Below are 55659 nucleotides of genomic sequence, written 5' to 3'. Positions count from 1 at the left end.
AACTGAGCAAATACAAACTTGTCTTGAAACATATGCGGTCATAGTAAAACTACCGCAAAGATAAAATTTCAAGTCCGTTCGCTCGAAAAATCCATGTAACTAACTATATTTCAATAATTTCAAAGAACTTTTTCAGATTTTAATGGGACAGTAGTGAAATCGCAATATGAAAAGAAACGATTAATCACTTTCGATAGAATTAAAATTAAATCCAACTATAAATATTTTCTCAATACTAAAGTGAAGTTTAATGAAATGTTTGATTCACGTAGTGGGGAGAAAACAGGTCTTTTTTATAGCTCTAAAAACGATGTAAATATACCTTATAACCTTTATATAGCTGTTAGCTATATAAGGAAAACCTTAACTCTTGAATTTTCAAGTAAAATATTGAAAGAGAAATATCCATACTTAATATCAAAAGATACCATCAAAGAATGTCTAATCAATATTAACCAACTAAATATTTGTGATATTGACATAGATAGTATCTTATCAAATGGGGCAATTACATCAATAGATGTAACTTATGACACAAACCTTATTCTAAGTGATAATCTTCTGGACGCTCTTAATTCGCAAGTAAATAACTATAGACGCTTCAAGTGGGCACATTACGATAAAGAGGGGATTATTTTTACCAAAGATGTAAAATCCAAAGATTGTACGGAAACAATCACCTTATATAATAAAGAAAAAGAAATATATACCAGCCACAATAAAGACTTTTTAAATAGTTTATCACAACCGCAATCAATAATAGACTATTTCAAGGGGAAAACCCGATTCGAAATCACATTAAACACATCTAAAAAGATAAGGAACTATTTGAATTTAACCGACACCAAAATATCCAGTGTACTAAATTCCAATACAAACCCTATCCTTATTCAATTTGACAAGGTTTTTGGCAATTCTACAACCAATGTTCCAAACGCAACTTTAGATAATTATGAAGAATGGAGTATGAAAATTATTCTCGATAGTTACAAAGGTGATTTAAAACGGCTGGAGCAAGATATTAGGAGTAAATTCAGTTCACGCAGTGGAGCAGCAAAACGAATGAAGAAGTTTGAAGCTGTTTATCGTAAAATGACATCAGCCTCAACTAGTGAAAACATTATTCAAAAGATACGCAATCTGTTGCATTGATGAGGCTTAAAATCGTTTATATTTGCTATTTTTGCGAAAAAAATAATGAGTTTACCAGTTCATAAAGCGGTCAGAAGTTCACAAGACCGCCAGCAAGATGATTTATATGCAACTTCGCCAGTAGCTGTAGAAGCTCTATTGGAAAGAGAAAAGTTCCATAATGTAATACTTGAGCCTTGTTGCGGTCTCGGTCATATTTCACGTACATTGGAAGAACATAAATATCATGTAATCTCAAGCGATAAGAATTTTTATGGCTTTGGCACGGAAGGCATAGATTTTCTAGCTAACGATGATTTTTTCTCTGATTTGAAGGAAAATGTAGATATAGTAACCAATCCTCCTTACCATTTGGCAGTACCAATTGTCGAAAAAGCGTTAACTTTAGCCAAACACAAGGTAGCAATGCTATTCCCTTTCTGGTATTTAATCAGATTCTACTGGTATCCTCCTTGCCGCATATACCTCTTCACTCGCAAAATAGACATTGCTAAGGATGGTGATTTTGAAATATACAAAGGGAGAAATATGAAAGATTATGCTTGGTTTATTTTTGAAAAAGGCTTTAAATCCGAGACTGTTGTGCATTATATTATAAACAACAAAAAAGTTACACCTATAGTAAAGCGGTTAGAAGAAAAATATTCTTGTAACGAGATTTTTTGGAATAGCTCTAAAGACAAAATGAAACAATATGCGATTCAACTTCATCACGAAGGAATAAGCAAAAGAGCTATTGCCAGAAAATTAGGTGTCACAGAAGGGACTATTAGAAACTGGCTAAAATAGTGCGTAAATTACGCACTAACTGAACATCTTGTATCAAAATAAAAAGTGTATCAATTAAATCTTATAAAAGACCGATTGATACACTTTTTTATGTATTAGTTTAATCTAAAAGATTATTTCAATGCTATTTCTTTTTCTTAATCTCTACAATGATTATTTTATCAGCATTGTTTTTACTTACAGTACCCCTACGTACCAGTTCTGCTTTAGCTTCGCTTTCCGTTCCCTTTTTTAATTCAAGAATGGTAGTCGAATGAGTTGTAGAAGTACTACCTTTAATTTTATATTTTACAGTATATTGCGCAGCCAAAGAAACTACACTTATACATAACACAATCAGAAATGAAATAATTTTCTTCATAATCAACATCTATTTTAATCAATCTGGAATATACTCTATTACTCCATTAATAATAGTATCATATTCCGAACCATATCTTTTAAAACTAAAATTTACAAGTTCAAGAGTTATATTCTTCCCAATAATACTTTTCACAATAACATCTCCATGTGGGTCTGAGGCTCCATAAACAGCATCATCAATGTTACCACCCTCCAAACAATAAAATAAGTTACGTGAAGAAATTACTAAATGAGTACCAACATGCAAATCTGCCAAACCAGTATATTCCTTAATTGAACCATCCGCAGTATCTTTATACTTTTCAATATAAAATTGAAAATACCATCCAGTCAAAGCATCCTTATCTTCTGAAAAAGCTGCGCTAAAGCTCATTTCATTAGTACCAGGTATCCAGTAGTCAGTATCTGGTACATTATGTCCCGCACTATAATCAACATAATTTGCTCTTATAACATGATATGTATTAATCGCTCCCGTTGCAGCATATTTAACAGAAACCATTTCACTATCATTATTTCCACTACCAATGTCATCATTATCACAAGACGTTAGTAAAGAAGATGCCATTACAATAAGCACCATAAAGTTAGCGAACAAATATTTATTCATACATATTAAAATTTATACGCAACTCCAACACCTAAAACAACTTGATTGAAATCGCTAATTAGTTGATATTTAACTTCAAAATTTACATTCAATCTGTCTGTTATTGCATATTCTGCACCAGCACCTAGATTAACACCAAATTTACCAGTGTTTGAATCGCCTATTGATTCTTCACCTTCATATTCACTCATTGCTTCATCATCAAAACCATAACTAATATCAAATCCGTCCAGTTTCCAATTAGTATATGTCAACCCTACCAATGGATAAACTTTGAATTTATCAGCTACTGGGAAAAGGTAGTGAGCATTTAAATTAACGTCCCACATACTAACAAAATCTTTCTTTAGAAAATAGTCAAAAGAAGCCTCAGCACGAATAGCATCAGTGATACCATACTGAAACTTGGCACCGATACCGAGATTACTAATTTCTGTACCATAACCCAGATTAATACCTACTGCCTTTTCACCTTTTTGAGCAAAAGCAGAACTCATCCCAAGAGCTATAAAGCTCATTAATACAAATAGTTTTTTCATTTTATATAGATTATAATTAATAAAAATGTAGTTATCATATATGATAACCAGCCTGCAAAGATAAGCCCTTTTCTTTGTTATCACAAATGATAACTTAAAAAAATGAATGAACAACAACTTTTCATTAAAATAGGAGATAAGATTAAGGAAATAAGGCTTGAAAAAGGAATAAGCCAACAAGATTTGGCAGCTAAATGTAACTTTGAGAAGGCTAATATGTCGCGGATTGAAGCTGGGCGCACCAATCTGACGATAAAAAATGCATATAAAATTAGTATTGCTTTAGAAGTTAAATTAAAAGACCTGTTAGATGTAGAATGACCATTTTACTTTTTAGGCATCGTTATCAAAACTCCTTTTCTTATACTGCATTTTGAATTTTGATATGGCTTTTCTTCTTTCAATCCATAATTTCTTAATGTTCCTAACGCAATACCCAACTCTTTTGGACTGAATTTCGTATAAATTGCAGATAGTGAGCCAAAATAATAATGTTGTCCGTCATATTCAACATGAACAACTGTTCTTTCTTGTTTATTATCCATATTATTTAATATTTAGCCACAAAGGAATGATAAATATTTAATATTTGCCATACTTCTAGCCTTATTTAACGTTGTAAATGATTTATATTAAATATATACCACTATCTTTGCATTATAATTAAGTAACACCATGAAAAAAGTAGTTATCTTCGCAAGAGTTTCCAGTACTAATGGCACACAAGACTATGAACGCCAAATTAATGATTTGCAGACATTAGCCTCAACAAACAACTGGACGGTTGAGGCTGTATTTGCGGAAAAGATATCTGGAGCAAAAAAGAACACAGAACGCACAGAGCTAATGAGTATGATTGACTACATTAACTCCCACAACATAGACAAAGTAATAGTAACCGAACTATCCAGACTTGGACGTGATACCCTACAAGTATTACAAGCCATAGAAATATTAAATCAGAATAAAGTATCAGTATTCATCCAAAACTATAATATTGAAACGCTTACTCCAGAGGGAGAAATCAACCCTATGAGCCAGTTTCTTATCACTATACTTGCCGAAGTAGCACGAATGGAACGCAAGACTATTAGAGAACGTGTCGCAAGTGGTTACCAGAATTTCCGTAACAATGGCGGTAAGGTAGGACGAAGAATCGGATATACGAAAAGTGATGAGGCTATGAAGGAAGAGTATGCAGAGGAATTAAGACTACTGAAAAGAGGGTATTCACTCCGAAATACAGCTAAATTAACGGGTACGAGTGTAAATACTCTTCGTAAATTAACTGCTTTAATGTAAATTAACTTAGTGGAGTGGTAAAATAGCTTACAAGTCGTATATTTGCATAAAGGACAGGCAAATCCACCACGAAAAATACTTCAAATTCAATCTTATTGTAACAAGTTAGCAAGTTAGGAACAGGAAGCACATTCATGCACATGCACTTCCCTGTTTTGTGGATTTTTGCATGAATGTGTAAGAATAAGTTGTGCAATGGCATGGCAAATAATCCTTTATAATAAATGTTTGACGAGGATGAATTGAATGATTATGATAAGAAATTTCAAGCAATAGGTGTTGGGGACAAGGAAGAACAAAAAAAGATACTGGAGTTTTTCTATACATTAGGTGTTATTACGTTTAATTTTTAATTTAATGATTGATGAGTAAGAAAAAAAGTAAAGAGAAAGTAGTAGAGTTTTCTAAATTGACAAATAAAGTGGCTGCTGTATGGACGCGAGTGTCAACGGAGCGGCAAGCTGATACAAATGGCAGTTTAGAAAGTCAAAGAAGGATATGTACGGAATATGCAGAAAGTCATGCTATTCGTATAAAAAAGTATTATGGCGGTACGAATGAGAGTGCAAAAGTTGAAGGTAAACTATACCGTGAAATGATTGCAGAGGTGGCTAGAGATAAAGAGATAAATATAATTCTTGTCTATTCATTTGACCGTTTCAGTCGGGCTGGTTATGAGGCGATGATGACAAAAGCATATCTCAAAGCTAAAGGAATATATGTGGTGTCTGCAACACAGGCTACTGACCCAGATAGTGCAGCAGGTGGATTTATGGAAGATGTTATCTTTCTTTTTAATCAGTTTGAGAATAACCTTCGAAAGGATAAATGTATCACAGGTATGGTGGAGTGTTTACGAAATGGCAACTGGTATTCAAAACCTCCGCTAGGTTATGATAAACTAAAAGTAGGTCGAGAACACGTTCTTACAGTGAATGAAAAAGGCAAGATACTGCGTAATGCTTTTGTTTGGAAAGCTACGGAAGGAATTGGGGATATAGAAATAGTTCAGCGATTAAAGGGGTTGGGGTTATCCATTGACCGAAAACATTTAAATAAAATTCTTCATAATCCGTTTTATTGTGGATATATACAACATAGTTTGTTGGGGGATGAAGTTATAAAAGGTAATCAAGAGATATTAATTGATGAGGCTACGTTTAATAAAGTGAATGGTATATCGAATGCAGGATATGAACACAAAGAAATTACTGAATCATTTCCATTGAAAAGGCATATCATCTGCTCAGACTGTGGCGGCTATTTAACTGGATACACAGTGAAAGCACGTGGACGGGATTATTATAAATGTAATAAAAAAGGGTGTAAAAGTAATCATAGTACAGAGAAACTACATCGGAAGTATATCAATCTTTTAAATGGATATAATATACCAGATGAATTTATTCCGATACTTACAGATGTTTTAAGAAAGGTTTTTGAAGAATACAATCAAAGTAAGGGTGAAACAAAGAAAGTCCTTTTAAAGCGAAAAACAGAGTGTGAAAATAGAATTAATGCAGTTAAAGTTAGGTTTGGTTTGGGAGAAATTAATAGTGAAATATATAGGACTACTATGAGCGAATTAAATTCGAGATTGGCGGAAATCAGACGAGACCTTGAAGATGCAGGGAAAAATTTATCGAACATGATGAATTATATCAATCAAACGATTGAAATATCTTGTAAATTAGGCAGTTTGTGGAGTGATAGTGATTTTACTAATAGGCAAAAAATACAAAATTTAGTCTATCCTAGTGGAATTTACTTCGACAAGAAAAATGATGATTATCGAACAGAAAACGAGAATGAAGTTTTTAAGATTTTCCGCAGATTTACAGCGGTTTGCGAAGGTGAAAAAGAAAAAGCGACAACCGATTTTGCTCGTTTGTCGCCTTCTGTCGGAATGAGGCGACTCGAACGCCCGACCCCTACGTCCCGAACGTAGTGCGCTACCAACTGCGCTACATTCCGATTGCTTTTGGAAAGTGGTGCCACCAGGAATCGAACCGGGGACACAAGGATTTTCAGTCCTTTGCTCTACCAACTGAGCTATGGCACCTTTTTCGTTTGCGGGTGCAAAGATAAAGAGTTTTTTTTATACCGCAAGGCTTTTTGAGGAAAAATATCTAAAAAAGGTGCCTCTTGCTCTATGGAGCGAGGCACCTTACTTCTAAAAATCATTTGCTATCGAAGACATCAGTCGATATTCGGATTGATGCTGTGCCAGTCTTTGATGGCAGGCAGTACACCCATTTCTATCACCTCGTCACGAAGTGTGCAGAGATGGGCATAGCTTTCTTTCAGTTTGGCTTCTTCTTCGGGCGTGCCGTTCAGTTCCTTATAGTGTACACCGTCTTTGGTAATTTCAGTTTCCATTGCCATCATGATGTGGTCGAAGCCGTGGCTGTGTACATATGTACCGGCAGGCCAGCGGAACGGTTTGCCACCCATCGCTGCAGCTATCATTTCGATAGAGACGTATGCCGGACTCTGGAAGGAAGAACGTCCACGGAGGGCGATGATGTTGGCACCGCCTTTGGTTACCTTAGTCTGGATTTCGACCCACTGTTCTTTAGTCAGGGCAGGGGTACCGATGATATCAAGTAACGGTTTACCGTCCACCTTGGCGGTAGAGGCATATACAGCCATCTGTTCACCATGACCGCCGTAGGTACGGCAATTTTCGATTTTGTCGGGGGCAATGCCGAAGTGCTTGGAAAGTTCACTGCGCAGGCGGGTGCTGTCGAGGGCAGCCAGTGTGGTCACTTGTGAAGGTTTCAGGCCGGAATACAATAGGGTAATCAGACCGGTGATGTCAGCAGGATTGAAAATGACAACCACGTGCTTCACATCCGGACAGTAGGCTTTTACATTCTTACCGAATTCTTCGGCAATAGCGGCATTGCCTTTCAAAAGGTCTTCGCGGGTCATGCCGGCCTTGCGGGCGGCACCGCCTGATGATACCACATACTTGGCACCGGTCAGCGCTTCTTTGATATCGGAGGTAAATGTGATGTTCATTCCTTCGAATCCGCAGTGGAACAGCTCTTCGGCCACACCTTCCAGTCCGGGAGCATAAGGGTCGTACAGACATAGGTTGGGAGTGAGATGCATCATGATTGCAGTCTGTGCCATGTTTGAACCGATCATGCCGGCTGCACCGACGATTGTCAATTTGTCATTTGTCAGAAATTCCATAATCTTTATTTATTTAAAGGTGAGTAATATCTTTTCTTGCTGATTGTCACGATACAAAGATAACCCTTTTTGAAGAGAGTTGTTCATAGAAAAAAGTTATCTTTTAGAGCAAAAAGTTATTTCTTCTTTCCGAACTGCTGTATTGTACCTAAATTACTTATCTTTGTTGGGAAAATGAAGATAAGTAAGAAACTATGAGCATTGAGTTAGGAAAGTACAATACGCTGGAAGTGGTGAAGGAGGTAGCCTTCGGCATGTATCTGGACGGTGGCGAAGAAGGTGAAATTCTGCTTCCGTCGCGTTATGTCCCCCAAGACTGTAAGGTGGGAGACAAACTGAACGTTTTTATATATCTTGATAACGAAGAACGTCTGGTAGCCACTACTCTGACACCGTTAGTGCAGGTCGGGCAGTTTGCCTGCTTGGAGGTGGCGTGGATAAACCAGTATGGTGCTTTCCTTAACTGGGGATTGATGAAGGATCTTTTCGTCCCCTTCCGCGAACAGAAAATGAAGATGCAGGTGGGAAAGAAGTATGTGGTTCATGCCCATTTGGATGATGAAAGCTATCGTATCGTGGCATCGGCCAAGGTAGACCGTTATCTTTCCAAAGAGAAGGCCGCCTATGAGTCGGGGCAGGAGGTGGATATCCTGATTTGGCAGAAGACGGATTTGGGATTCAAGGCGATCATCAACGATGAATATAGCGGCTTGCTATATGAGAGCGAGATATTTCAGCCACTGCACACGGGCATGAGGATGAAAGCCTATGTGAAGCAGGTACGTGAAGACGGCAAGATAGACCTGCTGCTTCAAAAACCGGGGCAGGCTAAAGTAGAAGATTTCTCAGCTACGCTGCTGGACTATATCCGTGAACAGGGCGGACGGATAGCTTTGAATGACAAGAGTCCGGCAGAAGAAATCTATGCAACTTTCGGTGTCAGCAAGAAAACCTTCAAAAAGGCTGTGGGAGATTTGTACAAAAAACATCTGGTTGTATTGGAGGAAGATGGAATCAGGATTAGGAATTAGTCCCAGTCATTAGGAATTTCCCTACTTGTAAATAGAGACAATCATTAGGGAGGGGAATTTCCTCTCCCTATTTTTGTCGTACAATAAAAAAAGAAAAGTCATGATACGTCATTTGATATTAAGTGTTTGTCTAGTTCTGGTAGCGTTTCCCGCAATAAAAGCGGCGCCCATAGACGGAATCCGTATAGAAAGTCCATACCGTAGAGTGGTGGTACTGGTCGACGGACAGCAGGTTTGCCTGCCTACTTTCAGTTGTTTTGTAGCCAATCTGCGTGGTAGTTGTCGGGTAGAGGTTTATGAAGCGCCATCCCGTGGGGAGAATTCCCGAAGAGGAAAACTCCTATATGATGAACGTGTGCATTGCTCCATCAATGAAGTGGAAGATATTTTCATTCCAGAGGACAAAAGACCTGGTGGAAACTGGGGTACTTCTAATCATCACAAGCCTGGCAGACCCGGTGACAGACCGTTAGGAGGCGAGCAGCATGAACCGGTGATGTCACCATCTGCCTTCGAACAGTTTATGGGGCTGATGGAAAAACAGAGTTTCGATTCAGACCGTAAGGAAGTGCTCGACCATGCCTTGCTGACCTCTTGGTTCACTACTGACCAGTGTATCCGTCTGATGGATTTTTATCGTTTCGACAGTGAAAAGAAACAGTTGATGAAGAAGATTTATCCTAAAATAGCCGATAAACCGAATTTCTATTATGCGATAGACAAGCTGACCTTCTCGTCGGACAAGAACGAGATAAATGCCTTCATCAAACAATATCATGAGAAGAATAACTAAAAAAAGGAGGGATTATGAAACGGATTATATTTATATTTTTTGCCGCTATGATGAGTACAGCTGTTTGTAGTGCGGCAATGAGCAACAGCAAAGTGCGTAAAGAGACCCGCTTTCTTACGGACAAGATGGCCTATGAATTGAACCTGAGTACAGAACAGTATAATGACGTGTACGAAATAAACTATGATTTCATTTCCGGTATACGTTATCTGATGGATGACGTTCTTCGGGGGGAGGAATGGGCCTTGAATCGCTATTACGATTATCTGGATGTGCGCAATGACGACCTTCGATGGGTGCTGAATAACCGGCAGTACGGCCGTTTCATGCAGGCCGCCTATTTTTACCGTCCGGTTTATGTAAGTGGTGGTCGTTGGTCTTTTAGGGTTTACATCACTTACACCAACCATAATCATTTCTATTTCCCGCGGCCGTATCATTACCGTACATATTGCGGTGGGCATTATCGTACGCACTATCACAACAGCTATTATCGCGGTCGTTACCATCATCCGCACTATACCGGTTCGTGGAGTATTCGGAATGATAAGTCGTACCACACCAGCCGCCGTTCAGATTTCGGTTCGGTGAACATCCGCCCTAATTCGCATAAGCGTCCGGCAGGCAGGGATGATGTATATACCACGCGACGTAGCAACGGTAGTAATAATCGCATTAGCACAGGTACACGTAACAGCAGTACGCGACGTAGTAGTGTGGATAGTGGCAGAAAGTCGAGTAAAGAGAAAATAGAAACCACAAGAACTAAAAATAATGATAAGAGCCCCAGCCGTAGCAGGGTAAAGACGGCAAGCAAGGAAAGAAGAAATGCTTCCGGCGTACGGAGTTCCGAAAGCCGTCGCAGCAGCTTTTCAAGCACTACCCGCAGTTCTACCGGCAGTAGCTCTTCCCGCTCTTCGGAAAGGAGATAGAAGAACAAAAAACTCCCCTCTTGTCAGCCTGGAGGCAGGGAGAGGGGAGAATCAAACACAACAACTAAAATTATACTTCTTTTTTTATTCAATCGGTTCTCCCTTATAGAAATCCAGAATCTTGGTACGGAACAGATAGTCATACTTGGCTTGCAATTCGTCTGATTGGGATTTCATAAGGTTCTGTTTTGCTTCATTGTATTCTACGGCATTTGCTTTTCCGTTCTCATACTTTTCGCTCATCAGCTTGAAAGACTCTTCGCTGGCAACGGTGGCTGTATGGCTACTGGTATATTTGCTTTCGGCAGCAGCGGCGTTGTACCATGCTTGTTGGATTTCTTTATAAAGTGTCTTCTTGGCATTATCCAATTGCAAGGCATAGTTTTCACGTTGCAGGCGTGCCGTGCGTACCCGGTTACGGGTAGAGAGACGGTTGAAAATAGGTACGCTGAGGTTGAATCCTACATATTTGTTGAAGTTATCGTTCATCTGCTGGCTGAAAGTACGGTCGATGGTAGAATAGTAATTCGTACCGAGACTACCGTTCAGGCTCAGTTGCGGGTAGTAGTTGCTCTGGGCAATACGGATATTGTGTTTACTGCCTTCCAAGCGGAACTGTGCAGCTTGTATGGAAGCCTTACTCACCATGGCTGTTTGGAATATCTCATCCGGAGGAGTGAGAGGGACTAAATCCAGATTGACTGCCGGAGATTCCAGATTGAACCCTTCCGGTGTTTCCAGTTCGATAAGCTGGCTAAGGTCGAGCAGGGCCAACTTATAGTTGTTGTTTGTCTGCACTACATTCATCTCGTCTTGTGCCACACGTGCTTTGGCTTCTGCCAGTTCTGCCGGAGAGGCTTTTCCCAAGTCGGCAAGCCGGCTGATGCGGACATATTGCTCTTTGCTCAATTGCACTTGTCCCAACGCCACCTGGTGGAGCTCTTCATTGAACAGCACCTGAAGGTAGGCCGAAGCTATATTGATGGCAATGTCTTCCTTGGCTTTGTCCAGGTCGGCAATGGCAGCTTTGAGGTTTAGTTTGGCCAATGCATACTGGTGGGGAATTTCCAGACCGGTAAAGATAGGTATGCTGGTATTGACAGACATATTAGTGCCGTGGCTGCTGGTGTTGACGTATACAGTGGAATAGTCTCCCGTATCCTCATTTTTGATGGCTGTTTGCGTACGTCCCCAGTTCCAGCTCTGGCCGGCACTGGCATTCAGGTTCGGCAGTCGTGCCCATTTGGCTGTATTTACTTCGACAGCACTCTGTTCGGCAGCGTTGGCTGTCTGGCGGATACTGATGTTATGCTCGATGGCATAGTCTATGCATTGGCGTAAAGACCATCGTTCCTGCGCCTGCACTGAGATACTGCCGAATATTGCGAGGTATAAGAATATCTTTTTATTCATATCGTATATCTTTTTAAGCTATTCCGTTTGTTAATCCTTTTTCTCTGTACCGCGAATCTTATCCTGGGCACTGATACCGCTTTTGATGGCAATCTTTATGCCGTCACTCATGCCGACCTGGATGGGGCGGCGTTCGAACTTCTGTACCGGTACGCTGTCCGTCATTACGTATACAAAGGTGCTGTCACCATTGAATTCAACGGTACTTTCCGGTACGGCAAGCGTTTTCTGGGCACGGTCCAATACGATTTCTGCGTTGGCAGAATAGCCGGAACGTATCTGTACGCTGTCCGGTGCGGCAATGGCAGCTTTGATTTCAAACTGGTTGGCACCGTTTTCTTCCACACCCTTCGGAGATATGTATTCCAGTGTGGCATCGAACGAAAGATTCTGCAGGGCGCCGATTGTCAGTTTCACCGGCATGCCTTCGTGCACACGGCCCACTTCCGTTTCGTCAATGTTGCCGCGGAAAATCAAATCGTTCATGTTGGCAACGGTAGCGATGGTGGTTCCGTCATTGAAAGTGTTACTCATGATAACCGAGTTACCGACTTTGATGGGTACATCCAGAATCAGACCGGTAATGGTGGAACGGATCAGGGTACTACTGAAAGAGGCGCTGTTCTTGGTGATGCCTTCCTTTACAATTTCCAGGTTATCTTTTGCTGTCTGCAGTTCCTCGCGTGCCTGCTTCACGCTTACTTCCCCTTTTTCGTACTCTTCAGCGCTGATAAGCTTGTCGTTGTACAGTTTCTGGGTACGGGCGAAATCCGTTTCGGCTTGGGCAGCGTTGATTTCCGCCAATCGTACGCGGCTTTCGGCAGAGTTCAATTGTCCCAGTTCGGGTATCACCTTTACTTTGGCAAGCACTTCCCCTTGCTTCACACTTTGTCCTGCTTCCTTGTATACTTCGGCAATGATACCGGAAATCTGCGGCTTGATAAGGACTTCATCTCTCGGTTCCACTTTGCCGGTGGCTACGGTAGTCTTTTCAAGGTCTGTCACTTCCGGAACTATCGTTTCGTATACTGTTACTTTAGGTTGGGACTTCTGGTACAGAAAAACGAATGTCCAAATGAATAAGGCAGCAATTACTACCAATAATGCGATTTTCAGAAACTTCTTTGTTTTCATCTTATATTTACGATTTAATTATTTACGATTAATATAGCCATTATTTCATGGCTTACGGTTAGTGGTCTCTCTATAAGTTTATTCATCCCTGATGGCTTCAATTGGCTTGATTGCCATGGCGCGATAGGCAGGTGCCAGTCCGGCAAGCACTCCTAATGCGATGAGGAGGATACAGGTTCCGATAGCCAGTCCGAATGAAACCTGGTAGTGGGTTTTGATAACTCCAGGGTCATTGGCGGCCTTTTCAAGTATTTGCAGTACAAATACGGCAAAAGAAATACCTGCCATACCCGCTATAGTGGTCAGCACCATGCTTTCCGAAAGAATTTGTTGCAGAATGTCTTTAGGACGGGCACCTATGGCACGGCGTATGCCTATTTCCGTTGTGCGCTCCTTGACGGTTACCATCATGATATTCGATACGCCGATAGCTCCGGCAAACAGCGTCCCCAAACCTACCATCCAGATTAGAAAGCGCACTCCAATCATCAGGTTGTCCATCATGGAGAACATAGCTTCCGCATTCAGAAGCATGACGGCTTGTTTGTCATCGGGAGCAATGTAGTGCGCTGCTTTTACAAGACGTTCCACTTCGGGCTGCACGTCTTTCACTTTTACTCCCGGTTTCATGATGAAACATACTACATGCAGTTTCTTTCCGAGGTTGTAGGTCTGTTGCATGGTGGAAAAAGGCAATGTAATGGCTTCAGAGGCCTGCCCTTGTATATTGACATTGCCTTCGGATGAACACATTCCGATAACCCGGTAATAGATACCATTTACCCGGACATATTTGCCGCAGGGGTCTTCACCGGGTTTGAAGAGGCTTTCATAAACACGTTTGCCGATTACACACACTTTACGCGACTCTTTAATGTCGACATCATTGATGAAACGTCCATAGGTCATCTCTTGATGTTCTATCTGTTCATATTCGGGATACAAGCCTTTCACACTACAGTCGTACTTGTTGTCTCCGTAGACAGCCACTTGTCCCCATAAGGCAATGGAAGGCGTGGCAAGCGCCACACCGTCCACATTGCGTACACGGTCCACATCTTCCATCTCCAAATCCCACCATCGTCCTTTGCGAAAACCTTTATAAGCCTCGCTTGTCTTTTGTGCAGCGATAAAGCCCGAGTTGGTTGCAAATCCTTCGAACTGGGATTTTAGTTCTTCCTGCATGCCCTGGCCGCCACCGATAAGCGCCACCAGCATAAAGATACCCCAGAATACGCCGAACGCCGTAAGCAGGCTTCTCGTTTTGTTCCTTGTTATTGTGATGAGGATTTCCTCACACGTATCTATGTCTATTCTCATAATCTTTAATCTGCTCTAAGTGCTTCAATAGGACTGATACTTACCGCTTTCTTAGCCGGGAAGAACCCAGCCAACGTACCCGCTATGATAAGGGTCAGGGTAGCTTGGATAGCAATACTGAGGTCTACGGTGGGATCGGAGAACATGGTCTGCTGGAACATGCCGGCATCCATCGTCTGGCTACCGAAAGCAGAGTTCATCCATTCCGTCACCCCGATGCCTGCCACCATACCGATATAACCGAATAGCGTAGTGATAGTCACGCTTTCCACAATAATCAGCCAAAGGATGGAGAAAGGTTTTGCTCCCAATGCCTTACGGATACCAAATTCCCGGGTACGTTCTTTCACGGTAATCAGCATTATGTTCGACACGCCGACAATCCCACTCAACAGTGTAAAGATACCGATAACCCAGATTGCAGTCCGGAGGATACCCATTGCATTCTGTGTCTGCAGATAGTTGGTGAAACGATTCCATATCCATATGGCGCTCTCATCCGTGGGGTCAAAGCGGTGATTGGTGGCAATAGCCTTGCGGTATTCTTTTTCAAAGGCTTCGTTACTTTCTATGCTGTGCAGGTTCTTGGTTGTAAAGATGATGTTATTCAGCTTGTCTCCTTTATTATAGATGGTTTGCAAGGTGGAGAAGGGGATATACGCTTCGTTTGCCTCGCGGTCTCCCTGGTCATTGTAGAGGCCTACTACTTGATAGGCCACTCCACTGGCATTGACAAATTGTCCGATGGGTTCAGTATGCGTTTTTCCGAAAAGGATATCTGCAGATTTCTTATGGAGGATGATGACTTTACGTCGGTCTTTCAGGTCGTTGTAGTTGATGAAACGTCCGTCCGCTGTTTTCACGGTTTCCACTTCGGTGTAGTTGGGATATACGCCCAGCAGAGAGATATTGATATATTCTTGTCCGAAGCTGACGTTTACATTACTTTGACGCACGGTGGCACCGGCACTGATGACATTTTCGGTGAATTGCTTCTCCGTGTCATCCATGTCCCGGTTGTCCAGTTGGACGCGGCGTCCTTCTTTCAGACCGTCGTATGACTTGGTGGTCCAGCCGGGGAAGATGCGGATAGAGTTCAAGGCACGCTCCGACGCATTTTGCTCGAAGGCATGTATGATACCGTTTCCGGCTCCGAGCAGCACGATGAGCATGAAGATTCCCCATGCCACGGCAAAGCCCGTCAGGAATGTACGCAGTTTGTTGCGTTTGATGGTTCCGTATATTTCTTGCCAAAGGTCTATCATTGATAATTAAAAATTAAGAATTAAAAATTAAAGGGGGAGGGGGCTCTTCCTTTATTATTTCATGAATCCGTCTTTTCCGAACGGGCTTGCATCGTGGTTCAGATTCGTCTCGATGCTACCTATGATACCGTCTTTGATATGGATAATCTTGTCCGTCTGGTTGGCAACACCGCTTTCGTGGGTCACGACTACGATGGTCATGCCCGTATCGTGCAGTTCCTTTAGAATCTGCATCACCTCTACGGAAGTCTTGCTGTCGAGCGCGCCGGTAGGTTCATCGGCAAGGATAATCTGCGGTTGGGTAATGAGGGCACGGGCGATGGCTACACGTTGTTTCTGTCCACCGGACATCTCATTTGGCATGTGGTGTGCCCACTCTTTCAGCCCCAGGCGGTCCAGATATTCCAGTGCCAGCGCATTACGTTTGCGGCGGCTCACTCCTTGATAAAAGAGAGGAAGCGCCACATTCTCCACTGCATTCTTGAAGGAAATGAGATTGAAGGACTGGAAGATGAAACCAATCATACGGTTGCGGTACTCGGCTGCCTTCGTTTCGCTGAGGTTCTTGATGAGGGTACCGTTCAGATAATATTCCCCCGTGTCGTAACTATCCAGAATACCCAGTATATTGAGTAAAGTGGACTTTCCCGAACCCGATGAGCCCATGATGGAAACAAATTCGCCTTTCTGAATGTCGAGGTTGATGCCTTTGAGCACATGCAGCGGTGCTCCGTTGTTGTAGGTCTTGTTAATGTCTTTTAGTTGTATCACTGTTTTCCCTGTTTATTGCTTTACTCTTATTAATTTTCACTATTAGACGCAGCAATGCTACGAAAAGTTGCAAAAGTTGCAAACTTTTTTAAAAAAAGATTTTGCAGTGTCGTTTTTCTTTGTGATTTTTGTAACCATGAATGTGATTAACTAACCCTTTAAACAAAAGTAATATCATGAATTCAAACATGGAAAAGCCCTATGTAGTGGGCATTGACATAGGCGGAACAAACACCGTCTTTGGTATTGTAGACGCACGCGGAACTATTATTGCAAGCAGTTCCATCAAAACCGGAGCTTATGAGGACGTCAATGATTACGTAGACGAAGTTTGCAAGAATCTGTTGCCGCTCATTATTGCCAACGGTGGAGTAGACAAGATAAAAGGTATCGGTATCGGTGCTCCTAACGGAAACTATTACAGCGGTACTATTGAGTTTGCCCCGAACCTTCCCTGGAAGGGTGTAATTCCTTTGGCTGCCATGTTTGAAGAGCGCTTGGGTATCCCTACCGCTTTGACAAACGACGCCAATGCTGCCGGTATCGGTGAAATGACTTACGGTGCGGCTCGTGGTATGAAAGACTTTATCATGATAACTCTTGGCACCGGTGTAGGTAGCGGTATCGTTATTAACGGTCAGATGGTATATGGCCATGACGGTTTTGCCGGAGAGTTGGGACATACTATTATCCGTCGTGAAAACGGACGTCTCTGCGGATGCGGACGTCACGGCTGTCTGGAAACTTATTGTTCGGCTACGGGTGTGGCGCGTTCTGCACGTGAGTTCTTGACCAAGAGTACCGAACCGAGTTTGTTGCGCGACATTCCGGCAGAAAACATTACTTCCAAGGATGTGTATGATGCAGCGGTGAAGGGTGACAAGATTGCTCAAGACATCTTTGAGTTTACCGGAACCATCTTGGGTGAGGCTTTGGCTGACTTCATCGCTTTCTCCAGTCCGGAAGCTATCGTGTTGTTCGGTGGTCTGGCAAAGGCGGGAGACTATATCTTCAAGCCTATCCAGAAAGCTATTGACGACAATGTATTGAATATCTACAAAGGTAAGACCAAGTTGCTGGCTTCCGAGTTGAAGGACTCTGATGCTGCAGTGCTGGGTGCCAGTGCGTTGGGCTGGGAGCTGAGAGATATCAAGTAATCAATATTAGGGAAACTGATAAAGGAGGGGATATGTCAAAACTCCCCTTCTATCGAAATCACCCTCGCTACACCTATCTGTGGCGAGGGTGATTTTTAGTTTATGAGAGTTTCGACACACCTTTTTTTCTTTAGTGGCACATATTCCTCAGCAATAAAGTTATGCACAAGTTGCTTCCACACTTCCACCCATTCTCTGTATCCCTTTGTTCATCGGGGTTGCGGATGCTGTGGAAGCAACTTGAAAAGGTGGAAGCAAAAGTTGCTTCCACCTTAATTTTACGCCAAATAATCTATTAATATCTTGTAGTACAATAAATTAATAGGATATGGAGCGATTTGCCAATATCGTGTAAACAAGCTATTGGTTTCCTGCAAACACGGTATTAACTTCGTAAAAGCCCGTGCGATAATAGGTGGAAGTCAGGCTTTTGGTATGGATAAGATAGGTATTCAGTATAGGCAAGCTATGCATATGAGACCTGTTTAACGGCCGTGAGGCGTTCGCCTAACGGCCATAAAGCACCTTGTTGACGGTCGTTAGCAGAGCGCCTCACGGCCGTTGGGCGCTGATAAACTAACATATCAGCAAGAAGGAAGGCTTATGTGAAAGGAAAGGAGCGCAGGCTTACAATGTTTTGAATGAGGGAGTAGCAGTAGAGTATCGCATGGTGTGTATGCCTACTGTGTATATCACTAAAAAAGGGAAACCGACATTGTCAGTTTCCCTTTTTTATTTCGAAATAGGAGTCTGGAATTAACCGTTAACTCTTTTTTCTTTGATTCTTGCTTTCTTACCGGTAAGAGCGCGCAGGTAGTACAGTTTAGCGCGACGAACTTTACCCACTTTGTTCACTTCGATGCTGTCGATAGCCGGTGATTCAATCGGGAAAATACGTTCTACGCCTATGGTTCCTGACATCTTACGTACTGTAAAACGCTTCTTGTCTCCATGTCCGGCAATCTTGATAACAACACCACGGTACAGCTGTACACGTTCCTTGTTACCCTCGACAATACGATATGCTACTGTTACAGTGTCACCTGCCTTGAAGCTCGGGTGCTGTTTTCCGGTAGCAAATGCTTCTTCTGCAATTTTAATTAAATCCATTGTTTTTATTATTAAATTGTTTCATCGTTACAACGCAACATACCAGGCTTCTCTCTTGGTGTCCTGACAGCGATTGCGCGAAAGCGGTGCAAAGGAACGAAATATTTGCCAGATACACAAGTGCTTCAAACTTTTTTTACCAGTTGGGCATGGCTTTTTCATTTTTATTTGAACTTTTATCTACACGACTCCCTGCAAGAAAACACGTTGAGCCTGAATCTGCATAAACATGCAGCGTATCGCATATCTATTTGCAAGATGCTGCATCTATAAATGTAGCACACCGGAAATATAGATGGAAAAAAGTGTATAAAGTTTCACCGGAAAAGCCGATGGATAGGGCGATATGCAGAAAAGGTAAAAGAGGCGAAGGGTGATAACTCCTTCTAACTCCCGATAACTCCTTTTTAAATGAACTTCCAAATTCAAGCCATCGGTCTGATGTCCGGTATGCGAAAAGTTACAGCTATCCCGATGACATGAAACAGATATTGGGCACCGGTGCGCAAACAATGAGTGCCTTGGAGTTTGATCGCGACGGTGAGATAGCCCAACAAGGAAATATTGCGCATCATCACCGCCCATCCCTTGCCCGATGGCAACGCCAAGTTGCTGATTACCGGCGGAGGTGCATTCAACAAGTTCCTCATAGAACGCATCAATGCCTTGTGCCCGTGTGAAATAGTGATTCCCGACTTACAAATCATAGAGTATAGGGAAGCCCTAATCTTTGCTTTCCTGGGTGCGCTCTATATGGCGGACAGAACCGGATGCCTCGACTACCAAGCGGTGTCCTATGAATATGCCCACTGCTTCAACAGCCGCTGCCACTCGCCGCCCCCTGTCTACATACTTCTGGAATCTATGATACCCATGCTGGGACTTTCCTGTTTACCGATTGATTTCCTTGCCAACTTATGAAGAACATCCGACAATTCCTCCCACACTCCTTCCGGTTTCTACTTGCGAAAATAATAATAAACTGTTTGCCGGGGGCAAAATCAGTCGGAAGCATACGCCATTGACATCCGCTCTTGATGAGATGAAAAATAGCGTTTATGATTTCTCTGAGAGAAGTTTTTCTGCTTTTTTCTTGTGATTTTACGATATTATTGATAACTTGCCATTGTTTTTCAGTTAGGTTAGTTGAATAATCGCTCATAACTTTTTTGATTAGGAATCTTAAAACTACGAGTTTTCTTAATTAACTAACTGACTAATAGGGTGATATTTCTTGTTTAATCATTTCAAATAAGGTGTATGAAAAAGAACTATGGAATTTGCTTGTTAATTGCCTTTTCAATGTTAAGTTCTTGTAAGAACGAGGATATGGAAGACTACCAGTGCGCATCAACCAGAATGGTTTCTTCCATCATACAAGACGAATTTGATTGGGAAAATGCTGACTTTATGCCAACACCTGCAGGGAGCACACCCATTCCAACCCCATGGATAGGTCAAGGTAGTCTCATTGGTACTTATGAATTAGACGTCATTAATGACCGAAAAAAAACAGAGGGATGGTGTTTGTTGTATAATTCCTTTTCAACAGACCCTAAAAACTACCAACAAAATCCATTCTTTATACTTTATAATGAGTATAGAGGAATAATGCGCATTTTTTATTATGCCACAGATAGTTTTGTCCAAACATCTTCTAATGTAGTAGATAATCTATCCATTATTTCTCCCTATCCTGTAAAAATGTTTAATTTTGCTGATAAGGAAATTGTCAAAGGGAATGATACTAGAACCTCATTACGGCACATTCAGCCGAAGCCTTTTGACGGATCCCAGCCATTAGCGTCACAACGTTGGTATATGGCTTAATACGAACTTGCTTATAATCCTGAACTAAACTAAATTAATCACATTAAACGAAATACAAGTTATGTACAAAAATGTCATTCTTACATTTGTAAAAAAAACATTTAGGGTTATAGGACTACTCCTTATAACACTGATATTTGCATCAGCTTGTTCAGAAGATGATACAACTTATACAGGCATACTGAACATTGAAATTACCAATTGGCAGCCGGAATGGATTAGCCACTTGTTTGTTATAATATCTCCTCTTGAGCAACAAGATGAAATAATAAAGATTGTTAAATTAACAAGTGATGCCCCTAATCATGTAGAATTAAATCCCGGAAATTACAAAATTCTAATTAGAGCTGATAATAATGATTATACACCCTATATCACCGAATCTGTACAAATCCAAATAGGAAAGACAGAAACCGTTGTAATATAGCGTTGTTTTTCTGAAAGATACGGAAATTCCTGTTACTTTTGCCCTTTGCCTACCCCGGCAAGGGGTAATTTTTATGTGTAGGAGAACCTAATTGTGGCATCCCCAAGTATGAACCTCGATGTATAATGCGCCGAAATCATCTGCCAACTCTTCGCTACGGACAATCCGGAAGTACTGAAGAAAATACAACGTACACCGAAGAATACACAAAAAAACAGCAGGAGGTAATAGATGAACTTTTATCTTCCACTACAATAGTCACCGTACCGATGAGATTCTTTTTCTTGCGCACAAACATGCGCAAAGATAGCAAAAACAAAGCTTACGTCACCCAAAACACCCTTTCAGCTTTACTGTCTTATTGATAATCAAATAGAAGAAACACACAGGGGCAAAGTCAAACGCGGCTCTTTCATTTAAGGGAGTTAGAGGAAGTTAAAGGGAGTTAGAAGCCGATAGTATAGTTATACATCAATAAGAGTATCGGTCTTTAACTCCCGATAACTCTTTTAAATGAAAACTCCATGCATTAAATTATCATTTATTTGTGTGGCTCAGTCGCAAAAGAAAAGTATATTTGTAGCAATTTAAAACTAAATGAATATGAAGAAACAAACTTTCAGTCTCCTTTCGGGGGCAGTGTTGGCGGTTGCGCTTCTATTGGTTTCCTGCCATTCTTCCTACGAAGTGACCAAGGTGGAGGGAGGCAGAATTCCCATGAATTCTGTCTGGGATGCCGAGCCGGATGCCGAAGCCGTGGCTCTGCTGGCGCCTTACAAAGCCCGGATGGACAGCGTTATGTATCATGTGGTGGGAACCGCAGAGATGTCGATGGACAGATTCCGGCCCGAAAGCCTTTTATCCAATCTGATTGCAGATGTACTGCGTGAGGCTGCGGTGGAAGTGCTGGGCAAACCGGCCGATATGGGGCTAATCAATATCGGTGGAATCCGGAATTCCCTGACGGAAGGAGACATCACCATCGAAAACATCTATGAGATATTGCCTTTTGAGAATTCGCTCTGTGTGCTGACGATGAAAGGCTCTGCCATGAAGCACTTGTTTGAAAATATTGCGGTGAGACTTGGTGAAGGGGTGAGTGGTATGCAGTTGGAAATCAGCAAGGATGGCAAGCAGCTCCAAGCCTCCATTGCCGGCAAGCCGGTGGAGGATGACCGTGACTATACGGTTGCCACGATTGATTATCTGGCTGATGGAAACGACGGACTGACGGCTTTCCTGCAGGCGGATAAAAGGGAGTGCCCGGATGGGGCTACACTGCGTGGTCTGTTCATGAAGTATGTGGAGAAGCAAACGGCAGCCGGCAAGAAGGTGACTTCGCGCATGGAGGGAAGAGTGGTTGTTAAAGAGTAAGCATTAAAAAAAGAAGTTCTATGAAACATATATATTCCTTGGCAGCCCTGCTGCTTTTCATGCTCCCCGCATCGGCACAACAAGAGGAGCGTGTCATTACTGAAGAACCCCTTTGCCTGGTGTCCGCCGATTCGGTATCGTCCGGCCAATCCGGAAAACAACTGTTTATCCTGCACACCAGCGATACGCACAGCCGTATAGAACCCATCAGCGCCGAGGCTGCTGACGAGTATGCCGGGATGGGCGGTGTGGTGCGTCGTGCCGGTTTTGTAAAGCAGTTTCGCGGCAAGCATCCGGATATGCTGCTGCTGGATTGCGGAGACATCTCGCAAGGCACCCCTTATTATAACTTTTTCAAAGGCGAGCTGGAGGTCAAGATGATGAACCTCATGGGCTATGATGCCATGACGATAGGTAATCATGAATTTGATTTCGGACTTGAGAATATGGCGGAATTGTTCCGTATGGCGGATTTTCCCGTGGTCTGTTCCAATTATGACGTGACGGGTACGGTACTTGAAGGGCTGGTGAAGCCTTATATCACCTTGATGCGCGAAGGGGTGAAAATCGGAATCTTCGGCCTGGCCCCCAAGATGGAAGGGCTGGTGCAGGCGGATAAGTGCGTAGGAATTGTCTACAACGACCCGATAAAGGTAGCCCAGGAAATGACAGACCTTCTCAGGGAGAAGGAAAATTGCGAGGTTGTGATTTGCATGTCCCATTTGGGTATCCGTAGTGCAAATCCCGAAGGCGCTTCCGACGAGAACCTGGTAGGCAAGACGCGTGGCATTGATGTCATCTTGGGCGGACATTCGCATACCTTCATGGAAAAGCCTGCCGTTTATCTGAATGCGGACGGCAAGAACGTTCCCGTGCTGCACACCGGCAAGAGTGGCATCTACATAGGAGAAATGGTACTTACTTTAACAGAAAAATAGCATGATGAAAAAACTCACCCTCCTTTTATGGGTTGCAGGATTGTTTATATTGGGACTATCTTCACTTTACGCCCGGACGGGAGGTCCGTTTCTTCCTTCGGCTGCAGACGACCGGTGTCGGCAATGGGCAGACTCCGTGTTGTCAGGTCTGAATGTGTATGAAAAAGTGGGGCAACTCATCGTTGCCACCATTCCGGCCAGAGCAGACAAGGTCACGAAGAAACAGATGCGCGAGCTGGTAAGGAAATACAAGGTCGGTGGCTTGCTGTTTTCCGAAGGTACTCCGGAAGAGCAGGCTATCTTGACAAATATGGCCCGGAAGGATGCCAAGATTCCCGTTATGGTTACTTTCGATGGAGAGTGGGGACTGTCAATGAGGCTGCAAGGTGCTCCGGACTATCCTCGCAATGCCGCCTTGGGATGTATCGAAGACAATGGCCTGATTGAAGAATACGGGCGTGAGGTGGCCCGCCAGTTCCGCGAATTGGGGGTACACGTCAATTTTGCACCCGATGCGGATGTCAATACGAATCCGCTGAACCCGGTGATACACGTACGCTCCTTTGGCGAGAACCCGCAGCGGGTGGCGGAAAAGGTAGTGGCATACAGCCGTGGGCTCGAAAGCGGGGGCATACTTTCCGTTTGCAAGCATTTCCCCGGACATGGCGACACGGATGTGGATTCTCATAAGGCGCTTCCCGTTTTGCATTACGACCGTGCACGCCTGGACAGTGTGGAACTTTATCCCTTCAAGGAAATGGTACGTGCCGGATTGGGGGGTGTGATGGTAGGCCATCTGCAGGTGCAGGCGCTGGACCCGGACGGGGTGACTCCTTCCTCCTTGTCGCGGAATGTGGTGACCGGGTTATTGAAGGATGAACTCGGCTTTAAGGGGCTGGTATTTACTGATGCCCTGGACATGAAGGGTGTGTCTGCCATTCCGCAGGTAACTACCAAAGCGCTGTTGGCAGGAAATGATATGGTGCTGGTACAGTTCAATACGAAGAATGCCGTGCAGGAATTGGTAGATGCAGTGGAATCGGAACAACTGAGTAAGGACGAACTCGATGCTAAGTGTCGCAAGGTGTTGATGTACAAGTATATGCTTGGCTTAAGAGACCGCCAACCGCAACTTCGGGTCAGCGGAATGAGCTATCGCATCAATACGGAGGAAGCACAGGCGTTGGCTACCAAGTTGCGCCGTTCGGCAGTGACTGTATTGAGCAATTATTTTGATGTCCTTCCGCTGGCACCGGTGGAAGGTGATATTGCCGTGCTCAGCATCGGAGAGAAGGAGGCGGATGCTCCCTTTGTGGAAGCTATGAAAAAGAATGCAGGCATCAGCCATTTCCACTTGCCTTGGAATGCCGATGAGGCTTTCTGGCAGGAAGTGCAGGGACAGTTGGCTGCTTTCCGTCGCGTGGTTATCAGCATCACCGGTTCGGCTTATGTCAGCGACCGTGATGTGGCCTTTCTGGAAGGCTTGAACCTGCGTGCTCCGCTGGTCTATACTTTTTTTACTTCTTACCGTACATTGCAACCTCTGATGCCCGCACTTGCCAAATCCAGCGCTGTGGTGCTGGCACATTCGGCAGAGACGGATTTGCAGCAATACGTGGCTGATGTTCTTTTTGCCAAAAAGCCGGCCAATGGCAGAATGTCGATGAGTATCGGTAAACTGTTTCCGGCGGGAACGGGTTGTATAATTGAGCCGGGCATGAAACCGGGGAAGACTGTTCCGGAAGATTACGGCATGAAGTCGTATGTGCTGCAAAGTATCGATGCTGTTGCCCGGAAGGGACTGGAAGCGGGAGCTTATCCCGGTTGTCGCGTGCTGGTGTGGAAAGACGGACTGCCGGTATATGACAAAGGTTTCGGTACCCACTCTGATAAGGATACCACTGCTGTCCGTTCTTCAGACCTTTTTGATTTGGCTTCGCTGACCAAAACTACGGCTACGTTGCTTGCCATCATGAAACTGTATGATGAGGGCAAAATAAAATTGGATGATAAGGTTTCCGCTTATCTGCCCTTCTTGCGCAATGGTAACAAGCAGAACATTACTATTCGCGAACTTTTGTTTCATGAATCGGGGCTTCCTCCCTATATCCGTTTCTACCTGGACATTATAGACCCGAATTCGGTACACGGTCCGTACTCCCAGAGTTGGGTAGACGAATGGCACCGCACGCAGGTGAGCGAACATAGCTATTATTGTTCCGATTTTAAGTTCCGGAAAGGGGTGGTGTCCGACAAGAATACACCGGTTTATACCCTGCACATGGCAGATGGCATGTGGCTGAACAAGAGTTTCAAGAATTCTATCCTTCAGCGGATAGCCAAGTGTGAGTTAGGCGGCAAACGTTATGTTTATAGCGACCTCGGTTTCGTACTGTTGCAACAGGTGGTGGAGAAGGTGACGGAACTGCCGATGGATTTGTATCTTGCCCGTGAGTTCTATGCCCCGATGGGATTGCAACGTACTATGTTTCTGCCTTTGATGAAGTTTGCCAAAGCGGAAATCATGCCCACGGCATCCAATGACTTTCTGCGTCGCCAGGATATATGCGGATATGTGCATGACGAGACTGCTGCCTGCATGGGTGGAGTGTCTGGCAATGCAGGACTTTTCTCTACAGCCGAAGAGGTGGCAAAGGTTTATCAAATGTTGCTGAACGGCGGTAAATTCAATGGCAAGCGTTTCCTGAGTGAGGCTACCTGCCGTTTGTTTACGACGGAGAAATCCACCATCAGCCGTCGCGGTCTGGGATTCGACAAGCCGGATGTATCCATTGTGAAGCGCAGTCCTTGCGCTCCTTCCGCTCCGGAAACGGTATATGGACATTCCGGATTTACGGGTACTTGTGCTTGGGTAGACCCGGAAAACAAGACGGTGTATGTATTCCTCAGCAACCGCTTGTGCCCCAATGTATGGAACACGAAGCTGGGTGACATGAATATAAGAAGAGATATCCAGGAATTGATTTATAAAAGTATGATTTCGCAAATCCCCTAAAAATAATCTATCTATAAAAAAATGAAGAGAATATACCTGCTTGCCTATATTGTTATATTGTGTTGTTTTTGTCCGCTTCTGAAAGCGCAGCTTGGTCCCATGCCGTTTACTCCGGTGCCGCTGAACGATCCTTCGCTTGTACGTCTCTTGAACAGTGACGTGCGGTGCAAGCAGTGGGTGGATTCCGTCTTGCAGTGTCTGACTTTGAAAGAACGCATCGGACAACTGTTTATTTATACGATTGCCCCCCAGCAAGACAAGGCCAATAAGGAACTGCTTCGTAAAGTAGTGGAAGATTACAAAGTAGGTGGTCTGTTGTTCTCCGGCGGATTGATGCAGAACCAGGTGATGTTGACCAATGAGGCGCAGCGGATGGCGGAAGTTCCGCTGATGATTACCTTTGACGGTGAGTGGGGACTGGCCATGCGTCTTCGCGGTACCCCGAACTTTCCGCGAAACATGGTGCTTGGCTGCATACAGAACGATACACTGATTTATGAATATGGGCGAGAGGTGGCCCGTCAGTGCCGTGAACTAGGGGTACAAGTGAATTTTGCCCCCGTAGCGGACGTGAATATCAATCCCAAGAATCCGGTTATCAATACCCGTTCCTTCGGTGAAAGTCCGTTCAATGTGGCGAACAAGGTTGTTGCCTACTCCAAAGGGTTGGAGGATGGTGGTATACTTTCTGTCAGCAAGCATTTTCCTGGGCATGGGGATACGGATGTAGATTCTCATAAGGCGTTGCCTGTGCTGCCTTTTACCCGTGCCCGTCTGGACAGTATAGAGCTTTATCCTTTCAGAAAAGCCATTCGTGCCGGACTGGGAGGTATGATGGTGGGGCACTTGGAGGTACCTGCCATAGAGCCGCAAAAGGGGCTTCCGTCTTCGCTTTCGCGTAAGGTAGTTTCTGGTCTGTTGGTGAATGACCTCGGCTTTCAGGGGCTTGTCTTTACGGATGCCCTTGCCATGAAAGGGGTATCGGGCAATGAAAGCATCTGTTTGCAGGCGCTGAAAGCCGGCAATGATTTGCTGCTTGTCCCCCGACGTATTAAGGAAGAAGTGGAGGCTGTGCTTGCAGCTGTGAAAAAAGGGGAGCTGACAGAGAAAGAGATAGAGGCGAAATGCCGTAAAGTGCTGAAATATAAATATGCCCTTGGGCTGGAAAAGAAACCCCATGTGCGGCTTTCCGGTTTGGAGACTCGTATCAATACTCCGAAAACGCGCGATTTGATGCGCCGGCTGAACTTGGCGGCCATTACTGTGCTGGATAATCGGGGCGAGGTACTTCCGCTAGACCCTTCTATCGGTGAAGTTGCCGTGCTCAATGTGGGAGAAGCGCAGGAAATCCGGCCATTCCTCAAAGAACTGTCGCGGTATACCCGTCCTGTGGAGTTCCATTTGGGCAAGAATCTGCCGGAGGCTGACGGGAACCGTTTGAGGAATGCGCTGGCCAAGTACAAACGTATTCTGGTCTGTGTCACCGAACACCGTTTGACGCCCTATCAGAATTTCTTTGCAAAGTTCGCTCCTGACGTACCGGTGGTTTATCTGTTCTTTATTCCTGGCAAGCAGGTATTGCAGATAAAGCAAGGGGGCACTGCTGCCGAAGCGGTGGTTTTGGCACACTCTTCCAACGAGGAGGTACAGCGGCAGGTCGCTCGGATTGTTTATGGAGGTGCTTGTTCGGAGGGACGCTTGTCTGCCAGTATCGGTAGTCGGTTTGCTGCCGGTGCGGGGGTGACGCTGACTCTTCAAAGTGTTCCCCGCTTTGTGCCCGAAGAGCATGGCATGAATTCCCGTCTGCTGGCTGAAATAGACAAGATAGCTGAAGAAGGCATTCGTGAAGGGGCTTACCCCGGCTGCCAGGTGGTGGTGCTGAAGGATGGCAGGGAGATGTATAATAAAGCTTTCGGTACCCACGTTTGGAACAAGGCCGGAAGCAAGGCGCCTCCCGTGAAGAAAACAGATGTGTACGACATCGCCTCGCTCACAAAGACCACGGCCACGTTACTTGCCGTAATGAAGTTGTACGATGGTGGGCGTCTCAGTCTTACAGACCGGGTGTCGGATTATCTGCCTTTCCTGCAAGATACGGACAAGAAGAATATTACGGTACGCGAGCTATTGATGCACGAATCCGGTCTACCTTCCACTTTGCTGTTCTATCAGGAAGCGATTGATGAGGAAAGCTACACCGGTACTTTGTTCAAGGTGCGCCCTGATGCCCAGCATTCCGCACGCATCGGACGGCAGACTTGGGCGAATCCTAAGTTCCGTTTCTGTCAGGGACTGACGTCGAAGGTGCAGACACCGGAATATACGATGCAAGTGTCCGATAGCCTTTGGCTGAACCGTTCCTTCAAGCAGAAGTATTTGCAGAAGATAGTGGATGCTCCGCTTAGGGATAAACGTTATCGCTATAGTTGTGTGGGCTTTATCTTATTGCAGCAGTTGGTTGAGGCGCGTACCGGCATGTCTATGGATGAATATCTGGCCAAGGAATTCTATACTCCGATGGGATTGGAGCGTACAGGGTATCTCCCTCTGCGCTTTTTGAAGAAGGAAGATATTGTACCTTCATCAACAGATCTTTTCTTACGTAAAACTACCCTGCAAGGGTTTGTACATGATGAATCCGCAGCTTTTCAGGGCGGCGTTTCCGGTAATGCCGGGCTGTTCTCCACTGCCGGAGAAGTGGCAAAAGTCTATCAGATGTTGCTGAATGGGGGTGAACTGGACGGTAAGCGCTATTTGAGCAAAGAGACTTGCAGGGTATTTACTACCACCGTCTCAAGGATAAGTCGCCGGGGGCTGGGATTTGATAAGCCCGACCGGCGTAATCCCCAGAAGAGTCCCTGCGCAGAGTCTGCCCCTGCTTCTGTCTACGGCCATACCGGTTTCACGGGCACTTGCGCCTGGACAGACCCGGAGAATGGCTTGGTTTATGTCTTTTTGAGCAACCGCACCTATCCGGATGTGTGGAATAACAAGTTGATGAGGCTGGATATAAGGACGAGGATTCAAGAGGCGATATATAAAAGTTTGGTGAAGTAAAGCTTGCTGTTTGCATGAAAAATGATGTGGTGTGAAGTTTCTTTCTTATGAATTTGCACACAATTAAAAAGAGCCTTCCTTGTTCACGCAGGAAAGGCTCTTTTCTTCTTGAATTTTGAAACAATTAAATTCTATCTGTTAAGCTTTAAGTGGGTGTGTTATCAGAACGCAATACCTACGCGCAGACCGAAATTGCTCAAACCGTCTACGTTGTATGTAAAGAGGTCACCTTTATTTGTACTGTAGCTGTAATAGGCTGCAACATGCAAGCCCGGTCCATAAGCCCAAGGATACACATTGAAACCAATTTCTGGTGATACATGGAAACCCCATGTATTCTTGTTGGCTTCGAATACGTTGAAGGTTGATTTTAATTGTGCGTATTCAGCACCCAGTTTTACACCGGCATACGGCTGGAATGCACCTCCACGGTTCCATACATAACGGGAGGCCAGACCGAAAGGTAACTGGAATGCAGTGTGCTGCTGGTCGGTATTCAGACTGCCGCCTTCGCCTACGGGAAGTGTCTGGCGACTGAAATACTCATGGTTGCTATGGTAGTTTAAGAAAGCTCCCAATGCAAAATTGTCTGTTAGAAAGTAGCCGCCTTCAAAATTCATGCCCCAGCCGCTTGATTTGTCAACGAAGTTGTTACTGAGGGGAAAATTATATTGCCAGTCGATATTGGCATAACCGTTATCGGTCATCTGCGCCTTTGTCGGTAGGGTGAATACGAGAGCAAGAGCGATAACTGCAAATACTCGTAAGGAAAGATATTTTATTGTTTTCATACTTTATTCTTGTTTTTGGGGTTCAATGGCCACCTCCCTGTCTGGATAAGGATGCTGCCGTATTATTCTTGTCACCTTATATCGGGTAACCGGTCATTTGTCACCTATGGTTCGTAGCTTGTCGCTACTTGTTGGTCAGGTAGGTTGATTGAGTGAAAGCTTGGTTCACACCTTGTACGGCAAGTTTGGTATTGACAGAAGTAGAACCACTAAGTAAGCCGCTCATATAGCTGGTCCACAGAATAGGAAGTTTTTCGCTCTGGCCTTGCGGTGCATTCAGATTCAACAATTCGCTGATAAAGGAACCGGTGCTGTAGGAATAGTTCACGGCATAGGGATAATACCATCCGCCCCAGTTGCCCCAGTAAGGAGCATCCCAGTAGCCTGGATAGTTCCACCACCATTCAGGACGTCCGTAGTCGGTGAAGTAATAAGTACTTCTGACATAGCTTATCTGCAAGCCAAGGTCGGCTTCTTCCCGGTCATTCACACGGATGTAGCCGCGGCTGTTCATGTTAGTAACGTAAGCGCTGAGAATTTCCTGGGCATTCTCATCTTTCCAGTATTCGGCATTTTTCTTATCACCGATAACCAGAATGCTGTCCGGCAAATAATAAGTTTCGAAGGTTCTGAAATCCGCCTTTTTGTCATAGTTGGTATAAACCAGATAATTATTGTCCAGCTTATCCATGTCAGGGTCTTTTTCGCAAGATGCAAGCGTCACTGCAAAGACCGCTAATAATAGGGGAATAAATTTTTTCATACTTTTATAATGGTCTAGGTTTAATATAAATTCCTGCCCTATGGTACCTTAGGCTTTTGTGAGAAAAACAAGATAGGATATAAAAAGTTCACGCAGAAGTGTGTTAAAAGTGAGAAAGGACGTACACTGATAGGACGATAGAGTGATAAATGAATAGGGTGACAGTACTTTTAATGTAACCGTCACCCTATTGCATTATGCCATTACTTTATCACCCTATCATTTTTTCCATATCCGTGCTGTCCATCCTCCTCCGGGTGCCATGCGTATGTTCAGCTTGTCTCCCGAAGTCACGGTGCGTACTTCTTTCTTGTAGTCGGTTGCTTCCCGCTCGGCATTGATGCCGTCGGAAAAGATTTCGGCTTCGTAACTTCCTTCTTCGAGGAAGGAAAGATCGATGACGCAGTTGCGGGGTGTCCAGTCGGTCATGGAGGCGATGTACCAGACGTCTCCCTTGCGGCGTGCCAATGTGAGGTATTCGCCTACTTCACCGTCCAGTGCTACGGTTTCGTCGAAAACGGTAGGCACTTTGGCAATGAAGTCCGTGCATTCTTGCTCCTTCATATATTTGCTGGGGCTGTCGGCAAGCATCTGCAGCGGGGCCTCGAAGAGGGTGTACATCGCCATTTGGTGTACACGTGTACCCTGGCTCATCGGATGGTCATTGACGGCACGGAAGGTTTCGCGGGTTGCGTTCATCGTGGCTCCCGGTGTGTAGTCCATCGGACCTATAAGCATACGCAGGTAGGGAGCAGTCACGTCATAGCGCGGGAAGTTGTGAAGGGGGGCCCCGTTCACTATCGGTTCCCATTTGGCGTTCTCCAATCCCTTTACACCTTCAAAGTTCAGGACGTTGGGATAGGTGCGCTGTATACCGTATGGTTTGAGACCGTGCAGGTCTAATACCAGGCGGTGCTCGGCGGCGCAGGCTGCAATGCGTTCTACGGACTGTACCAGTGGCTGGTCGTCACGGTCGAAGAAGTCTATCTTGAAGCCTTTGATGCCCATCTGTGCATAGTGGCTGAATACGGCTTCCGTATCTTTGGCAGAGTTTCGCCAGCTTGCCCAGAGAATGATGCCCACGCCCTTCTGGTTTCCGTAAGCTATGAGTTCTTTTAAATCGATATCCGGATTCAGGTCTTTCAATAAGGATTCGTTTCCACTCCAGCCGTCATCGATGATGATATATTCCAGTTTATTGTCGGCGGCAAAGTCGATGAATGCCTTATAAGTCGGGGTGTTCATGCCGGCTTTGAAGTCTACGCCAGTCAGGTTGCAGGTGTTCCACCAGTCCCAAGCCACTTTGCCGGGTTTAATCCAGGAAATGTCTTTGATGCGGCAGGCGGGAGCAAGACGCTGTGCCATGTCGTTGTCGGCAAGCTGCGTGTCCTTTTCGGTGACGAGCACCACACGCCAGGGGAGCTCCTGCTTGGCACAACGGGCGATGTAGTCTGCACGCTTGGTCGGTATCAGGTTCAGCCGGTTGTGTCCGCCGATTATTTCTTCCAGCGGATAGGGGGCAAATGCTGCCTGCACTCCTTGACGTGTCTGGGGATTTACAGTGAGGAACATGCCGGGATAGTTTTCCAATCCGGCTTCCATGATAACGGCTTTCTTTCCTCCCTCCAGGCAAACCATCAGTGGGGTGATGGAGAGTGAGTCGGTGTGCATTTTGGACAACGGGGCTTCGTCGTAGTAAGACTCGAAGGAGAAGCAATAGCGCTCACCGTTGCGGTTGTCGTTTATGTAAGGTACAAATGCCTGGTAATCCTTGTCGAAATTGAAGTCCGCAGTTTCGTTGAGGACGATAAACGGCTTGTTCTGTTCGGAAATGAAGCGGTAGGCAGCGCCGTCATCGTATGCGCGGAACTGTACGCTGTAGCCTCCGCGGCATTTCAGTGTCAACTGGTTGTAGACATCCTTCACACTTGCTTTTTTATAGAGGGGAGTGGGGAAGGAGGACTCCACAGACTTGCGTTCTGCACGGATTACTTTTACATTTTTACCGAAAGTTATTGCTTTCTTGGCTGATTTTTCATCTCTGCCTTGCAGGGCGATGGCAGAGGGTTGCAGCACTGTGGTGCCGTCGTGTGCAATCTGCCAGGTGAGGGCTTCTCCGACATCTACCGTAACGGATAGTTTTCCGTTGGGTGATGCCAGTTGGTATTGCTGTGCACGGACTGTGCCCAAGCAAAGGAATAATAAACAAAAGGTTTGAATAAGGAGGCTTTTCATGTTGATTTATTTTTGAATGATTTTCTTTATCTTCTCCAGTTCCTCGGCAGAGAAGTCTGTATTTTCAGTCGCTTTCAGGTTATCTGCCAGTTGGGCAACGGAGCTCGCTCCGATGATGACGCTTGTCACCAGGTCGTCCTTCAACAGCCAGGCAAGTGACATCTCGGCAAGGGTTTGCCCGCGTGAGGCAGCAACTTCGTTGAGTGCCTTGATTTTTTGCAGCGTCTCGTCGGTCAGTGCTTCTTTCTTCAGGAAAGCCCCCTTTGCCATGCGCGAATCTTCGGGAATACCGTTCAGGTAGCGGTTGGTCAGCAGGCCTTGTGCCAGCGGGGAGAAGGCGATGAAGCCGGTCCCATTCCCTTTGGCTTGCTGCAGGATACCTTCTTCTTCCGGTTCGCGGTTGAAGAGATTGTATCTGCCTTGATAGAGCAGGCAGTGTACATCCCGTTCTTCCAGGTATTTGTAGGCAAACTCGGCCGCCTCTTTGGGATATTTGGAGATTCCTGCATAGAGTGCTTTGCCTTGCCGTACGATATCAACCAGTGTTTGCAGGGTCTCTTCAAGCGGAGTAACCGGGTCGTAGCGGTGAGAGTAGAAGATGTCCACATAATCCAGGTTCATCCGTTTCAGACTTTGGTTGAGGCTGCTCATCAGGTACTTGCGTGAACCCCACTCTCCATAGGGGCCGGGCCACATGTCGTGTCCGGCCTTGGTGGAGATGAATAGTTCGTCCCGATAGGGCATGAAGGATTTCTTCATAATCATTCCGAAAGTCTCTTCGGCGGAACCGTAGGAAGGACCGTAATTGTTGGCGAGGTCGAAATGCGTGATTCCGCGGTCGAAGGCATAGTGTGCCATGGCCTGGGAATTGGCAAATGTGTTCACGTCGCCGAAGTTGTGCCACAATCCGAGCGATATTTCCGGCAGCAAGATGCCGCTTTGCCCGCAACGGCGGAATTTCATGCCGTTGTCATAGCGTTCGGTCGCCGGAGAATAAATTGGGTTTATCATGATATTGTATTTTGTGGGTTACCCCATTATTACTTCTACTGTATGCGTGCCCGGCAGATGGTTTACTACATTGCCTTTTATCGGCCGGCCGTCTACTGTGATTGACTGGATGCCTTTGCACACACCATCGGGATTCTTCACGGTAATATGATATTCTGCCCCGCGGAACTTGCGCTTCACGTTGAAGCCTTTCCAGTCTGACGGGATACAAGGATTGATTTCCAGACCTTCATACGAAGGCTTGATGCCGAGTATGAATTGCGTGATGGCATACCACATCCAGGCAGCCGTTCCCGTCAGCCAGCTGTTTTTGCCTTCACCGGGGCGGGCGGCATCCTTGCCGGCCACCATCTGGCAGCATACGTAAGGTTCTACTTTATGCAGGGCACTGTGCTCTTCGGTGTACGACGGGCATATCTTGCGGAAATACTCCCAGGAACGGTCGCCCCGGCCCAGTACGGTTTCTCCGATGATGACCCACGGGTTGTTGTGGCAGAAGATACCCGCATTCTCCTTGTAGCCGGCGGGATAGGTGGAGATTTCTCCATACTCCACAACATACCGGGTGAAGGGCGGATTGTTGAGTACAATGCCGTGTTCGCAGTCCAGGCGTTCCTTTACAGAGTCCAGTGCTTTCTCTACCATGCCTTCTTCCAGTCCGATGCCTGCCATGGTGCACCAGCCTTGCGATTCGATGAAGATTTGTCCTTCCTCGTTCTCTTTGGAGCCTACCTTGTGGCCGAAGTAATCGTAGGCGCGCAGGTACCAGTCTCCGTCCCAACCATGTTTTTTCACGGCTTCCACCATATTGTCTATATAGGTTTGCGCTCTGTTCGCTTCGTCGTTTTTACCCAAGTGGCGGCACAGTTCCACATAGTCGCGTCCGCACACTACGAACAAGCCGGCAATCATCAGTGACTCTGCCTGGCTGCCTTCCGTCTGATTTTCTGTGGTCTGGAATGATTCATTCGGGTCCCAGGAGAAGCAGTTCAGGTTCAGGCAGTCGTTCCAGTCGGCACGGCCGATGAGGGGCAACATGTGGGGGCCGAGGTTCTCGATGACATGGTTGAAGGAAACGCGCAGGTGTTCGAACAAAGACACTTCCGAACCTTCCTTGTTGTCGAAGGGGACGGGCTCATCCAGGATGCTGAAGTCTCCCGATTCCTTGATGTATGCCACCGTACCGAAGATAAGCCACATGGGGTCGTCGTTGAAGCCGCCGCCTATGTCGTTGTTGCCGCGTTTGGTCAGCGGTTGGTATTGGTGGTAGCATCCTCCGTCGGGGAATTGGGTAGAAGCTATGTCGATGATTCGTTCGCGGGCGCGTTCCGGTATCTGGTGCACGAAGCCCACGAGGTCCTGGTTGGAGTCGCGGAAGCCCATTCCCCGACCGATGCCGCTCTCGAAGAAAGAGGCGGAACGGGACATGTTGAAGGTAATCATACACTGATACTGGTTCCAGATGTTCACCATGCGGTCTAGCTTTTCTTCGTCGGTCTTCACGACGTAGATGTCCAGCAGGCGGTCCCAGTAGGCTTTCAGTTCGGCAAAGGCAGCATCTACTTTGGCGGTAGTGTCGAAGGCCGAAATCATCGCCTTAGCCTTTTCCTTATTTATAATAGGTGAAGAAGGTACGCTCTGCTTGAACGCTTCATGCTGAGATTCTTTACGTTCCTCGAATTTCGCCTCTTGTTTGTTCTCCACATAGCCCAGCAGGAAGATGAAGTCGCGGCTTTCGCCGGGTTGCAGTTCTACTTCCAGATAGTGTGAGGCGATGGGGCTCCAGCCGTGGGCAATGCTGTTGCCCGGCTTGCCTTCCACTACTCGTTCCGGGGCGGTAAACTCGTTGTAGAGCCCCACGAACGTTTCGCGGTCTGTATCGAATCCGTCTACAGGTGTATTGACGCTGTAGAAGGCGTAGTGGTTGCGACGTTCCTTGTATTCCGTCTTGTGGTAGATGACAGACCCGTCCACTTCCACCTCTCCCGTGGAGAAGTTACGCTGGAAGTTCTCCATGTCCGTAGCGGCATTCCACAAGCACCATTCGGCAAAGGAGAACAGTTTGAGTTTTCTCACTTTGGCAGAAGTATTCCGCAAGGTCAGCTTCTGCACCTCTCCCCAGATTTTCAGTGGGACGAAGAAGAGCAGGCTGGCCTCAATGCCGTCTTTGGCTCCGGTGATGCGGGTATAGCTCATTCCATGACGGCACTCGTAGCTATCGAGGGCTGTCTTGCAGGGCTTCCATGTCGGCGACCATACGCTGCCGCCTTCGTTGATGTAGAAGTAGCGTCCCCCGTTGTCCATCGGCACGCTGTTGTAGCGGTAGCGGGTGATACGGCGGAACTTGGCATCCTTGTAGAAGGAGTAGCCTCCGGCGGTATTGGAGATGAGCGAGAAGAAATCTTCATTGCCCAGGTAGTTAATCCAAGGCCAGGGTGTCTTGGGGTCGGTAATGACGTATTCGCGGTTTTCGTCATCGAAATATCCGAATCTTTTGTCTTGCATATTATTTTTGTTTTTGGTTTGATTCATTTCCGGTAGTCGCGTCGTCCGGTCATTTTTCCGGAAGCACGCTTCAAATTTAAAAACTTTTCTCCTATCCCTCTTGTTTGCCCGGTGTGTTTTTTCCCTTTGGAAACATGAAGTACCGGAAAATGATACAAAAGTATCACTGTGCGAATCTTTTTCGCTCTATCTTTGTAAACACGTTTTATGATTAACCGATATGAGATACTTATTCGCATTTCTATTCTTTCTTGAAATCACTTTTTCTCTTTCCGCCCAATCCGTCCGCGAATGTATTTTGTTGGATGACGGCTGGCTGTTTGCTTTCGGCAATGCTTCCTCGCCGGAGAAAGACTTTGGCTGCGGAACGGAGTACTTCAACTATCTTACCAAAGCGGCCTCTATCCATAATGAGGGCCCTTACTCCCCCAAGTTCAATCCGGAGAAGTGGGGTGTGGAGTGGAAAACGGTCAATCTTCCCCATGACTGGGTTGTTGATTTGCCATATGCCAAAGAAGCCAGTCACAGCCATGGCTATAAAGCCGTCGGCTATAAATTCCCCGAAAACTCTGTGGGATGGTACCGAAAGACCATCACCGTGCCACAAGAGGACCTCGGCAAACATCTTTATCTTCAGTTCGACGGTATCTTCCGTGATGCCCGTATCTGGATAAACGGTTTCTACCTGGGACACGAACCGAGCGGTTATGCCACGCAGGTGTATGACATTACGGAATACTTGAATTACGGAGAAGAGAATCTTATCTGCGTCCGTGCGGATGCCACGCTCGAGGAGGGCTGGTTTTACGAGGGTGCGGGCATCTACCGCCATGTATGGCTGAACAAGACGGCGCCGTTACATGTAGCTCCTTTCGGCGTATTTGTATCTTCCACGCTGGAAGCTCCTTTCGACAAGGCTGTGCTGGTGACCGAAGTGCAGATGAAGAATTCGGGAAAAGACCCCGTCTCCGGCAAAGTATGGTGCCGTCTGCTTGATGCCGACGGACAAGTGCAGATGGAGGACGAGGCGGAAGAGATAACCCTGCTGCCGCAAGAAACGCGTAGCGTAAAGGTGCGTACCAAAGTGCTGAATCCCCAGCTATGGAGTACAGAACATCCTTACCTTTATAAAATGGAAACCAGCGTCTGGCAAAACGGTAGGCAGGTGGACGTGGTGGCCACCCCGATTGGTATTCGCGACATCCGCTTCGATGCCGACAAGGGCTTCCTCTTGAACGGACAGCCTCTGAAACTGAAAGGTGTGAACATGCACCAAGACCACCCCGGAGTAGGTGCCGGCATTCCCGATGCCCTGCAAGTGTACCGACTGAAGGAACTGAAGAAGTTCGGCTGCAATGCCTACCGTTCTTCCCATAACCCGATGACTCCCGAAATGCTCGATGCCTGCGACAGCCTCGGCATCCTTGTGATGGAAGAAAACCGCCTGACGGGTGTCAACGAAGAACACACCCGCCTGCTGAAACGTATGATAGACCGCGACCGTAACCATCCGTGCATCATCCTTTGGAGTGTAGGCAACGAGGAGTGGGGCATCGAGTGGAAAGAAAGCGGTACACGCATTGCTGCCACGATGCGCGAATATTGCCACCGTTTCGACCCTACACGCCTCATGACCGTTGCTTCGAGCAGTGGTCCCGCCATCTTGGTTCCCGCAGACGTGGCCGGTTATAACTACATCCTTCAGAATCCGGTGGAGCGGCACCGCAAGGATTATCCCGGTCGCCGTGCGCTCGGCTCGGAAGAGACTACGGGCTGCGGTACACGCGGCATCTACTTCGATGCCCACGACAAAGGCCACATGGTGGCACACAACCGTAAGCTGAACGGACCAGACAGTCTGCTGAACTGCATCGAGCGTGGCTGGAAATTCTATGACGAACGTCCCTATCTGGCAGGTCTTTTCTATTGGACGGGTTTCGACTACCGCGGCGAACCCAACCCCATGAAGTTCCCGGCTACGGGTTCACAATTCGGCATTCTGGACTACTGCGGTTTCCCCAAGGACGAAGCCTGGTATCTGAAGTCCTGGTGGACGGATGAGCCGGTGCTGCACATCCTTCCTCACTGGAATCTGCAAGGTCACGAAGGTGATAGCATCGACATTTGGGTATACAGCAACTGCGATGAAGTGGAATTGACTGTGAACGGCAAGAAACTGGATCGCAAACCGATGCCCCGAAACGGTCATCTTTCTTGGAAAGCCGTTTACCGGCCCGGTGCAGTGAAGGCTGTAGGCTATAAGAACGGCAAAAAACTATTGACCCGTACTGTGGAGACTGCCGGTGCTCCTGCCCGTATCTCCCTGACAGCGGACCGTCCCGTCATTCGGGCGGACAATCGGGACGTGGCGGTGTGCAACATTGAGTTGCAGGACAAGAAGAAACGTTTTGTTCCCACTGCCTGCAGCGACTTGACGATAACCGTCTCCGGTCCGGTACGCATCCTTGGGGTGGGGAATGGAGATCCCGCTTATCAGGCTACGGAACGTCCGGCCGACGCCGATGCCCGCACCTGTCAGGTAAAGACATTCAACGGACTTGCGCAGGTATTGCTGCAAAGCACCGGCGAAGTGGGAGAAGCCACACTGACGGTCGTTTCGGAAAACCTGCCGGAAACTTCCTGCGTTTTGAAGCTGCAGAAGTAAGCAGCTTATCATTCATATCATCCGGCGAAGCGGAGACCTTTCTTATGTCTATGGGGCAAGAGAAGGAACTCCGCTTCTTTCTTCCTCAAACTATAGTGTGCAAATGTACGAGATGCGCATCTCGTGCTGTATGAGATACACATTTCATGTAGCGTGAGATGTACATCTCACGCTTCCTTGCATTGGAGCCTGAGGGGGAGAAGGACGGAAGTTGTGCTTTCCCGGGCATCTGCTCATACATAACAATTCTTACCCCTAAATGTAACAAATGCTACTATTGTGGATTAAAAAGAATGAGTATATTTGTGGCATGATACTTTTTAGCCAATGCCTATGGAAAACCAGAACTATATCATGAGGGAGATAACCCCTCTGTCGGAACGTGACTGTTTCTATATTGCCGACCGTCACAAAACAGAATTCACCTACCCCATCCATTGCCATGCAGAATATGAACTGAACTTTACGGAACATGCTTCCGGTGTCCGCCGCGTGGTAGGCGATTCTGCCGAGATTATCGGTGATTATGACCTGGTGCTGATAACCGGTAAGGAGTTGGAGCACGTATGGGAGCAACATGAATGTACCTCCGGAGATATTCGGGAGATTACCATCCAGTTCTCTCCCGACTTGTTCTTCGGGAACGTCATCAACAAGAACCAGTTCGACAGTATTCGTCGGATGCTGGAGCGTGCACAGTGCGGACTTTGCTTCCCCATGCAGGCCATCATGAAGGTGTACAACTGGCTGGACAAGCTGGCTTCCGAGGAGCAGGGCTTTTATGCCGTGATGAACTTTCTCCGTATCCTTTACGAACTTTCCCTCTATGACAATGCCCGGGTGTTGTCCAGTTCTTCGTTTGCCAAGATAGAGACTTTCTCGGACAGCCGCCGGGTACAGAAGGTGCAGAAATACATTTCCACCCATTATCAGGAGGATATCCGTCTGGCTTCATTGGCCGATATGGTGGGCATGACCCCGGTCTCCTTCAGCCGTTTCTTCCGCCTGCGCACCGGCAAGACGCTTTCCGACTACATTATCGATATCCGTCTGGGCTTTGCCACGCGTATGCTGGTAGATTCCACGCGTACCATCGCAGAGGTGTGCTATGACTGCGGCTTCAACAATCTGTCCAATTTCAATCGTATGTTCAAGCGGAAGAAGGGATGCTCGCCGAAGGAATTCCGTGAAAATTACCGGAAAAAGAAGCTGGTGATATGATAAGAAAGTATCAGTCTTCTTTATTGAAAGTGCCTATTTTTGCGCTGATGATTAATACTAATATCTGATATCATGAAAAGAGTTTTTTCCTTATTCTTATGTTTGCTGTGTGTATGTGGTGTGATGGCGCAGATACGCGGCAATGAAGTCCGTGTAGTCGTTTCACCCGACCATGGCGATTGGGTGTATCGTCCGAATGAGAAGTGCACGTTTACTGTCCGGGTGCTGAAGGCGCAGAATCTCTTGCCCGACGTCAGGATTGACTATGAGCTGGGTCCCGAGATGTATCCCGCTGAAGTGAAGAAAAACGTGGTGCTGAAAGACGGTACCTTGAAGTTGCAAGGCACGATGAAGACTGCAGGCTTCTTGCGTTGCAAGGTCAAGGCGCATGTGGACGGCCGGACTTATGAAGGGCTGGCTACGTCGGCATACGCTCCCGGGCAGCTGCAACCCGTGACGAAACTTCCTGCCGATTTTCGGGATTATTGGGCCAAGACCTTGGAAGAGGCGCGCAAGACCCCGTTGAATCCCCTTATGACACTGCTTCCCGAACGCTGTACGGAAACGGATAATGTATATCAGGTCAGCTTCCAGACAAAAGCTTGGGGAGGACGTTTCTACGGCATTCTCAGTATTCCCAAGAAAGAAGGAAAGTATCCGGCCTTGCTGCGTGTGCCCGGTGCGGGCGTCCGCCCTTATGCGGGAGATACGTATACGGCTCCCGGAAAGGTGATTACATTGGAGGTGGGCATCCACGGCATTCCCGTCACGATGCAGCAGCCTGTATACGATGCGCTGGCAGGCGGGGCGCTGAGCAATTACTGGACGTTCGGCCGCGACAGCCGGGATGCTTCTTACTATAACCGTGTGGTGGTAGGCGCTTTGCGTGCTGTGGACTTTATCTGTTCGCTGCCGCAGTACAACGGGAAGGCGCTGGGCGTTACGGGTTCCAGCCAGGGCGGTGCCTTGTCTGTGATTACGGCGGCTCTTGATTCACGCGTTACTTTCCTGGCGGCAGTTCATCCTGCCTTGTGCGACCACGAAGCGTTCTTCAAGAAGCGTGCTTGCGGCTGGCCCCATTATTTCTATTATTACGGTACTCCCGATGAAAAGCAGCTTGAAACGGTGCGTTATTATGATACGGCAAACTTTGCCCGCCTGCTGAATGTGCCCGGTTGGTTCAGTTGGGGATATAACGACGAGGTCTGTCCTCCCACTTCCATGTATGCAGCCTACAATGTGATTTCTTCCCCGAAAGAGTTGCATCTTTATCTGGAAACCGGGCATTACTGGTATCAGGAACAGTGGGATGAATGGCTGGACTGGATACGGAGACAACTTAATGTGTCAATGTGATTAATCTGATAATATAGTATCATTTTTTATGATATGAGCCGCGTATCTTTGTGTATCGCTTAAAAACTGATAATATGAAGAAACAATTCCTTTTACTGACAGTACTTTTATTCCTTTTGGGAGCATGTGCCCCCGAGCCTGCGGAACATTCGTTTATCAGGGTCAATGCTGACGGACAGTTCGTTCGCGACGGAAAGCCCTATTATTTTGTAGGTGCCAATTTCTGGTACGGTGCCATTCTTGGTTCCGAAGGTGAAGGCGGCAATCGTGAACGGTTGCATAAGGAGCTGGACTTTCTGAAAAGTATTGGCATCAACAACCTGCGCGTATTGGTGGGTGCTGACGGTGAAAATGGCATAAAGACGCGGGTAGAACCCTCTTTGCAAGTAGCACCGGGCGTCTATAATGATACTATTTTAGCCGGATTGGATTATTTTATGAATGAACTGCGTGAACGCGATATGACAGCTGTCCTCTATTTGAACAATTCCTGGGAATGGAGCGGTGGCTATTCCGTTTACCTGCAATGGTCCGGACACAGTGATGCCGTGGTACCTGCCGTAGACGGATGGCCCGCCTACATGGAGTATGTCAAGCAGTTCCCCCAATCGGACAGCGCGAAGGCCTTGTTTGCCAATCATGTCAATTATATTGTTTCACGCACCAATAGGTATAATCAGATAAAATATGTGGATGACCCTACTATTATGTCCTGGCAGATTGGTAACGAGCCTCGCGCTTTCTCTGACGAGAACAAGGAGCCGTTTGCCCGCTGGATGGCAGACGTGGCTGCACAAATCAAGTCACTCGACCCGAACCACATGGTGTCTTCCGGCAGTGAGGGCTCGTGGGGATGCGAAATGGACATGAGTCTTTTCGAGAAGATTCATGCCGACCCCAACATCGATTATCTGAATATCCACATCTGGCCCTACAACTGGAGTTGGGTGAAGGCTGACAGCCTGACGGAACTTCTTCCGCGTGCCAAGGAGAATACCAGGAAGTATATAGATGACCACATGGTCATTGCCCGGAAGTACAGCAAGCCGATTGTTTTGGAGGAGTTTGGTTTTCCTCGCGACGGCTTCAGCTTCTCCAAAGAGGCACCGACCACTGCCCGCGATGAATATTACCGTTATGTATTCGACCTTATCCGCCAGGACCGTGAGAGCGGCGGACTCTTTGCCGGATGCAACTTCTGGGCATGGGGCGGTTTTGCCGGACAAAATCCCGACCATGTATTCTGGGAAAAGGGAGATGACTATACCGGTGACCCGGCTCAGGAACAACAAGGACTGAACTCTGTCTTTGCCACAGACAGCACTATTGAAATAATTAAAGCGGAAAACCGGAAGCTGCAAAATTGAACCTGTCCGTGCTTTTTCGTGTAATCCCTGCCCGAAAATCAGAATATAAGCATGTGCAAAGCGTTCCTACCGTTATCAGGAAAGATGTATAACTCTAATTACTAAGTATGATATGAAAAGCATATGGAAAGTTATGTTGGCGGTTTGTTGCCTAGGTATGACCATTGGTTGTGGAACAAACCCGTCGAAGAATGAAAATGTAAAGGAAACGCTACCGGCATTGGTGGTTAATGGTACGCAGTTGATGAATACCGAAGGAGACACGGTGGTATTGCACGGTGTCAGCTATGGCTGGCATCAGTTCTGGCCCCGTTTCTACAATGCCTCTTCGGTTGCTTATCTGGTCAATGACTGGGGCGCACAGGTACTTCGGGCCTCTATGGGAGTGGATTTGGATAGCGCCTGCTATGTGAACAAGCCCGAGTTCGGTATTGAGTGTGTTACGAAAGTGGTGGACGCCGCTATCGAGAACGGCGTTTACGTCATTATCGACTGGCATAGCCACAATCTGCGGCAGGAAGAAGCAAAGGAATTCTTCACCCAAATGGCTACCCGTTACAAGGGGGTTCCGAATGTCATCTATGAGGTTTTCAACGAACCGGTGGAAGATAGTTGGGAGCACGTGAAGGCATACTCTGTGGAGGTCGTCAAGACGATTCGTGCCATAGAGCCGGATGCCGTTATCCTCGTTGGTTGTCCGCATTGGGACCAGGACATCCATTTGGCAGCGGACGATCCTATTACCGGATATAGCAATATAATGTATACACTCCACTTTTATGCCAACACCCACGGACAGTGGCTGCGCGACCGCGCCGACTATGCTCTGGGCAAGGGCTTGCCGATTTTCGTTTCCGAATGCGCCGGTATGGAGGCAAGTGGGGACGGCCCCATCAGTAAAGAAGAGTGGGGGAATTGGCTGGACTGGATGCAGCGGCATTCCATCAGCTGGGTGGCCTGGTCTTTGTCTGACAAGGATGAGACTTGCTCCATGTTCTATCCGTCGGCTTCTTCCGAGGGAAACTGGAAAGATGCAGATATGAAGGAATGGGGAAGAATGGTACGGGACGAACTGAAGAAATGACCCTTTCGGGAAAAAGCAATATGATTTAACCATTAATAATTTAAGAAAAAAAGAATTGTGCCTATGGGAAAAAAGGAAAAACGGAACTATGAAGACATGGACTGTTTGGAAGTAAACCTAAATGTCAAGGCTGTGATAGTATATCAGGGCTTTTTGACTCAGTCTCATTTTTGTTAACTAAAAAAATCTTCTTTTGGGAGGTTTTGTGTTTGTTTTAAATCTAAGAAATACAGTATGAATTTGAATTTTAGAAAGACAGCGCTGCTTGCGGGGATATGCTCGGTGTTCAGTCTGGGTTATGCTCCTCAGCTTTTCGCAGTATCATCGACGGATACCGTTGAGGCAGTGCAGCAAACAAAGAAAATTACGGGTGTCGTCAGTGATGCTATGGGCCCTATTATCGGTGCCAATGTATTGGAAAAAGGTACAACGAATGGTGTAATTACCGACATTGACGGTAACTTTGCCTTGAATGTGAAACCGGGAGCTACCATTGTAGTCTCCTTTATAGGCTATGTCAGCCAGGAAATAAAGATAACGAACCAGACAACAGTGAACATCACGCTGAAGGAAGACTCTGAGATGTTGGACGAAGTGGTGGTTGTGGGGTACGGTACGATGAAGAAAAGCGACCTTTCCGGTGCTTCCGTTTCCATGAGTGAAGACAAGATTAAGGGTTCTATTATCACCAATCTCGACCAGTCCCTTCAAGGGCGTGCTGCCGGTGTGACGGCAGTCAGCACTTCCGGTGCTCCGGGTTCTTCCTCCTCTATCCGCGTACGTGGTCAGGCCACTATCAATGCCAATGCCGAGCCGTTGTATGTAATTGACGGTGTGATTGTACAGAGTCAGGGACAAAGCGGTTCATCTTATGGTTTGGGCGATGCACTGGGTAATGGCTCGGTTTCCACCATTTCTCCGCTTTCCACCATCAACCCTGCTGATATCGTCAGTATGGAAATTCTGAAAGATGCTTCGGCAACCGCCATTTACGGTGCGCAAGGTTCCAATGGTGTGGTTTTGATTACGACCAAACGTGGTAAGGCGGGTGAGGCTAAGTTTACTTATGACGGTATGTTTGCCGTTCAACGCCAGACAAAGCGTCTGGATATGATGAATCTGCGTGAGTATGCCACTTATTATAATGATTTGGCAAACATGGGTGAAATCTCGGACCCTAGTAATTATTATGCCGATCCTTCTCTGCTGGGAGTAGGTACAAACTGGCAGGACGCCATCTTCCAGACTGCTTTGCAGCATCAGCACCAGATTTCGGCACAAGGTGGTACAGAGAAGATACAATACTACGTATCAGCTTCCTATATGGATCAGGACGGTACCATCATCGGTTCAAACTTTAACCGTTACAGCTTCCGTGCCAACTTGGATGCCCAACTGAAGAAGTGGTTGAAACTCGGTTTGACCGCCACCTATACAGCAACGGGTGATGACCTGAAACTGGCAGACAGTGATGAAGGTTTGATTAACTACTCGTTGACCACTCTTCCTGATATACCTATCTATAATCTGGATGGCAGCTATGCCACCGTTGTTCGCGAAGGCTACACGAATCCTAACCCGATTGCCCTTGCCATGATGGATGACATTCTGCTGGACCGTCAGAAACTGACGGGTAATATTTTCTTTGAGGTTACTCCGATTAAAAATCTGGTATGGCATGCCGAATTGGGTTATGACATCAGTTCCAGCAAAGGTGAGCGCTACAAGCCGATGGTTGATTTGGGTGGATGGGTACGTTCCAGTAATGAAAGCAATATCCAGAAAAACAGCAGTACATTCTGGCAATTGAAGAACTATGTGACCTATTCCGGAAACATAGGCGACAAGCATCATTATACAGCCATGGTGGGCCAGGAGTGCTGGGAGTCCAGCTATGACTTCACGAGTGTGTTCAATAGCGGTCTGCCTTCGGATGAAGTGCACAATCCTGCCTTGGGTACGGGAACCCCGACTATCAATGCAGGTTTTGGAAGCTCGTCTATGGCATCTTTCTTTACACGTCTGACTTATAACTATGCCGACCGTTATCTGGGTACTTATACCTATCGTTATGACGGCTCTTCAAACTTCGGTCCCGAGAACCGTTGGGCAGGCTTCCATTCATTGGCTACTTCCTGGCGCTTTTCCAACGAAACGTTCTTTGAACCGTTGAAGAAGGTCATCAGTAACGGTAAGTTGCGTCTGGGATGGGGACAAACTGGTAATGCCAACATCGGTGGTTATGCTTGGGGTACATCCATGAGTCGTATGCCTTCCGGTCTGGGTATGGGGTATCGCCCCTCCAATATACCGAATACTTCCATCAAATGGGAGTCCCAGGAGCAATGGAACGTCGGTGTGGATTTGGGATTCCTGCACGACCGTATCAATCTGACGGTAGAGTGGTACAAGAAAACTTCCAGTGATATGTTGATGCCGTTGCAGTTGCCTTCTTATATGGGTACTTCCGGTAATGCCTCTTCTGCATTGGCTGCTCCGAAAGGTAACTATGGTGACATAGAGAATACCGGTTTTGAAATCTCTCTGAACACACATCCTATTACGGGTAAGTTTGAATGGGATTCTGACTTCCAGATTTCTTTCAACAAGAACAAACTGAAAGGATTGGCTGGTACAGCCAATGCGCAGATTGTGGGTTACGGACAGTGGACCGATGTAGTCAGTGTATCCAGTGTAGGCGAATCACTTTATAACTTCTATGGATTTGTTTGTGATGGTGTTTACAAGGACCTGGAGGACCTTCAGACTTCTCCGAAACCTGCCAAGTACCCGGCAAACGGTGTATTCGACCGTACCAATACCGTATGGGTGGGTGATGTGAAATATAAGGATATCAGTGGTCCTGACGGTGTGCCCGATGGCGTTATTGACGACTATGACAAGACCAATATCGGTTCTCCGATGCCTAAGTTTACTTTTGGCTGGACCAATACTTTCCGTTACAAGAACTTCGACTTGTCCGTTTTCATCAACGGTTCCTATGGCAACAAGGTGTATAACTACCTTTCCATGAAGCTGACACATATGAACTCTCCCTGGACTAACCAGCTGAATGCTGTAAACGGACGTGCACAGCTTGTTCCTATCAATCCGAACAAGGTCTACGAAGATGGAACGATGTGGTATAATGATGTGTCTAACGTCATGGTGGCAAACCCGGGAGCTTCCATTCCACGCGCCACTATCAATGACCCGAATGACAACGACCGTATCAGTGACCGTTATATTGAAGATGGTTCTTATATCCGTCTGAAGAACATCTCTTTGGGATATACTTTCCCGAAAAAGACGATTGATAAACTGGGACTGAGCAACTTGCGTATCTATGCCAATATCCAGAACCTGCTGACCATTACCGGTTATGACGGCTATGACCCTGAAATTGGTGCCAGCACTTCAAGCGTCAATGTCTATGGTTTGGACAACGGACGTTATCCGTCTCCTACAGTTTATTCATTCGGCTTGAACGTTTCATTCTAACACTTTAAATTGAAGAAAACATGAAAATCAGATATATTAAATATTGGGCGTTTGCAGCTGTACTCGGTATGGGAACAGTTTCATGCGAGGATTTCCTGAACCGTCCTACCGAAGACAATTATAACGAATCGAACTTCTATCAGAATGACGAACAATGTGTGCAGGGGGTTAATTATCTTTATAACTCACCTTGGTATGACTTTCAGCGCGGTTTTATTAAAGTCGGTGAAATCTTGTCTGGAAACGTATACGAGGGAAACAGCCCTTACTTGAATTTTACGGTGAATGGTACGGATGAAAACCTTGTGAACATGTCCTATTCTCTATGGGCAGTGATTGGCCATGCCAATACTGTATATACTCGTTTGAAGACGGCAAATGCGTCAGAAGCAGTGAAAAATCAGTGTATGGGCGAGTGTCTGGCATGGAAAGCCATGGCTTACTTCTATTTGGTACGTAGTTTTGGCGCAGTACCCATTATCCATGATAATACGGACGAATTGAATTCCGGTAATTATAACTCCAAATTCAAAGTGGAGGCAGCAGATGTGTACGAATATATCATTATGACTCTGGAGAAAGCTATGGAGTTGCTTCCGGCCAGAGGTGAAACGGGACGTATTGACCGCTATTGTGCCGAAGGTCTTTTGGCTAAGGTGTATCTGACTAAGAGTGGCCTTTCCGGTACCCGCAATGCGGATGATTTGGCGAAAGCGGCAGAATATTCCAAGGATGTAATTAATAATTCCGGCCGTAACTTGCTGGCTAACTATTCCGATGTTTTCCGTTTGGCAAACAACAAGAATGAAGAGTGTCTCTTCTCCTGGCACTGGTCGGCAGGACGTGACCCCTGGACACAGCAGAATACGTTGCAGTCGGACTTGGCAATGGTGGGATTCGATGAATTTGGTGATTGCTGGGGTGGCTATGCAGGTCCGTCGGTTGATTTGCAGGATGCATTTGGAATTTCCGCTTTGGAAAGTCCTGAGACGCGTTCGGATACGGATACCCGTCGTAAGGCTACTATGATGATGGCAGGTGATGTATACGATTATTTCTGGCAGGACAAGGGCGGATTTGATTATCTGCGGTTTATTTATGATGCCGAATATGGTAAGGGAGGACCTAATGGCGATTACCAGTCTCCTACCGGTGCCAATCACGTGAAGCATCTCTATGGTAACAATAATGACCATGTATTGGGCTTGGGCGTATCGGCTGGTAATATGTACAGCGGCCTGGCAACCCATATCCTGCGCCTGTCCGATATCTATCTGGTATATGCCGAGGCGAAAATGGGACTGGCTACCTCTACTACAGACCAGAGTGCACTGGATGCTTTCAATGCAGTACGTGGCCGTGCCATTCCGGGAGTTACTCCGAAAACCTCCATTACTTGGGAGGACGTCTGGAAGGAACGCCGGCTGGAACTGGCTTGCGAAGGCGACCGTTGGTATGATTATGTACGTTTGGCATATTATGATTCCCAGCGTGCTATCAATGAGCTGAAGGCACAGCGCCGTGATGTTTATTATAGTCTGGGTACTACTTATAAGGCTTATTATGAAAACGGCAGTTGGACGGTGAATCCGGACGAGACCCGTTACAATCCGGATGCAAAGGCGCCGAATGTGACAGTCTCCAGCTTTACATTGCCGTTCCCGACAGAAGACGTGGTGTTCAATCCTAATTTGATGAAAGACCCGGTACACGTAGATGTACGTTCTGAATTCAGTTATTAATTTAATGCTTGAAAAGATGAAAAATAATAGATATACGAATTGGTTCTTCGCGGCAGCTGTTGTTGTAGCAGGCTTTTCCATGGCGGCTTGTGAGGATGAACCGGATAAATATGAAGTGGCAGGGGGAAAGCCTACCTTGAAATATGTTCGTGTCCCTGATCCGGCAGCGGCAGACTCTTTGCTGACGGGGGCTTATATGGCGAATACGATTTGTCTGGTCGGTGAGAATCTGCGGAGTGTTTACGAGCTCTATTTCAATGACCAGAAGGCGATACTTAATACCAGTTACATCACTGACCATACACTTATGGTAGATGTTCCGAAAGAGATTCCTTCGGTAGTGACTGATAAGATTTATATGGTGACCAAAGCAAAGGATACCATAGATTATGATTTCAAGGTGTTGGTTCCGGCTCCTACCGTGAACTCCATTTCTTGTGAGTTTGCAAAGCCGGGTAGTGAGGTGACACTGATTGGTGACTATTTCATTGATGACCCGAATGTGCCGCTGACCATTACGATGGCCGGTAATGTGGAAGTGACTAATATTACGAACATAACCAAGACTGCGGTCAGCTTTATTCTTCCTGACAATGCTCCTGCAGGCTATATCAACGTGAAGTCCATTTATGGTACCGGACGTTCCAAGTTCCGCTATTATGATACACGTAACATTCTCTTTGACTGGGACGGTTCTCATGGCGGTATGGCTATTGCCCACGGTTGGCGCGATGGTAGCAAGGTGTTGAGAGAAGCCGATGAAAACAGTATTGACGGTGCTTATATCTGTCTCACCGGAGCACTTGACGGTGCTATCGGAGCTACTTGGGCAGAAGATGAGTTCTCGTTCAACTATTGGCCGGAACCGTCTGCCGGTTATCCCGAACTTTCTGCACGTCCTGAGTTTGCAGAACTGCTCGAGGAGTATGGCGTCAATGGCTTGCAACTGAAATTCGAGGTGAATATTCCTTCTTCCAATCCGTGGCAGTCTTGCGCTCTACAAGTGATGTTTACGGGTAATGATGTGGTGACTTATGCGACGGGAACTAATGCTTATTTTAGTGATACGAATGTGCCGCGTGGTTTGTGGTTGCCTTGGAAGAATACGGGTTCGTATGATACGGGTGGTAAATGGACAACCGTTTCCATGAATCTGTCCGAGTTCAACAAGACGCATGAAGGTAATAAGTGTGATAGAACTTTTGACAAGACTATGCTGACCGGATTGACACTCTTTGTCTGGGCAGGTGGTGTGGAAGGTAAGGATTGCAATCCGGTGATTATGATTGACAACATCCGTGTGGTACCTATTGAATAACCTTTTAAATAGAATACTGATATGAATAAAACATATAAATTTCCGGCACTGTGGATGATGTGCCTGATGCTCTTCAGTTGCTTGACGTTTACGGCCTGCGACAATGGGGATGATGAAGATACCAACCAATATAAAGGGGGAATCAGTCTGAATGTATTCGGACCGAGTCCCGTATCCCGCGGCGGTGTACTCCGTTTCCTAGGCAGTGGCATGGATAAAGTGACTGCGGTCGCTATTCCCGGTTGCGACGATATAACAGACATCGAAGTAGTCAGTGATACGGAAATCCGTGTCACTGTACCTCAGACAGCCCAGCCGGGGTTGGTTGTCTTGAAGACTCCGAAAGGGGATATTACAACAAAAACCGAGTTGACATTTACGGAGCCGATTGCTTTGGAGGCTTTTGCACCGGCAGAAGTAAAGCCTGGTAGTGAATTGACCATTACTGGTGAATATTTGAATTTGATTAAAGAAGTGATATTTGCTGACGAGGTAACAGTGCCTGCTGATGAGTTTGTCAGTCAAAGCCGTCAGGAGATTAAAGTTATTGTTCCTGATTCTGCTCAGACCGGTAAGTTCATCTTGTCTGATGGAGCTGAAATCCCCAATTGGATTTATTCTGAAGGGGAACTGGAGGTTACTTTGCCATCGGTAGAGGCTCCACTCGACCTGGTAGATAAGAAGCCGGGGGATGTCATTCGAGTTTCTGGTGAAAACTTTGATTTGGTGAAGAAAGTGCAGATGCCGAATGGGGATGAAGTTGAATTTACGATGACTGCCTCTTCCGAAGGAGATGAACTTACTTTTACATTGCCGGATAATGTCTCGGACGGAGAAGTTACGGTACTTCCTGCTTCGGATGTAAAAGTTGTGGTTGCTACTGTTGTAGTAGCTACGCCTTCGAACGTAGTGGCTGTTCCTGCTGTGAACTTGCGTGGTGGAGATATGATTACCTTGAAAGGTACCAATATGGATTTGGTGACTGATGTAACGTTCCCTGGTGTAGAAGAAGCAGTAGGATTGGAATCACAAAACTCGACTGAAATAAAGGTCTTGATGCCGGCTGCGGCTATTAGTGGTGATTTGCAATTGAATACAAATAGTGGAAAAGCAACTGCCGTATCTATTGCAACGGCAAAGCCGGAAAACATTTCTTATAGTGCGGCGACGGTCCCGGCAGGAGAGGCTTTGACTGTCAAAGGAGTAAATATGGATGTAGTTTCGGCTGTTGTATTCAGTGGTAATGTGGAGGTTACCGTATCCGATGCCACCGCTACTGCCATTTCCTTGACTGTACCCACAACTGCTGAAACCGGGGCCTTACTCTTGAAGATGGCCAATGGTGAATCTGTGGAAGCACCGTCTTTGACAATAGAGAAACCGGTATGTGCCTATTTGCCGGCATTGCCTGACAAATTGGTTCGGGGACGAATTGTGGAACTTGAGATTGTTAATGCTGATAAGCTGACAAATGTATTGCTGAATGAGGCTGCTGTTCAGTATATCAATGATGCAGCTAAAGGGGTATTGATGTTGAATGTACCGGCTGAGCTGGATGGAACTTATAGCCTAAAACTGATTTCTTCAAATGGTGAAATTGCTTATGATGTTCTTGTAGTTGCCAATGAAGAAACAGTTTGGGCTGGTCCGCTCGATATTAGTTGGGGTGATGGAGGACGTGTGTTGGTACCGGCTGTATCTTTTGCCAAGGTAACGGCAGGCACTGTCATGAAAGTCTATTTTGATCAGAAAGACCAGACTTGGGCACAGGCTCAGTTTAACTATGGCGATTGGAGTGGCATAGCTTTCTCTTTGTTTGATACGACTATGGTACCGACAGACATTTACGGCTGGAGTTTCGAGAGCCGTGTGATGGAGTTGACGTTGACTCAGGAGATACTTGATAATATTCAAGCTAAACAAGGAGATTGTGAAGACCAGACAAATGTAGGTATCATTATTCAGGGCAGTGATTTGACGTTTACAAAAATAACGATTGTAAATTGATGAATTGTGGCTTGAAGAATGTGACTATGGATGCCCTGATTAAGAATGAAATAAAATCATAATTAAGATGAAGAAACTGAATATAAAATGGATGCTTTCGTTGATAGCAGCTTTTACTTTTGCCTCCTGCGATACTGATGTCGATCATGATATCCCAGCAGTGGATGCACCGGTATTGGTGTCTACTACTCCTGAAAGTGGAGCAGCCAAAGTGAAAACGGGAGAAATCACTATTGAGGTGAAATATGACAAGAATATATTCTTTGCAACAGACAATCTGAGCGAAATCAAGTTTACCGGTGGTGAACTGATAAGTGCCGATGTACTTGGCGCAAGCAATATACTGACTGTAAAAGTGAATGTTCCCGGGAGAGAGACGGCTTGTTCTCTCTCTATCCCCGAGGGAATAGTAACCGGACCGAACCAGATGCCTGCTCCGGCTGTATCGGTTCAGTTCTCTACTGTCGCTTTGGACAAGGCACTGGTTGCCGCTAGTTCGGCCAAAGCTGTGAAACTGTACAATTATCTATTGGATAACTTCGAGACGAAGACACTTTCAGCTATGATGGCCAATGTTGCCTGGAATACGGAAATGTCCGAAAAGGTGTATGGATGGACTGGAAAATATCCGGCTATCAACTGTTTCGACTATGTTCATCTGCCGGCATCTGTAGCTGGAGCAGACTGGATTAATTACGGTGACATTACTCCTGTTAAGGATTGGTCTGACAAAGGTGGCATCGTAGCTGCCATGTGGCATTGGAATGTACCCAAGAAAGTTGTAGGCGAAGCTTCTTCTACCCAAATATGGGAAGGAGAGACAGTAATGCCGGGTGATTGGAGTGGAAATGTACAGATGACGGATGATGCTGCAAAAGCTGTCTTTGCTGATGCACAAGTGGGTCAGGTGATACGCGTGGCTGTGAAGGATGTGGCAGCGGGTGCACAAGGTTCGTTCAAAAACAGTGGTTGGAGCGAGATTGCTTCAGGAACTGATTATTTTGACATATCCAGGGACTATACATTGGTGATTACCGAAGATGTTTTGAAATCCCTGCAAGAAGGTGGTCTCATCATTGGTGGACATGATTATACAGCAGTTGCTGTTTATCTTGAAAATAACGGTACAGCTCTCGACCCGAATAAGGATTATGCCTTTTATAAGGCAGATACGGAGTTTGATGCTACCAATGCCACAGTGGAAGGCACTTGGGAAAACAAGGTGTTTACCGAAGATTTGAAAAATGCTGCCGCTTACTTGAAGCTATTGAGAGATGCGGATATTCCGGTATTGTGGCGTCCATTCCACGAGGCAGCCGGTGGCTGGTTCTGGTGGGGTAAGGATGCTGCCAGCTTTAAATCTCTGTGGATTGCTATGTTCAATTACTTCAAGACTGAAGGATTGGATAATCTTATCTGGGTTTGGACTACCGAGGGCAATGATGCCGATTGGTATCCGGGAGATCAATATGTAGACATCGTGGGACGTGATGTTTATAATAAGGAAACTGCAGATTGTGTTTCAGAATATACTTCCATTGCCGAAAATTATGGAAACAAGATTGTTTCGCTGAGTGAATGTGGTACGGTCGGACTTATTTCCGAACAATGGGCATCTGGTGCACGTTGGAGTTGGTTCATGCCGTGGTATGACGGGACAAATGAGGATGGTAGCCCGGTAGTCCATGCTGATGAAGCATGGTGGAAGGATGCTATGAGCCAGGAATTTGTTGTTTCCCGTGAAGATCTTCCTTCTATGGAATAGCATTTTTAATAATAAAATGGGAAGGGTTGTCTCTGGTTAGTATCGGGGCAACCCTTTCTGTCTTTTATAGCTTTTAGTTGTTGGTTATGGAATTCATGCTTTATACTTTTTAGGAAAAATAGTAATGGATGTTAAATGAGTGCCGTTATTTGATAAAATAGTATTATAATGTTTGCTGCTAAAAGTCTACTTTTGTCAAGCCTAATTAAAATTTGATAATAATCATATAATGTTTAACCGCTAATGAAATGAAAAATGCCTATGAGAAAGGAGTGATATGTATACCAACCACTTTATAGAATAAGGTATATCTAATTTTTCCTCAAAAAGAGAAGTTTAACCTTATATTAAACGGTAGATGCCGCCAGGCGATACCAATTCATTAATCTAAGAAAAATACAAGTATGAATTTGAATTTCAGAAAAACCGCGCTGCTCGTGGGTATCTGTTCGGCTGTCAGCCTGACTTATACTCCGCAACTTTTCGCCGCATCGGTCGATGCAATAGATGCTGTGCAGCAAGCAAAAAAAATCACAGGTACTGTAACAGATGCAATGGGACCGGTTATCGGTGCCAATGTGTTGGAAAAGGGCACCACAAATGGTGTCATTACTGACATTGACGGTAATTTTACATTGAATGTTCAGCCGGGAGCCACGATTGTAGTGTCTTTTATCGGTTATCAGCCGCAAGAAATCGTGGTAGGTAACCAGACCAATTTCAAGATTCAGCTGAAGGAAGATGCTGAATTGCTGGATGAAGTCGTAGTAGTGGGTTACGGTGTACAGAAGAAGAAACTGGTGA

Annotated in this window: 44 protein-coding genes and 2 tRNA genes (1 of these 46 cut by a window edge); 27 read left to right on the top strand and 19 right to left on the bottom strand. The window is 46.0% G+C overall.

What is annotated here, in order from left to right; all coding sequences use genetic code 11:
• Positions 1 to 153 precede the first annotated feature (153 nt).
• Both HU824_RS03330 and HU824_RS03325 read left to right on the top strand, forming a co-directional pair.
• A complete protein-coding gene (locus tag HU824_RS03330) occupies positions 154 to 1152 on the top strand; it encodes a hypothetical protein (RefSeq protein ID WP_176468077.1) in 999 nt (332 codons plus the stop codon).
• Positions 1153 to 1197: 45 nt separating this feature from the next.
• Entirely contained in the window at positions 1198 to 1941 is a 744-nt protein-coding gene (locus HU824_RS03325) for a helix-turn-helix domain-containing protein (RefSeq protein ID WP_176468076.1), read from the top strand.
• A gap of 124 nt (positions 1942 to 2065) precedes the next feature.
• On the opposite strand, the gene HU824_RS03320 is transcribed toward HU824_RS03325, so the two are convergent.
• From HU824_RS03320 to HU824_RS03310, 3 genes are read right to left on the bottom strand one after another with little or no spacing between them, the layout of a single operon-like run.
• Complete coding sequence (locus HU824_RS03320) at positions 2066 to 2302, bottom strand: hypothetical protein (RefSeq protein WP_136000304.1); 237 nt, start codon at positions 2300 to 2302, stop codon at positions 2066 to 2068.
• Between the two features lie 18 nt (positions 2303 to 2320).
• Positions 2321 to 2914, bottom strand: coding sequence for a hypothetical protein (locus tag HU824_RS03315; RefSeq protein ID WP_176468075.1), 594 nt, complete (start codon positions 2912 to 2914; stop codon positions 2321 to 2323).
• 5 nt (positions 2915 to 2919) lie between these two features.
• Positions 2920 to 3453 (bottom strand): porin family protein, encoded by a 534-nt coding sequence (locus HU824_RS03310; RefSeq protein WP_136000306.1) that lies wholly within the window; start codon positions 3451 to 3453, stop codon positions 2920 to 2922.
• 102 nt (positions 3454 to 3555) lie between these two features.
• Here HU824_RS03310 and HU824_RS03305 point away from each other — a divergent pair, with 102 nt between their 5' ends.
• Positions 3556 to 3774, top strand: coding sequence for a helix-turn-helix domain-containing protein (locus tag HU824_RS03305; RefSeq protein WP_136000307.1), 219 nt, complete (start codon positions 3556 to 3558; stop codon positions 3772 to 3774).
• A 5-nt stretch (positions 3775 to 3779) separates the two neighbouring features.
• On the opposite strand, the gene HU824_RS03300 is transcribed toward HU824_RS03305, so the two are convergent.
• Positions 3780 to 3998, bottom strand: a complete 219-nt coding sequence (locus HU824_RS03300; protein WP_176468074.1) for a hypothetical protein — start codon at positions 3996 to 3998, stop codon at positions 3780 to 3782.
• Between the two features lie 130 nt (positions 3999 to 4128).
• On the opposite strand from HU824_RS03300, the gene HU824_RS03295 reads away from it, so the two are divergent.
• On the top strand, positions 4129 to 4755 hold the full coding sequence (locus tag HU824_RS03295) for a recombinase family protein (RefSeq protein ID WP_176468073.1): 627 nt from the start codon (positions 4129 to 4131) through the stop codon (positions 4753 to 4755).
• A 364-nt stretch (positions 4756 to 5119) separates the two neighbouring features.
• Complete coding sequence (locus HU824_RS03290; protein WP_176468078.1) at positions 5120 to 6703, top strand: recombinase family protein; 1584 nt, start codon at positions 5120 to 5122, stop codon at positions 6701 to 6703.
• Here HU824_RS03290 and HU824_RS03285 read toward each other — a convergent pair.
• The 3 genes from HU824_RS03285 to HU824_RS03275 all read right to left on the bottom strand — a co-directional run bounded on the left by HU824_RS03285 (position 6657) and on the right by HU824_RS03275 (position 7956).
• A tRNA-Pro gene (locus HU824_RS03285) sits at positions 6657 to 6729 on the bottom strand. The two genes, HU824_RS03290 and HU824_RS03285, sit on opposite strands and share 47 nt — an antisense overlap.
• A 15-nt stretch (positions 6730 to 6744) precedes the next feature.
• Positions 6745 to 6817: transfer RNA gene (locus tag HU824_RS03280), tRNA-Phe, on the bottom strand.
• A gap of 137 nt (positions 6818 to 6954) precedes the next feature.
• A complete protein-coding gene (locus tag HU824_RS03275) occupies positions 6955 to 7956 on the bottom strand; it encodes a malate dehydrogenase (protein ID WP_005825092.1) in 1002 nt (333 codons plus the stop codon).
• Positions 7957 to 8150: 194 nt separating this feature from the next.
• Here HU824_RS03275 and HU824_RS03270 point away from each other — a divergent pair, with 194 nt between their 5' ends.
• The 3 genes from HU824_RS03270 to HU824_RS03260 all read left to right on the top strand — a co-directional run bounded on the left by HU824_RS03270 (position 8151) and on the right by HU824_RS03260 (position 10712).
• A complete protein-coding gene (locus tag HU824_RS03270; protein ID WP_005834783.1) occupies positions 8151 to 8987 on the top strand; it encodes a S1 RNA-binding domain-containing protein in 837 nt (278 codons plus the stop codon).
• A 100-nt stretch (positions 8988 to 9087) separates the two neighbouring features.
• Positions 9088 to 9780: a DUF4476 domain-containing protein gene (locus HU824_RS03265; RefSeq protein WP_005825088.1), complete on the top strand. Its 693-nt coding sequence runs from the start codon at positions 9088 to 9090 to the stop codon at positions 9778 to 9780.
• A 14-nt stretch (positions 9781 to 9794) separates the two neighbouring features.
• Positions 9795 to 10712 carry a hypothetical protein gene (locus HU824_RS03260; protein WP_057087009.1) on the top strand — a complete coding sequence of 306 codons (918 nt, stop codon included), beginning with the start codon at positions 9795 to 9797 and terminating at the stop codon, positions 10710 to 10712.
• An 84-nt stretch (positions 10713 to 10796) separates the two neighbouring features.
• On the opposite strand, the gene HU824_RS03255 is transcribed toward HU824_RS03260, so the two are convergent.
• From HU824_RS03255 to HU824_RS03235, 5 genes are all read right to left on the bottom strand, one after another.
• A complete protein-coding gene (locus HU824_RS03255) occupies positions 10797 to 12125 on the bottom strand; it encodes a TolC family protein (protein WP_005825078.1) in 1329 nt (442 codons plus the stop codon).
• 30 nt (positions 12126 to 12155) lie between these two features.
• Entirely contained in the window at positions 12156 to 13259 is a 1104-nt protein-coding gene (locus HU824_RS03250; RefSeq protein WP_008662889.1) for an efflux RND transporter periplasmic adaptor subunit, read from the bottom strand.
• A gap of 78 nt (positions 13260 to 13337) precedes the next feature.
• Positions 13338 to 14579, bottom strand: coding sequence for an ABC transporter permease (locus HU824_RS03245; protein WP_005825074.1), 1242 nt, complete (start codon positions 14577 to 14579; stop codon positions 13338 to 13340).
• Positions 14580 to 14584: 5 nt separating this feature from the next.
• The gene (locus tag HU824_RS03240) at positions 14585 to 15844 is read right to left on the bottom strand and encodes an ABC transporter permease (protein WP_005825072.1); all 1260 of its coding nucleotides are present in this window, start codon (positions 15842 to 15844) and stop codon (positions 14585 to 14587) included.
• A 54-nt stretch (positions 15845 to 15898) separates the two neighbouring features.
• Positions 15899 to 16615, bottom strand: coding sequence for an ABC transporter ATP-binding protein (locus HU824_RS03235; RefSeq protein WP_005825069.1), 717 nt, complete (start codon positions 16613 to 16615; stop codon positions 15899 to 15901).
• Positions 16616 to 16791: 176 nt separating this feature from the next.
• On the opposite strand from HU824_RS03235, the gene HU824_RS03230 reads away from it, so the two are divergent.
• Positions 16792 to 17772 (top strand): ROK family protein, encoded by a 981-nt coding sequence (locus HU824_RS03230; protein ID WP_005825067.1) that lies wholly within the window; start codon positions 16792 to 16794, stop codon positions 17770 to 17772.
• A 756-nt stretch (positions 17773 to 18528) separates the two neighbouring features.
• Here the strand turns inward: HU824_RS03230 and rplS are convergent.
• Positions 18529 to 18882 (bottom strand): 50S ribosomal protein L19, encoded by a 354-nt coding sequence (rplS, locus tag HU824_RS03225; RefSeq protein ID WP_004292313.1) that lies wholly within the window; start codon positions 18880 to 18882, stop codon positions 18529 to 18531.
• A gap of 564 nt (positions 18883 to 19446) precedes the next feature.
• Between rplS and HU824_RS19640 the strand changes: the two genes are divergently transcribed.
• On the top strand, positions 19447 to 19803 hold the full coding sequence (locus HU824_RS19640) for a hypothetical protein (protein ID WP_246866896.1): 357 nt from the start codon (positions 19447 to 19449) through the stop codon (positions 19801 to 19803).
• Here the strand turns inward: HU824_RS19640 and HU824_RS03215 are convergent.
• On the bottom strand, positions 19745 to 20044 hold the full coding sequence (locus HU824_RS03215; protein WP_136009666.1) for a transposase: 300 nt from the start codon (positions 20042 to 20044) through the stop codon (positions 19745 to 19747). The two genes, HU824_RS19640 and HU824_RS03215, sit on opposite strands and share 59 nt — an antisense overlap.
• 98 nt (positions 20045 to 20142) lie before the next feature.
• Here HU824_RS03215 and HU824_RS03210 point away from each other — a divergent pair, with 98 nt between their 5' ends.
• The 6 genes from HU824_RS03210 (at position 20143) to HU824_RS03185 (ending at position 29524) form a co-directional block, all read left to right on the top strand.
• A complete protein-coding gene (locus HU824_RS03210; protein ID WP_176468072.1) occupies positions 20143 to 20712 on the top strand; it encodes a hypothetical protein in 570 nt (189 codons plus the stop codon).
• Between the two features lie 61 nt (positions 20713 to 20773).
• Positions 20774 to 21139, top strand: coding sequence for a hypothetical protein (locus HU824_RS03205; protein ID WP_176468071.1), 366 nt, complete (start codon positions 20774 to 20776; stop codon positions 21137 to 21139).
• Between the two features lie 603 nt (positions 21140 to 21742).
• Positions 21743 to 22513 carry a 5'-nucleotidase C-terminal domain-containing protein gene (locus HU824_RS03200; RefSeq protein ID WP_176468070.1) on the top strand — a complete coding sequence of 257 codons (771 nt, stop codon included), beginning with the start codon at positions 21743 to 21745 and terminating at the stop codon, positions 22511 to 22513.
• Between the two features lie 20 nt (positions 22514 to 22533).
• Complete coding sequence (locus HU824_RS03195; protein WP_136009670.1) at positions 22534 to 23451, top strand: bifunctional UDP-sugar hydrolase/5'-nucleotidase; 918 nt, start codon at positions 22534 to 22536, stop codon at positions 23449 to 23451.
• A gap of 1 nt (position 23452) precedes the next feature.
• Positions 23453 to 26467 carry a glycoside hydrolase family 3 N-terminal domain-containing protein gene (locus tag HU824_RS03190; RefSeq protein WP_176468069.1) on the top strand — a complete coding sequence of 1005 codons (3015 nt, stop codon included), beginning with the start codon at positions 23453 to 23455 and terminating at the stop codon, positions 26465 to 26467.
• A 21-nt stretch (positions 26468 to 26488) separates the two neighbouring features.
• The gene (locus tag HU824_RS03185; RefSeq protein ID WP_176468068.1) at positions 26489 to 29524 is read left to right on the top strand and encodes a glycoside hydrolase family 3 N-terminal domain-containing protein; all 3036 of its coding nucleotides are present in this window, start codon (positions 26489 to 26491) and stop codon (positions 29522 to 29524) included.
• Positions 29525 to 29685: 161 nt separating this feature from the next.
• Here HU824_RS03185 and HU824_RS03180 read toward each other — a convergent pair whose 3' ends face one another.
• The 5 genes from HU824_RS03180 to HU824_RS03160 form a co-directional block, all read right to left on the bottom strand.
• On the bottom strand, positions 29686 to 30315 hold the full coding sequence (locus HU824_RS03180; protein WP_176468067.1) for an outer membrane beta-barrel protein: 630 nt from the start codon (positions 30313 to 30315) through the stop codon (positions 29686 to 29688).
• A 124-nt stretch (positions 30316 to 30439) separates the two neighbouring features.
• Positions 30440 to 31078 carry a DUF4136 domain-containing protein gene (locus HU824_RS03175; RefSeq protein ID WP_176468066.1) on the bottom strand — a complete coding sequence of 213 codons (639 nt, stop codon included), beginning with the start codon at positions 31076 to 31078 and terminating at the stop codon, positions 30440 to 30442.
• Positions 31079 to 31297: 219 nt separating this feature from the next.
• The gene (locus tag HU824_RS03170; RefSeq protein ID WP_176468065.1) at positions 31298 to 33313 is read right to left on the bottom strand and encodes a glycoside hydrolase family 97 protein; all 2016 of its coding nucleotides are present in this window, start codon (positions 33311 to 33313) and stop codon (positions 31298 to 31300) included.
• A 6-nt stretch (positions 33314 to 33319) separates the two neighbouring features.
• Positions 33320 to 34324 (bottom strand): aldo/keto reductase, encoded by a 1005-nt coding sequence (locus HU824_RS03165; protein ID WP_176468064.1) that lies wholly within the window; start codon positions 34322 to 34324, stop codon positions 33320 to 33322.
• Between the two features lie 18 nt (positions 34325 to 34342).
• Entirely contained in the window at positions 34343 to 36829 is a 2487-nt protein-coding gene (locus tag HU824_RS03160) for a GH36-type glycosyl hydrolase domain-containing protein (protein ID WP_176468063.1), read from the bottom strand.
• Between the two features lie 220 nt (positions 36830 to 37049).
• Between HU824_RS03160 and galA the strand changes: the two genes are divergently transcribed.
• The 11 genes from galA to HU824_RS03105 all read left to right on the top strand — a co-directional run.
• Entirely contained in the window at positions 37050 to 39494 is a 2445-nt protein-coding gene (gene galA, locus HU824_RS03155) for a beta-galactosidase GalA (RefSeq protein WP_176468062.1), read from the top strand.
• A gap of 333 nt (positions 39495 to 39827) precedes the next feature.
• On the top strand, positions 39828 to 40715 hold the full coding sequence (locus tag HU824_RS03150; protein WP_016273973.1) for an AraC family transcriptional regulator: 888 nt from the start codon (positions 39828 to 39830) through the stop codon (positions 40713 to 40715).
• Between the two features lie 72 nt (positions 40716 to 40787).
• Entirely contained in the window at positions 40788 to 42071 is a 1284-nt protein-coding gene (locus tag HU824_RS03145; RefSeq protein WP_176468061.1) for an acetylxylan esterase, read from the top strand.
• 74 nt (positions 42072 to 42145) lie between these two features.
• Positions 42146 to 43438: a beta-galactosidase gene (locus tag HU824_RS03140; protein WP_176468060.1), complete on the top strand. Its 1293-nt coding sequence runs from the start codon at positions 42146 to 42148 to the stop codon at positions 43436 to 43438.
• A gap of 112 nt (positions 43439 to 43550) precedes the next feature.
• The gene (locus HU824_RS03135; protein ID WP_176468059.1) at positions 43551 to 44522 is read left to right on the top strand and encodes a glycoside hydrolase family 5 protein; all 972 of its coding nucleotides are present in this window, start codon (positions 43551 to 43553) and stop codon (positions 44520 to 44522) included.
• 234 nt (positions 44523 to 44756) lie between these two features.
• Positions 44757 to 48023 (top strand): TonB-dependent receptor, encoded by a 3267-nt coding sequence (locus HU824_RS03130; protein ID WP_005825021.1) that lies wholly within the window; start codon positions 44757 to 44759, stop codon positions 48021 to 48023.
• A gap of 20 nt (positions 48024 to 48043) precedes the next feature.
• Entirely contained in the window at positions 48044 to 49765 is a 1722-nt protein-coding gene (locus tag HU824_RS03125) for a RagB/SusD family nutrient uptake outer membrane protein (RefSeq protein WP_005825019.1), read from the top strand.
• A 16-nt stretch (positions 49766 to 49781) separates the two neighbouring features.
• Positions 49782 to 51083 (top strand): glycan-binding surface protein, encoded by a 1302-nt coding sequence (locus HU824_RS03120; RefSeq protein ID WP_176468058.1) that lies wholly within the window; start codon positions 49782 to 49784, stop codon positions 51081 to 51083.
• 21 nt (positions 51084 to 51104) lie between these two features.
• Positions 51105 to 53090: a hypothetical protein gene (locus tag HU824_RS03115; RefSeq protein WP_005825014.1), complete on the top strand. Its 1986-nt coding sequence runs from the start codon at positions 51105 to 51107 to the stop codon at positions 53088 to 53090.
• Positions 53091 to 53157: 67 nt separating this feature from the next.
• A complete protein-coding gene (locus HU824_RS03110; RefSeq protein WP_176468057.1) occupies positions 53158 to 54855 on the top strand; it encodes a glycosyl hydrolase in 1698 nt (565 codons plus the stop codon).
• Between the two features lie 404 nt (positions 54856 to 55259).
• On the top strand, positions 55260 to 55659 hold the beginning of the coding sequence (locus HU824_RS03105) for a TonB-dependent receptor (protein ID WP_176468056.1). The gene runs 2846 nt beyond the window's last position; only the first 400 of its 3246 coding nucleotides appear in the window; its start codon is at positions 55260 to 55262; its stop codon lies beyond the right edge, outside the window.

It is taken from the genome of Bacteroides sp. L10-4 (assembly GCF_013373675.1).
GTDB classification, from domain to species: Bacteria; Bacteroidota; Bacteroidia; order Bacteroidales; family Bacteroidaceae; genus Bacteroides; species Bacteroides muris.
Note: the sequence above shows the minus strand (reverse complement) of the source record. Positions and strands in the feature narration are given on the sequence as shown.

What these genes read in the sequence shown, in the direction of transcription:
- HU824_RS03325 (WP_176468076.1), top strand. Translation starts at nt 1,198, where the DNA reads ATGAGTTTACCAGTTCATAAAGCGGTCAGAAGTTCACAAGACCGCCAG.
- HU824_RS03320 (WP_136000304.1), bottom strand. Translation starts at nt 2,302, where the DNA reads ATGAAGAAAATTATTTCATTTCTGATTGTGTTATGTATAAGTGTAGTT.
- HU824_RS03315 (WP_176468075.1), bottom strand. Translation starts at nt 2,914, where the DNA reads ATGAATAAATATTTGTTCGCTAACTTTATGGTGCTTATTGTAATGGCA.
- HU824_RS03310 (WP_136000306.1), bottom strand. Translation starts at nt 3,453, where the DNA reads ATGAAAAAACTATTTGTATTAATGAGCTTTATAGCTCTTGGGATGAGT.
- HU824_RS03305 (WP_136000307.1), top strand. Translation starts at nt 3,556, where the DNA reads ATGAATGAACAACAACTTTTCATTAAAATAGGAGATAAGATTAAGGAA.
- HU824_RS03300 (WP_176468074.1), bottom strand. Translation starts at nt 3,998, where the DNA reads ATGGATAATAAACAAGAAAGAACAGTTGTTCATGTTGAATATGACGGA.
- HU824_RS03295 (WP_176468073.1), top strand. Translation starts at nt 4,129, where the DNA reads ATGAAAAAAGTAGTTATCTTCGCAAGAGTTTCCAGTACTAATGGCACA.
- HU824_RS03290 (WP_176468078.1), top strand. Translation starts at nt 5,120, where the DNA reads ATGAGTAAGAAAAAAAGTAAAGAGAAAGTAGTAGAGTTTTCTAAATTG.
- HU824_RS03275 (WP_005825092.1), bottom strand. Translation starts at nt 7,956, where the DNA reads ATGGAATTTCTGACAAATGACAAATTGACAATCGTCGGTGCAGCCGGC.
- HU824_RS03270 (WP_005834783.1), top strand. Translation starts at nt 8,151, where the DNA reads ATGAGCATTGAGTTAGGAAAGTACAATACGCTGGAAGTGGTGAAGGAG.
- HU824_RS03265 (WP_005825088.1), top strand. Translation starts at nt 9,088, where the DNA reads ATGATACGTCATTTGATATTAAGTGTTTGTCTAGTTCTGGTAGCGTTT.
- HU824_RS03260 (WP_057087009.1), top strand. Translation starts at nt 9,795, where the DNA reads ATGAAACGGATTATATTTATATTTTTTGCCGCTATGATGAGTACAGCT.
- HU824_RS03255 (WP_005825078.1), bottom strand. Translation starts at nt 12,125, where the DNA reads ATGAATAAAAAGATATTCTTATACCTCGCAATATTCGGCAGTATCTCA.
- HU824_RS03250 (WP_008662889.1), bottom strand. Translation starts at nt 13,259, where the DNA reads ATGAAAACAAAGAAGTTTCTGAAAATCGCATTATTGGTAGTAATTGCT.
- HU824_RS03245 (WP_005825074.1), bottom strand. Translation starts at nt 14,579, where the DNA reads ATGAGAATAGACATAGATACGTGTGAGGAAATCCTCATCACAATAACA.
- HU824_RS03240 (WP_005825072.1), bottom strand. Translation starts at nt 15,844, where the DNA reads ATGATAGACCTTTGGCAAGAAATATACGGAACCATCAAACGCAACAAA.
- HU824_RS03230 (WP_005825067.1), top strand. Translation starts at nt 16,792, where the DNA reads ATGAATTCAAACATGGAAAAGCCCTATGTAGTGGGCATTGACATAGGC.
- rplS (WP_004292313.1), bottom strand. Translation starts at nt 18,882, where the DNA reads ATGGATTTAATTAAAATTGCAGAAGAAGCATTTGCTACCGGAAAACAG.
- HU824_RS03215 (WP_136009666.1), bottom strand. Translation starts at nt 20,044, where the DNA reads ATGAGCGATTATTCAACTAACCTAACTGAAAAACAATGGCAAGTTATC.
- HU824_RS03210 (WP_176468072.1), top strand. Translation starts at nt 20,143, where the DNA reads ATGAAAAAGAACTATGGAATTTGCTTGTTAATTGCCTTTTCAATGTTA.
- HU824_RS03205 (WP_176468071.1), top strand. Translation starts at nt 20,774, where the DNA reads ATGTACAAAAATGTCATTCTTACATTTGTAAAAAAAACATTTAGGGTT.
- HU824_RS03200 (WP_176468070.1), top strand. Translation starts at nt 21,743, where the DNA reads ATGAAGAAACAAACTTTCAGTCTCCTTTCGGGGGCAGTGTTGGCGGTT.
- HU824_RS03195 (WP_136009670.1), top strand. Translation starts at nt 22,534, where the DNA reads ATGAAACATATATATTCCTTGGCAGCCCTGCTGCTTTTCATGCTCCCC.
- HU824_RS03190 (WP_176468069.1), top strand. Translation starts at nt 23,453, where the DNA reads ATGATGAAAAAACTCACCCTCCTTTTATGGGTTGCAGGATTGTTTATA.
- HU824_RS03185 (WP_176468068.1), top strand. Translation starts at nt 26,489, where the DNA reads ATGAAGAGAATATACCTGCTTGCCTATATTGTTATATTGTGTTGTTTT.
- HU824_RS03180 (WP_176468067.1), bottom strand. Translation starts at nt 30,315, where the DNA reads ATGAAAACAATAAAATATCTTTCCTTACGAGTATTTGCAGTTATCGCT.
- HU824_RS03175 (WP_176468066.1), bottom strand. Translation starts at nt 31,078, where the DNA reads ATGAAAAAATTTATTCCCCTATTATTAGCGGTCTTTGCAGTGACGCTT.
- HU824_RS03170 (WP_176468065.1), bottom strand. Translation starts at nt 33,313, where the DNA reads ATGAAAAGCCTCCTTATTCAAACCTTTTGTTTATTATTCCTTTGCTTG.
- HU824_RS03165 (WP_176468064.1), bottom strand. Translation starts at nt 34,324, where the DNA reads ATGATAAACCCAATTTATTCTCCGGCGACCGAACGCTATGACAACGGC.
- HU824_RS03160 (WP_176468063.1), bottom strand. Translation starts at nt 36,829, where the DNA reads ATGCAAGACAAAAGATTCGGATATTTCGATGACGAAAACCGCGAATAC.
- galA (WP_176468062.1), top strand. Translation starts at nt 37,050, where the DNA reads ATGAGATACTTATTCGCATTTCTATTCTTTCTTGAAATCACTTTTTCT.
- HU824_RS03150 (WP_016273973.1), top strand. Translation starts at nt 39,828, where the DNA reads ATGGAAAACCAGAACTATATCATGAGGGAGATAACCCCTCTGTCGGAA.
- HU824_RS03145 (WP_176468061.1), top strand. Translation starts at nt 40,788, where the DNA reads ATGAAAAGAGTTTTTTCCTTATTCTTATGTTTGCTGTGTGTATGTGGT.
- HU824_RS03140 (WP_176468060.1), top strand. Translation starts at nt 42,146, where the DNA reads ATGAAGAAACAATTCCTTTTACTGACAGTACTTTTATTCCTTTTGGGA.
- HU824_RS03135 (WP_176468059.1), top strand. Translation starts at nt 43,551, where the DNA reads ATGAAAAGCATATGGAAAGTTATGTTGGCGGTTTGTTGCCTAGGTATG.
- HU824_RS03130 (WP_005825021.1), top strand. Translation starts at nt 44,757, where the DNA reads ATGAATTTGAATTTTAGAAAGACAGCGCTGCTTGCGGGGATATGCTCG.
- HU824_RS03125 (WP_005825019.1), top strand. Translation starts at nt 48,044, where the DNA reads ATGAAAATCAGATATATTAAATATTGGGCGTTTGCAGCTGTACTCGGT.
- HU824_RS03120 (WP_176468058.1), top strand. Translation starts at nt 49,782, where the DNA reads ATGAAAAATAATAGATATACGAATTGGTTCTTCGCGGCAGCTGTTGTT.
- HU824_RS03115 (WP_005825014.1), top strand. Translation starts at nt 51,105, where the DNA reads ATGAATAAAACATATAAATTTCCGGCACTGTGGATGATGTGCCTGATG.
- HU824_RS03110 (WP_176468057.1), top strand. Translation starts at nt 53,158, where the DNA reads ATGAAGAAACTGAATATAAAATGGATGCTTTCGTTGATAGCAGCTTTT.